Consider the following 57,671-nt stretch of genomic DNA (forward strand, 5'->3'; position numbering starts at 1 on the left):
TGCGATTCGCTCCGCCTAAAAGGGATTCGCCGCACGAAGGGAGGAACGTCATGCGTAAACTGATTCTATGGGGGGCTATGGCCCTCGGGGCAGGGCCGGTTTGCGCCCTCGAAGACGGGGTGAACGGGGTCTGGTTGCAAGCCCAAGATGGCGCGCGAATCAAGATTGCGGCCATCAACGTGACGGGCGATGCCTATGATGTGCAGATGCAAGATGACGCCTTTGGTGAATACTTTTTGTCGATGCGGCCGTTTAAATGCGTCGAAGGGCCGGAAATGCTTTGGTGCCATGTCCCGTATCCCTATGAAATAAAACGGGATGTATCAACCGAAGCCACCGATTTGGAATATGACTTTCTGTTCTTGTGGAAACCGGCCGGAAGCTATGGAATCGATATGTGGAACGGCGTCTATTATGAGCTGGAATCCGATGGCAATGGTCTGGTCGGAACCTTACATGAAATGGATATGAATGTGCTGTCCGTTCCACCCGAGGATGGCAATTTGAGACCTTTATTGCCCAAACATCTGGAACCCGGCGATCCCGACAGTCACTGGTTGCCGAAACTGGTGATCGGGCCGCAAAGCGATTGAATCGCAAACAAAAGGCTGCGCGAGATAATTCCCAACGCAGCCTGTTGTCTTTCGCAATACCGCCTATTGGTGCGGAATTACTCGGAAATCTGTTTGTTGTCTTGCGGGCTGATGGACCCTAGGTACGCGAGGATAAAGTCCTGAACCGTTGGGTCTTCGATGCCGACATGGCGCATTTTTGTTCCGGGCATAAAGCCATCATTGTCTTCCATCCACGCGCGAATAGCGCCGGGGGTCCAAACAATGCCAGAGGCTTCCATGGCGATGGAATAGTCGTAGCCTTCATAGATGCCAGCCGCACGGTACAGAATGTTCTCCAATGGCGGACCGTAGGAACTATCCGTCGAATCCACAGCATGGCAGCGGCGGCAGGACCGGTCATATAGGGTTTGACCCGCTTCAATTTTGATCTTTTCAAAAATCTCCGAAGCGGACACAGGGGCCGCTGAAAAACCAATGAGGGGCAGGGTGGCGATCGCCATCGACATGAGATGTTTCATGCATAGTCTCCTTTATTGACAGGCTTGGCTTAAGCATAATTGGGGGCCGGGTGGGCTTTCTTGATGCATATCAATGGCGGACCACTGCGTGGCCTGTCCAATGGTCGTATACCGATCTAAGGGGTGCCTGATACGATCTGCTCAACAAGCCTAGGGAGGTTGGCATGTCATTTATGAAGGTTTTACGCAGCAGTGCTGTTGCGTTGGTCGCACTCACAGGGGCCGCATGGGCCGAAACACCAGTGCTGCGCGCTGCGGTTCTGCAATATGGGACCGTCAATTGGGAACTGGACGTTATCAAGCACAATGAGTTTGATACACGAAATGGTTTTTCACTTGAAGTTCAGGGTGTTGCAGGCGGTTCCGCTGCCAAAGTCGCTTTTCAGGGCGGAGAGGCAGATGTCATCGTTTCTGACTGGCTCTGGGTGGCGCGGCAACGCGCAGCTGGCAAGGATTTTGTCTTTATTCCATATAGCCGCGCGGTTGGCGCATTGATGGTTCCGGCGGATAGTGATGCACAAAGCCTGGCCGATCTGAAGGGGGCGAAAATCGGTATTGCCGGGGGACCTTTGGATAAGTCATGGTTGATTTTACAGGCTTATGCCGAGCAAGAATACGGCTTTGATCTACAAGCGGAAACCGAACAGGTCTTTGGTGCCCCGCCTTTGATCTTTAAAACTGCCATCAAAGGTGACCTGGATGGTGCCATCAACTTTTGGCATTTCTTGGCGAAAATGGAAGCGGGCGGAATGAAGCCATTGGTCAGCGTTGATCAAGCAGCCGAAGCATTGGGTCTGGATACGCAAACACCACTTTTGGGTTATGTTTTAAGGGGTGAAATGCTGCGCGATAACCCCGAATTGGTACAGGCTATGGCCACAGCATCGCGCAATGCCAAAGACCTATTGGCAAGTGATGAGGCCGAATGGGATCGCCTGCGTCCCCGCATGAATGCATCTACAGATGCACAGTTTGATGCACTAAAAGCCGGATTTCGTGCGGGGATTCCCGCCGCTGGCCCGGTTGACGAAAAAGCAGCTGCCAAAATGCTGGATCTGATGGCGCGTTTGGGCGGCGAAGATCTGGTCGGCAAGGCACAAGAACTGCCCGAAGGCGTTTTTGTGCAGCCCGGTTCGTGATTGGCAGCGGTGTCATTGAAACTGGTGCATAGTGATACGGCAAACAGTGGGCGGCCTTTGGTCGCCCGCGTCCAACTGTCAGGTTTGACCATGTCGGGGCGGGCCATATTGGGTGCCTTGGACCTATCGCTATTCAAAGGTGAAACCGTTGCTCTGACTGGTCCATCCGGCGTCGGAAAAACAACACTTTTGCGGACAATCGCCGGATTGGAAAACAGTCACAGCGGCACGATCACAACGCCGCCCAATACGGCAATGGTTTTTCAAGAACCGACACTGCTGAAATGGCGATCCCTTGCCGACAATTTGATGATCCCATTGAAGATTTCCCAAGAAAAGGCCGAACATACCTTGGCGAGCGTTGGCCTGGCCGGTCGCGGTGCGGATTTTCCGACACAATTGAGTCTTGGTCAGCAGCGACGGCTGTCTTTGGCCCGCGCTTTTGCAGCAGACCCTGATTTGATGCTGCTGGATGAACCGTTTGTGTCACTCGACGATGCTTTGGCGGATGAAATGATGGGGCTTTTTGAATCCCTGCAAGCCGGATCAGACATTGCGACATTAATCGTAACCCACTCGGAGCGCGAAGCAAAACGGCTTGCATCACGCGTGTTGGTTCTTTCTGGCAGTCCGGCTGTCCTTAGACCTTAACAAAGATTGAGCCGGGTAGTCCTTTGAAAAGACTATTTTCTTTTCATTCCACGGGACGGGTCATAACCCCAAATTGCGATGGAAAGAAACACGATTGCCGTTAGGAAAACCGAAACCGCGGCCATAAGATTGATCTCTGCGTATAGCGCAAAGCGGATCAGCTCGACGGCGTGTGTAAAGGGATTAAGGGCACAGATATCGTGCAGCAGTTCAGAAGATTCCGCCATTTTCCAAAGTGGGTAAAGCGCTGAACTCAAGAAAAACATCGGGAAGATGACAAAGTTCATCACACCGGCAAAGTTCTCTAGCTGCTTGATAAAGCTCGACAATGCCAATCCCAAAGCCCCAAGCATGATACCCGCCAAAAGCAGAGCTGGCAACGCAGCCAAATATCCGACGGTCGGCATCGAAATACCAAACGCTCCGGCGATGCTTAAAAACGCATAGCATTGAAGGAGGCCAATGAAGGTCGCGCCGCAAAGCTTTGAAAACAATAGAAACCATCTGGGTAGAGGGGCGGTCAGTAGAAGCCGCATTGATCCCATTTCCCGATCATAAACCAATGACAGAGAACTTTGCATCCCGTTGAACAACAAGATCATCCCGCACAGGCCCGGAACAATATAAGTTTCATAGGTGATATAGGTCTCGTAGGGCGGCGTAATCGACAGTCCCAATGCGGCGCGAAATCCTGCGGCAAACACCAAAAGCCAAACCAGTGGCCGAACCAGCGCTGCCAAAAACCGTTCTCGCTGCTGCAAAAACCGAAGCATTTCGCGCAGGGCAATGGCTTTGAACGCAGTGTAATAATGGTTCACGCTTCTGCTCCGGTTTTGGAAAGGAACCAGTCTTGCAAAGATTGGCCATTTTGCAAATCTTTTGCGGTTCCGGCTTCTTTAAGAACACCCTGATGCAAAAGAATTAGAGCATCATCGGGATGGACTTCATCCGTCAGATGGGTCGACCATAAAACCGTTAAACCATCAGCGGTCAATTGGTGAACATGGTCGGTGATCGCGGTTCGGCTGCTGGCATCCAGCCCGACCGTCGGCTCATCCAACAGCAAAACCGAAGGCTCATGCAGCAAGGCCCGGGCCAATTCCGTCCGGCGGCGATGACCGCCATTCATTTTCCGTAGCTTTTCTTTAGCACGTTCGCGCATTCCCAACCGGTCGAGCGAAGCCTCAATGCGCATTTCGGCCGATTTTCCAGACAGCCCATGCAAAGCTGCGAAATACCGCAGGTTTTGTTGAACACTCAGATCAAGATCCAAGGTCGGTTGTTGAAAAACGATCCCCATTTTCGCAAGCGCTGCAAGGGGATGTTGCCGTAGATCGATCCCCGCGACTTCGATCACTCCGTTGTTGACGGTCAACAACCGTGTCAGCAAGCCAAAGAGTGTCGATTTTCCGGCACCATTGGGGCCAAGCAATGCGGTAAACCTGCCTTTTTCTGCGTCAAAACTAACGTCCTTCAAGGCCTGCTTGGCTTGATAGTTGAATGACAGGTTTGAAACGCGAAGGGTCATAAGAATTCCAGCTGAAGACAGCGCATCGTTGCCGGTGGCGACAAAGCTGCCCACTACAGATTAATTGTTAGAACAAGGCCTATTTGATCGTAATTTCAAGCCGTTGTGTTTCACCGGTGGAGCCGGGGATTTTCAGGTAGTATGCACCAGGTTTGATGGCTAAAAATCCGATTTCCATTTCTCCGGCCTCATCGAATTCTACGGAATCAAGGCCAAGAGGGCGAATTTCCAATCCTTCGACAACGATCTCGTCAATCCAGATGGCACGGAAAAACTCTGGTCCAACCAGCGCCAATTCCTGACTTCCGTCGCCCTGAATTTCGAACTCGTAATATGTGCCGGACTTCAAGACCCATGGTGCCGAAGTCAGCGGCATACCTGCGCTCAGCTGAATGGGTTCCAGATCCTCTTTGTTTTTACCCGAAAGCACACCGGCGAGTCCGAAACGGCCATCGTCATCATCATTGTCCGCCACGGCAGAGAGGGGCAGGGCGATGGCCAGCAGGCTGGTCAACAGAAGTTTACGCATGAAAAGGGTCCTCTAAAGTACAGTTGGTTCGATTATAGTGCGTTCGGGGTCAGTTTGTGGGCCGAAAGGCTGCGCCCCAGGGAAAGCGCCCGACTTTGACTGTTTTCTCGGCTTTGCGAGACGCGACATCAACCATAGTGACATCGCCAGAGACCCCGTTGGTGGTATAGAGCTTGCTACGATCCGCGTTGAAAGCCATGTGCCAGACACGGCGCCCAACCAGAATATAGTCTTCGACTTCATAGGTTTCGGCATTGATGACGGCCAGATGATTGGCAGGGCCAAGCGCGACAAAGGCATGTGTGTCGCCAGCCGTGAGTTCGAACCCGACAGGCTGAACCCGATCGGGATGCACACCTTTGACTTTGAATTCGATTTTAGCTTTTTCCGCTTGGGTTGCGACATCAAACACACTGATGGTGCCGCCGATTTCAGAGCTGACCCAAAGCTCCGTGCCGTCTTTGACAAACTCGGCATGGCGGGGACGGGAATCGACCAAGGTATTGGCGAAAAGTTCTTGCGTTTCGGTGTCGATCCAATGCGCCATATTGGTGGTTTCGGATGTTGTGATTGCGATCTTGCCGTCCGGTGAAACGGCCATGCCTTCGGGTTCGATGCCAACGTCGATCTGGGCAACCACGGTGCGTGTCTTTGTGTCGACAACCGTGGTGATCGCATCGTCTTCGTTGGCGATGTAAAGATGGCGATCGTCGGGATGCAGAACAAATTGTTCGGGGTCTTCGCCAGACGGCAGATCATACAGGATTTCGCCGGTTTCGGGGTCCATCACCTGCACCGCATCACTGTCGGATGCGCAGATATAAACGACGGAATAATCCTTGGAAAATGTGATGCCGCGCGGGCGTTCACCGGTTTGAATGGTGCGCGTGACCTCAAAGCTGTCGAGATCAATAACGCTGATTGTGTCGTCTTTTTCATTGGTTACCCAGATTTCATCTGCAACCGCAGATGTTGAAAGAAAAAGGCTGGCCAAAAGTGAGAGACGGATCATGCTGTGTTCCTTGCAGGCCGGGTCAGTCCGGCAACATTATTCGTTGAAAGCGGTGCAGGCAGATTCTGGGAGATCGAGGCCAAGTGTGTCCAACTCCGATCTTTGATGCAAAAATCCCTCAAGCGGTGCCGATGCAACAAGCGCACCGCGATGGCTAAGGGCGATGGGTTGCCGCAATTGACCGTTCCACCCGCGATAGGTGAGCGGGCGGCCTTTGAACCCGGCCAATTCGAATTCATCTGACAAAAGAAACCCGCGCAGGCTGGCCGCATCATTTGCGCCGGTACGTGTCACGGCCTCACCGATAGAGCGCATGGCGGCCCAAGCGGCATAATCGACATCTTGCATAGGACGGCCAGCCTGTTCGACAAATCGCGACTGCAATTGTGCAGCCCCCCATTGTTCAACGACCCGGTCCCAAGCCCGCGGCGTCAACCCTTCGGATCCGGCAACGGGGCGGGGGTGCCATGTGTTATAAGGTATATAGCGTGCAAAATCATTGGCCTCATCCGCCACCAGCAAGACATCATAGTCGCCGAATTCTTGCGTGAAAAGGGGCACTTCTTGCGCGGCGTTGCGGCGCATATCAGAGTCAAAAGCCCAGGTTTTGCTTGCAGAGATTTTCAAACCGAATTTTTTAGCGGACCCTTCAAGGGCTTCTGCAAAAGCGACATCTTGAGGGGTCGTACCTGCAATCATCGCGATGTCAGACCAGCGGCGTTTGACAAAGAACTGCATCAAAGCATCGGACCGCATGGCCCGGCTGGGAAGACTGTGGAGCACATTTGACCGGCAATCAGAGCTGCGCAACGCGATATCAGGTGCAGCAGCATTGAACATCAGGGCGTCTTTAGCTTGGAGCGCATCTGCCGCATCCAGAACAAATTGCGCAGGTGCGTCCAGTATCAGCAGATCGGTTTGCCCCAAGGCACCCAATACGGCTTGTTCAAAGTCTTCATCGACGCCCACGACGGTGGTGGTCAAACTGTACATATGCCCTAAAAACCGGCCGGTGGTGATATTGTCTTCCAAAGCCAGCTTAGCCCCCATTGCCCCTAAATCATCGGGGATCGGGTCAAGGTTGGACAAGGTCGGCAGCGCCGCGACCTCTTGCTTGATATAGTGGACAGCCACGTCCAGCGCCGAGACGGGCGACGCAAATGATATGATCGCAGCGCAGGCTGCGGCCAGATAAGTGTTCATAGTGTCCTCCCGTTACTGGAAACCTATTCGAACGCGCGGGGCGCTCAATACGACCTATGTCGGAAATGGCGCGTTTGTCATGGGGCTGCAATGCACGAAAGTCCAATGGTGCAGGCAAGCTTGCATAGCCTATCCATTGGTCAAGCAGAACGGAGACCCTTTCCGGGAGGAGACACCATGACCAAACTGACACTGAGTGCCGTAATTCTAGCCATGTTGCCGACGCTGACCCTCGCCCATGGCGATGTGGCCCCGCAGGCGGTTGATACCGCAGGCCTGCCGGAAAACGGCGAAGACTGGCTGACCGAAAACCCTTATCGCGCTGAGGAGGTTGGGGTCGAAACATGGGCTTTGGCTGTGTCCATTGGCGCATCCGGCTACAATCAGAACTGTGCGCGCTGCCACGGGTTGGAAGTGATTTCCGGCGGTTTGGCACCAGATTTGCGGTTTCTGGAAGCCGAAGAATACGGTGACGAATGGTACGCGGAACGTTTCCAGGACGGTTATACGCAAAACGGTATCACCAAGATGCCTGCTTTTGGAGAACTGCTGGGACAAGACGCCGCCTGGGCCATCCGAACCTATATCGAAACCCGCCCGGACGACGATTCCATGGCTGATGTCGCAGATGAGTTAAAAGGCATTCGCGATGTGCTGGCTGCGGGTGGCGGTGATCTCGATGCCCTCAAAATCCGATTGGCCTCGATTGCCGATAACATTGAAACCGTATCTGGTGCACCGGTCGCCGATAGTGCCGCAAGCCGGGCCGCTGCTTTGCTGGACGGGACAGATCTTGGGGTCTCGCGGGCAACAGAAGCCTTGACCATTGGTTTGTCAGCGGCACACTGATCGGACTGCGTTTAGGGGAGGCGGAACACAATGGTCGGACATATAAATCTCATGCATGGGATTTCCAAAAGTTTTGAAAAACTTTTGCGCGTGCCGCAGGCCTTGTGTTTGACTTTGGCGTTATTGCCAGCGCCTGGCCATGCCGCAGATCCCTGCGCCGATCATGTTCCGCAACCCAAACCGCAAAACGCCAGCCGCGATATTGTTGGCGATGATCTGGATAAAATCGTCGAACAGGGCTTTGTGACCTTTGCCCTGTACGAGGATTATCCGCCCTATTCGTGGGAAGACAAAGGCAAAGCGCGCGGCATCGATGTGGATGTGGCGGCGCTTGTCGCCGATTTCATTGGTGTTGAGCCGCGGTTTCATTTTGTGAGCGCCAGCGAAAACCTTGAGGCCGATCTACGCCACAACCTGTGGCAAGGCCCCATTGTTGGCGGAGCGGTCAGCAATGTCATGATGCGTGTTCCTTATGACAGTGCGTTTCGCTGCCGTGTGGAACAAGTGGTTTTCCCCGGTCAATACCACGAAGAATCTATCGCGATTGCCTATTCAACCAAGGCCTATCCGGACGATGAAAAACCTGTCCCAGCTTATTTCCGTTTTGACACGGTATCGGTTGAAAACGATTCTATTGCCGATTTCTACCTGACGCGCCTTGGCGGCGGGCAGGTGGCGAAAGGCGTTCGGCGGTTCCCGGATATGGCCGCAGCCATGGAGGCGCTGAATAGCGGCGATGTAATGGCGGCGATGGGCCCACTCTCACAATTAGAATTTTACGCCGGCGACGGCGTAGAAATCCACCAGCTACCTTTACCCGGATTCGCAAGATCAAAATGGGTTTTGGGTACCGGCGTACATTTTTCATATAGACCATTGGCTTACACCGTCGGTGACGCCATTTCAGCTGGTCTTGCAGATGGCCGGATTGAATCGATTTACCAATCCTACGGTCTGAGCTTTCATCCACCACAATGGTGAATTCAACCCATGGCTTAGGCCATTGGTCTAATATGCCCCATGCGGGCCTGCGCCTAATCTCGGCGCTAACGGAGAGGAAATTATCATGCATATGAGCGATTCCCGTGAGATCAACGCACCCACTTCTGAAGTTTGGGCAGCGATCTTGAACGCAGACGTGCTTATGCAGTGCGTACCTGGTTGCACTGAAATGGCAGGCAATGCCACGGATGGGTTTGATGCGACTGTCGTCCAAAAAGTCGGTCCGGTTAAGGCTACATTTAAGGGCCACGTCACCTTGTCCGATATGGATGAACCCAAAAGCCTGAGGCTGGCCGGAGAAGGCAAGGGCGGCGCTGCCGGATTTGCCAAAGGTGGCGCGGATGTGACTTTGACTGAAACCGAAAACGGCGGCACGCTGCTTCAGTATGAAGTCGAGGCCAAGGTGGGCGGGAAGCTGGCACAATTGGGTAGCCGTATTGTCGACGGCTTTGCCAAAAAGATGGCCGATCAATTCTTTAACAACTTCAAAGCCGCCGTCGAAGGCCCTGCTGAAGACGGCGACACCGCCGAAGAAGCGACTGGTGAAAAGAAAAAAGGCTGGCTTAAGCGGATTGTAAGTTGAGCCACGTCAAACATAGCCCCGGTACGTTGCCGCGGCACAATAATTGAGACTTCAAGGGAGGAGTAAAATGACAGAAGTGACCATGGTGGTGAACGGTAAATCCGTCACCAAATCGGTTAAGGGCAATACGCTCATGACTGAATTTTTACGCGATGAACTGCGGTTGACCGGCACCCACGTGGGCTGTGACACTTCGCAGTGCGGCGCATGTGTTATCCACGTCAATGGCGAAGCGGTCAAAGGCTGCACAATGTTCGCAGCCGAAGCGAGCGGTGCCGAAGTCAAGACCATCGAAAGCATGGAAAACCCCGATGGCTCGCTTGGTGTGATCCAGCAGGCGTTCCAGGATCATCACGGCCTCCAGTGCGGTTTTTGTACACCCGGCATGGTGATGTCGGCCTCAGCGCTTCTCAAGGACAACCCGAAACCGTCCGAAGCTGAAATCCGTGACTATCTTGAAGGCAATATTTGCCGCTGCACCGGTTACCATAACATCGTCAAGGCGATCATGGCTGCCAGCGGTCAGGATGTATCGAACATCGCGGCTGAATAAGCCCCATTTGATTTGAATTCGCGGCGGGACAAACCCGCCACGGGAATTATTTCCGTTAGATGGGGCACGCCCCGTCGACCCAAGGGAGGAAAAGACCCATGCCCAAGGATCATGGCATTGGCGCAAGCCCGAAGCGGCGCGAAGACGTCCGCTTTTTGACTGGCACCGGCAATTATACCGACGACATTAATGTCTACGGCCAAACATACGTTTATTTCCTGCGCTCCGATATGGCGCACGGCAACATCAAAAACATCGACACCGCTGCTGCGGCGGCTATGTCCGGCGTTGTGCGCATCTTTACCGGTGCGGATTTCGAAGGCGTTGGCGGCATTCCATGCGGCTGGCAGATCACCGATGTGCACGGCGAACCAATGCAAGAACCGGCGCACCCGGTTTTGGCGATCGGCAAGGTCCGCCATGTCGGCGATCCGATTGCGGCTGTCGTTGCAGAAAGCCTTGAAGAAGCGCGCAATGCTGCGGAAGCTATCGAAGTTGACATCGAAGAGCTGCCCGCAGTTGTGGACATGAAGGCTGCGTTAGAAGATGGCGCAACCAAAGTGCACGATGATCTGGCTAATAACCTGTGCTACGAGTGGGGCTTTGTCGAAGACAATCGCGCCGCAGTAGATGAGGCGATCAAAAACGCCGCGCATGTAACAACATTGGAATTGCGCAACAACCGTCTGGTTGCCAACCCGATGGAACCACGTGTTGCTTTGGGCCAATACAACCGTGCTGACGATCACAGCACTTTGCACACAACATCGCAAAACCCGCATGTGATCCGTTTGCTGATGGGGGCCTTTGTTCTGGGTATTCCCGAGCACAAGCTGACTGTTATTGCGCCTGATGTTGGCGGTGGTTTCGGCACCAAAATCTTCCACTACGCCGAAGAAGCCTTCTGTACTTTTGCGGCCAAGGCCTGCAATCGTCCGGTCAAGTGGACTTCAAGCCGTTCCGAAGCCTTCATTTCGGATGCGCATGGCCGTGACCACGTGACCAAGATCGAATTGGCACTGGATGCGGACAACAACTTTACCGCGCTGCGCTGTGACACCTATGCCAACATGGGCGCTTACCTGTCGACATTCGCGTCTTCGGTTCCCACATGGCTGCATGGCACGTTGCTGGCTGCAAACTATAAAACGCCGCTGGTCTACACCAACGTCAAAGCCGTCTTTACCAATACCGTTCCGGTGGATGCGTATCGCGGGGCTGGCCGCCCAGAAGCGACGTTCCAGGTCGAGCGCGTGGTTGACAAAGCTGCCCGCGAATTGGGTGTTGATCCGATTGCCCTGCGCCGTCAGAACTTTATCACCGAATTCCCGTATGCGACGCCTGTTGCAGTGGAATATGACACCGGTGACTACAACGCCACCATGGACAAGCTGGAAGTTATCGCTGACATCGCTGGGTTCAAAGCCCGCCGCGCTGAAAGCGAGAAAAAAGGCATGTTGCGCGGTTTCGGCGTCAATTGCTACATTGAGGCTTGCGGCATTGCGCCGTCGAACCTTGTGGGGCAGCTGGGTGCGCGCGCGGGTCTGTATGACGCGGCAACCGTTCGGGTGAACGCCACTGGCTCAATCTCGGTCATGGTTGGGGCGCACAGCCACGGCCAGGGTCACGAAACGGCCTTCCCTCAGGTTGTGGCCGAGATGATCGGCATCGACGAAAGTCAGATCGACATCGTGCATGGTGATACGTCCAAAGTGCCGTTTGGTATGGGGACGTATGGGTCACGTTCTTTGGCGGTTTGTGGATCGGCCATGGTGCGTGCCACTGAAAAAATCATCAACAAAGCCAAGAAAATCGCCGCCCACCTGCTCGAAGCTGCGGATAGCGATATCGAGCTGAAGGACGGCCAATTCTCGGTTGCTGGTACGGATAAATCGGTTGCTTGGGGGGATGTTACGTTGGCGGCCTATGTGCCACATAACTATCCGCTTGAAGACATCGAACCCGGCCTCGAAGAGACTGCGTTCTATGATCCGGCTAACTTTACTTATCCGTCGGGTGCCTATTGCTGCGAGGTCGAGCTTGACCCCGAAACCGGCAAAGTCACGGTTGAGCGGTTCTCGGCGGCGGATGACTTTGGCAACATCGTCAACCCGATGATTGTGTCCGGTCAGGTTCATGGCGGTATTGGCCAGGGTATCGGTCAGGCGCTGTTGGAAAATGCGGCCTATGACGAAAACGGTCAGCTGTTGAGCGCGTCCTACATGGATTACGCGATGCCGCGTGCGGATGATGTGCCATTCTATGCGGTAGATCATTCGGCCTGCACGCCCTGTACGCACAACCCTCTGGGTGTGAAAGGCTGCGGCGAGGCCGGTGCAATCGGATCACCGCCCGCGGTTATCAACGCGGTGATTGATGCCATGCAATCGGGTGGGCACAATGTGACCCATATCGATATGCCTGCGTCTCCGTCGCGCGTATGGGAAGCCATGAAAGGCTAAAAGGAGAGCGCCGGGGGGCCAGCCCCCCGGACCCCCCGGGATATTTTTGGACAGAAGAAGGGCAGGGCTCTTTTGTGTCCGAGGAGGAAGAAAAGAATGTATTCTTTTGAAGTAGAACGTCCGACCAGCGTTGCGGACGCAGCAGCTGCGTTGGGAAAAGACGAGGCGCAAGCCTTGGGTGGCGGTCAGACATTGATCCCCACGCTTAAACAGCGTTTGGCGTCCCCATCTGTTCTGGTCAGCTTGGCCGGTATTGCAGATATCAAGGGTGTGTCGGTTGACGGTGGCACTGTGACCATCGGCGGCGGCACCACCCACGGAGTTGTTGCGGCTGAGGCGGGTGCCTATCCCGCGCTGGCGGCTTTGGCCGGCAATATCGGTGATCCTGCTGTGCGTAACCGCGGTACTATTGGCGGCTCACTGGCGAACAACGATCCGTCTGCTTGTTATCCGTCGGCAGCATTGGCGTCGGGTGCAACCATCGTCACAAACAGCCGTGAAATTGCAGCTGATGACTATTTCCAAGGTCTGTTTGAAACCGCGCTGGAAGAAGGCGAAATTGTCATATCGGTCAAGTTCCCGATCCCTGAAGCTGCGTCTTATCAGAAGTTCGAACAGCCTGCGTCTCGCTTTGCTTTGGTTGGTGTTTATGTTGCCAAATTCGCAGACGGCGTTCGCGTAGCTGTCACCGGCGCGTCTGAGGGTGGCGTTTATCGTTGGAGCGAGGCTGAAGCCGCTTTGAGTGGTAATTTCAGCGCTGATGCGTTGGATGGTCTGACGGTTTCGGGTGATGATATGATCTCGGATCTGCATGGATCGGGTGATTACCGTGCGCATTTGGTCAAGGTCATGACCAAGCGGGCAGTTGCCGCAGCCAGCTAAGGCACCCAACACCCAACAACAAGTTTGAAAGCGCCCTGCATGAAAATGCGGGGCGCTTTTTTGTCTGGCAATCCAAGGTGGGTTATTCGGCGGGCATTTGGTTTGGATGCCCGGAGACGCGCGGCGCGCGTTTGGACGCTTTGGCCTTTAGGATCAGCGGCACGCATTGCGTGTCGTCATCATGGATTGTTACGCAGTCAAGGCATTGGAAGCATTCATCATATTGGATTTCTCCAGACTGGCCAATGGCCCCATAGTTACATTTAACCTTGCACAGCTGACACGGGCTGCCGCATTCCAACCGGCGTGGAATCCATTTTCGAATGCGCAGCAGACCGCCAATCGCCATCAGTGCGCCCAAAGGGCAAAGGTAGCGGCAGAACCCTTTGAAAACAAACAGACCCAAGACGAGCCATAGGCCAGCATAAGCGACATAGTACCATTCGCGCAAAAAGAAGGTGGTGATTGCAGTCTTAAAGGGTTCGATCTCGGCTGCCTTGTCCATGTGCTGCGGGGCAAAAACGGTCACAGCGATCAAACCGAACAAGGTGACATATTTGAGCTTTTTGAGATGTTGATCCAGGTGACGAGGCACTTCAATGATCGGGAGCCTCAGAATGCGGCCGACATGATGCATAAACTCTTGTAGTGCGCCAAAAGGACAGAGCCAGCCGCAAAACAGACCACGCCCCCAAAGCACAAAGCCAACAATTGCGACGGCCCAAACAGCCAACGAGAACGGGTCATACAAAAGGAAAGCGTAACTGCCAGCCGCCATTGTGGTTTGCATGGCTGCCAAAGGGGTCACGATGGACAGCTGGCCCTGGCCCCACCACCCAACAAAGCCCAAAATCACGGCCAGAATGGTCAGGCGGATCGGTGTAAAACTGGTTAATCCGGCCAGTTTACTTTGCCCGAGAAGCAATATTACTGTCAAAGGAACCAGCACCACCGCCAGTATTTTCAGGTCGTTTTGACGATTGCGGACGGCCTCTTCGAAGGGGGATAGACGTTTGATCTTTCCGGGCCGGATAAAGAAGCGTTCGTCGGTTTCATGCGCCACCGACAGATTTTGAGATCCGACTTGTGGTTGCAATTGACCATGTTCACGAATGGCCGTGACATTCATGTTCCAAGGCGATGCAGGATCGAACCCGAGGCGGCGATCTGTCCGTAAAATCAACATCGTACCGTCATGTAGTGCATCAGGAACATCATCCGCCAGCTCAACCAGCAAATCCGCATCGCGCAATGCTATGGGGAAACCGTTTTGTTCGGCTCTTATCCAATCGGGGGCGGTGTTGCGGACAAAGCTGTCTGACACCAGCCCGTGGCGGGCGGTTTCGACGACCAAAATGGGTTCATCAAAGGTCGAAATAGATTTGAAATTTTCGAGTTCTTCATAGGTGTCTTGGGACAAAAGCGCCCGCGCAATTGATTGGGGGCCCAAATCCGCGACCCAAAGGTCCAAAAATGGCTCTTCGGGGAAATCAGCCGCTTCGGGGTCGTCATCTTCCCACAGGGTGCCCGCGAACAACTGCTGCATCTCTGCGTTGGTGACGGTTAAACGAGTCATCAGACCTTGGTCTAAAAGGTCCTGCCAGCTCAGCTGCTCTTGAATGTCGGGATTTGGAAACGCAGGTGGCCCAGAGGCGATCCCGCCCATTTTTTCGCGGGCCACCTGAAGCGCTGCGGCCAAAATGGTTTCATGGGCAATGCGTACGGAAGCCGTTGCCTTGGTTACCCCGTCCAAATAGACCAACCCCGTGCCTTCGGACCCGCCGCCATAAGGCGAACCAACCACCAAACTGTCGGAAATCGAATGGCCTCGATATTGCTCGAAAAACGCGTGGAATGGCGCCTCGCCGAGGCCGGAAACAAAGATCGGTTCATTGTGGCTGAGCAGTTGAACATCCAAAAAACGCCCTTCAAGATCCAGTACTACAAGGATATTTATCGGTGCACCCGAAAATCCGGGCAGCGGCGACATTGGCTCCGTTTGGAAAACATAGCCGGCATGGGCCCCGCCTGAATTGAGCAATTCATAAACGCCATCATCTGACAATTGCGTCCCCAAAGACATGGGCGCATAAATACGGGCGGCGATGTCTTGTTCCGGGGCGGGATCAGCCCAAGAAACAAGAGTGCTGGCGAACCAAAAAAGCGCAGCAATCAAGTAAGAAAATCTCATTCCAGAAAGATATTCGGGGCATGAAGGTTCAGATATGCGACCTTGGTGCAAGGGGGCAGCGCTGACCAAGCACGATAGGCTGCAAGCGAGGGGGACACAGAGATGACCAATGAACGCGCGCCGGTGTATGTGACGCTTTTATCCTTACTGGGCTTGGGCGTATTCTGGTCCATCGCGGCGAAAATCGGTAATGATCCCGATATTTTACCGGCACCGCTTGCGGTTTGGCAGGTGGTGATCACCGAGGCGCAAAACGGCAAGCTCTGGTTTCACATGTCGCACACCTTTGTGAGGGTGATCGCAGCATTTTGTCTGGCGATGTTGGTGGGCGTGGTCTTGGGAATATGGCTGGGCAGCAATCCGAGGGCCAATCGGTGGGCGGACCCATGGGTCACGGTCATGCTAAACTTGCCGGCGTTGGTAATCATCGTGTTGTGTTACTTATGGATTGGCCTGAATGAAGTGGCCGCCATTGTTGCCGTCGCCCTAAACAAAACGGCGATGGTCACTGTGACCATTCGCGAAGGTGTTCGCGCCCTTGATCGCGGCGTTGCTGATATGGCTCAGGTTTACCGTATGGGGCTGGGCACAAGATTGCGTCATGTTATCTGGCCGCAACTGGCGCCTTTTGTGGCGGCCAGCACCCGAAACGGGCTGGCGGTTATTTGGAAAATCGTCCTTGTGGTTGAATTTTTGGGCCGCTCGAACGGGGTCGGATTTCAGATCCACTTGTACTTTCAACTCTTTGATACTGCGACTGTTTTAGCCTATGCGATCAGTTTCACAGGGGTGATGTTATTGGTTGAATATATGGTGGTGCAGCGTTGGGAGCAGCGGGCCAACGCATGGCGCACGGCTTGACCAAACTACAAAAACGCCCGCTCAATATGGGCGGGCGTTTTACGTTGGGTTCTTGGATGACCCATACTTCCTTAGACTGTCAGGCTGGCTGTGTCTCAGTCGTTCGAGACGATCAAACGCAAATGTCCGCGTTTGTTTTGTGGGGAGTCTGACGTTCCCCGAATGCTTTTGCCAGCAGCTGGTTTGGCTGTTTTGGCAGGTGACGCCGCCGACAGTTTACCTTTGAATGGCTTGGCCGGTTCTTGGAAGCTGCGCATCGGAGCCGGTTCAGGCTCACTGACTTTGACGGGGCGGCGATCTGTAATGCCAGACTCTATTTTTGACGAAACCGCCTGCTTTACATCGATGTTTGTGATGGCGAACCGGCGTGGCGTCCGTCCTATTTTTCCATTAGAAACAAAGACTCCCAAACCCCGGCTCATGTCGCCGAAATCAGATTTGAGCGGCAAGAGCAACATATGCCCTTCAAGGTCGGGCTTGCCAAAACCGCCCTCTGCTTTGAGATCAATCCGCACAACCGCAGGGTCGCCGAAGAGTTTGGTAACTGCCTGACCAAAACGATCACGGTCAGACGGGGCAATCAGGCTGGATAGCGGCATTCCGGCAATTTGCATGCCCATCAGATCGGACAAATGGGAACCGGCAACCCGTATTTTTGCCATCGACGGGGCGATCCGCTCCATCAAGAACGCGTATTCCAGCGCATTCTCCATACCGCGTGGATCAATCTGGCTGCGCAGTGGAACGTCATTTTCACTGCACAGGCCATGCCAATAGGCCTCTATATTGCGAAGAGGTGCCAATTTACGATTTTTGTCGCGTTCAGACATCCTTACGACATCCCGACCGTTTCCACCATTGCCCAGCATATGTCCGCTCCTAAAGCCTGTCGCACTGTTGACAGTCTCCCGACCTCCAACTTTGCGTAATCTTCGTTACTGAAGTGTTACTATCAGAGCTTTGTTTCAAATTCGTCCCAATTGTACAGAACAGGTTAACGCAACCTTCAGAAGCTTGCCTTGAAGGCGAGGAGCCGATACGCCATTTCGTGCAATAGTGGAGATGTCTTATGCGTCAGTCAATGACAGGTTTCGCCAGCACCCAAGGTCAGGATCACGGCTTTGTCTGGGGGTTGGAAATACGCGGTGTCAACGGCAAGGGGCTGGACCTGCGTTTGCGCCTTCCTGATTGGATCGAAGGCTTGGAAGTTGAGCTGCGAAAACGCCTGTCATCGCAGCTAAGTCGCGGAAATGTCCAAGTTTCCTTGCGTTTGAACACCGAAGGGTCGGATGGTCTTGCGCGCCTAGATACCGGTCAGCTTGAGTCCGTCTTGACGGCCATGGCTCAGATCGAAACCGAAGCAATGAACCGTGGTTTGTCACTGGCTCCGTCTACGGCTGCGGATATCGTCGGATTGCGAGGCATGATGACCACTGAGGCGGCGGAAATTGATCAAACCGCCTTACGCGCGTCGCTTTTAACAGATTTTGACGAAGCGGTGTCCGATTTTATCGCAATGCGCCAGTCTGAGGGGCAAAAACTGGCTGAAATCTTGAACAGGCAGCTTAACGAAGTCGACTCACTTGTAGATAAGTCCGAGGAATTGGCGATAGCACGGGCACCACAACAAGCAGAAAAACTTCGGCAACAACTGTCCCGTGTGCTTGAAAATGCCGACGGAGTAGATGAAGCGCGATTGGCCCAGGAATTGGCCATCATTGCAGTAAAGGCTGACGTGACCGAAGAAATCGACCGGCTGCGCGCCCATGTAGCAGCCTCACGAGAGCTATTGGCCGAAGCCGGATCGATCGGACGCAAATTTGATTTCCTGATGCAAGAATTTAACCGCGAGGCGAATACTTTGTGCTCGAAATCCGGCGATGCCGAGTTGACGCGCCTTGGGCTGTCGCTCAAGACATTGATCGACCAAATGCGCGAACAAGTTCAAAATGTGGAGTAAGCCATGAGCGAGAACACAAACAATCGTCGCGGCCTGTTGATTATCTTGTCATCACCTTCAGGGGCCGGAAAATCTACTTTGTCGCGCAGATTGCTGGATTGGGATCCAAGTCTGAGCTTTTCGGTGTCTGCCACCACCCGCGCGCCGCGCCCCGGTGAAGTCGACGGAGAGCACTACCATTTTCTTGAAGAAGACGCCTTTAAAAGGCAGGTCGCGGATGATGGCATGTTGGAACATGCGCATGTGTTCGGGAACTTCTACGGCTCTCCCAAGGCACCGGTGCAAAAGGCCATCGAATCCGGCCGCGATGTGTTGTTTGATATTGATTGGCAAGGCGCGCAGCAGATTGTGAACTCCTCGCTTGGGCAGCACACCTTGTCGGTTTTCATCCTGCCGCCATCGATTGTTGAACTGCGCCGCCGATTGATCGGACGCGGCCAAGACAGTGATGACGTGATTTCCAAACGTATGCAAAAAAGCTGGGACGAGATCAGCCATTGGGGCAGTTATGATTACGTGCTGGTCAATGATGATCTGGACCGGACGTTTGAGGATCTTAAAACCATTGTCACCGCCACGCGCCTGCGCCGTTTGCAACAGCCTAGGCTGGTTGAACATGCGCGCGGCTTGCAATCCGAATTTCAGGAGCTGTCATGACCCTTTATCGACTGGCCGATGTGGCCCCCGGCGTTGCTGAATCTGCTTGGGTCGCACCGGATGCAAATGTCATTGGCCGCGTTGTCATGGAAGACAAATCCAGCGTCTGGTTCGGCTGTACCATTCGCGGCGACAACGAAGAGATCCGCGTTGGTGTCGGATCAAACATACAAGAAAACGTAGTCTGCCATACAGATGTCGGGTTTCCGTTGAAGATCGGGGCCGGTTGCACCATCGGCCATAAGGTCATGCTGCATGGATGCACGATCGGCGAAAACAGCCTGATCGGTATGGGCGCGACGATCTTGAACGGGGCCAAAATTGGCAAGAACTGCCTGATCGGGGCAGGGGCTTTGATCACCGAAGGCAAGGAAATTCCGGACGGCAGTTTGGTCATGGGTGTTCCGGGCAAAGTGGTGCGGCAACTTGATGAGGCCGCCATCGACAAGAACCGGTGGTCCGCTGTGCATTACCAGGAAAACGCAGCGCGCTTTGCAATGGAACTGACTGCCGTCTAACGACATTAACCTGTTACACATCCCTGATAGAGCCGTTCGCGGCCCCTAAACGAAAGTTTTGGAATGAAACCCACTTTGCAGCGCCCCGTCGCGATTCCTGTCAGCCAGTCTACCGCCGTGGCGACACCTATTATGCCGTCGGTGGTTTATGCGTCGCAAACACCCGACGAACTGGATGCGCAGTATTCGGGTGAAATCCAGGGCTATACCTATGCCCGCGAGGGGCATCCGAACGCAGATGTTCTGGCCCGCCGGATTGATGCGCTCGAAGGGATGGCGGGCGGTATTATTGTCGGCTCTGGTATGGCGGCGGTCAGCGCCGTTTTAATGGGGCTGTGCGAATCCGGCGATCACGTCATTGGCGGCAATCAGCTTTATGGCCGGTCCTTGCGGATGCTGTCAGAAGACCTGCCGCGCTACGGCATTGAGACATCGCTAGCGGATACGACTGATGCACAAAAAGTGGCTGAGGCAATCAAACCGAATACCAAACTGGTCTTGGTTGAAGTTGTGTCCAATCCGACGATCCGAATTGCGGATCTGGACGGTATAGCCGAGGTTTGCGCACAAAAAGGCGTGCTCTTGGTGGTCGACAATACCTTTACCACGCCCGCGGCATTGAAGCCGGTTGAGCACGGGGCTGATATCGTTTTGCATTCCGTTACCAAGCTGCTGGCGGGCCACGCCGACGTAACCTTGGGCTGGGTGTGCACAAAAGATCCAGCTGTGATGGAGCGGATGACCATTTACGCCGTGACCCACGGGTTGACAGGCAGCCCCTTTGATTGCTGGCTGGCTGAACGCGGTTTGGCCACGTTTGAATTGCGCTATGAACGCGCAGAAAAGACGGCGCAGCGGTTGGCTGATTTTCTGGCGGTGCAGCCCAATGTCAAAATGGTCGCTTACCCAACGCGGCCCGATCACCCCGAATCCGCCCGCGCCCAAAGCCTTCTGCGCGGCAAAGGGGCCAATATGGTCAGTTTTGAAATGGAGGGCGGGCGGTCCGCGGCAAATGCCTTTACCAAAACAGCGTCGGAACTGGCCTTTGCCCCGACTTTGGGCGATGTCGGCACGACAATTTCCCACCCCAATTCATCGTCGCATCGCAATATTTCCGAGGCAGAGCGCGTTGCCAATGGCATCACCGAAGGCTTCTTTCGCGTGTCCGTCGGTCTCGAAGATCCGGACGCGCTGATTGCGGCCTTCGACAAAGGCCTGAAGGCTGCAAAGGATACCTGAATGAACGGCAATGCGGCAGATTTCGTTGATGCGGCGCCATGGCCGGCGCTGCTGGTTCATCCCGATGAACGGATTGTCGCAGCGAATGAGCGGGCATTGGCCTTTTTAGGGGCTGGTATTGTCGGGCGCCATTTCATTACGATTTTGCGGCAGCCGGTTTTGTTGGAAGCCATCGAAGGCTGCCTCGCCGATGGCAAGAAGCGCACATGCGAATATTTGACCAACGATGGCCGTCAAGATGTCACCTACAAGGTCTCGGTGGGAGCCGTCGCGTTGGAACATCAACGCGGAGTTTTTGTCTGTTTCGAAGACGTTACCGCCTTTGAACAAGTGGGCCAGATGCGCCGCGATTTTGTGGCCAATGTCAGCCATGAATTACGCACGCCCCTGACGGCGTTGATCGGGTTTATCGAGACTCTTAAAGGGCCTGCGAAAAACGACGAAACAGCGCGGGCGCGATTTCTGGACATTATGGATGACGAATCCAAGCGGATGAACCGTTTGGTTGGGGATTTATTATCGCTGAGCCGTGTCGAGGCTCAAGAACGGGTGCGGCCTACTGAAGTCATGTATCCTGCCGATCTTATTCGCACCGCTGCGCACAGTCTGAACGCATTGGCCAAAAAGGCCGGCGTCCAATTGGAAACGGATCTGCCCGAAGAAACCGTGTCGATGGTTGGGGATCGGGATCAACTGCGTCAGGTTCTTAATAATCTTGCCGAAAACGCCATAAAATATTCCGGCGCAGGATCAACGGTCACGTTGGCGCTGACAGGTCCCAAATACGAGCCGCGCCTACGTGCGCAGGCTGTGCGTCTGAGCGTGCTGGACACGGGGCAGGGCATCGAACCCCATCATGTCCCGCGTTTAACAGAACGGTTTTATCGGGTCGACAGCCATAGGTCGCGCGAGATGGGCGGCACAGGGCTTGGCCTTGCTATCGTCAAACATATCATCAACCGGCATCGCGGCCGGCTCAAGGTCGCCAGCGTGCGCGGTCAGGGTTCGTGTTTTACCGTCATCTTGCCGGTGGCGTGACACTGATTAGAGCTTGGCCGGGTCATTGATCTGATCCGATGCGCCGCGTTTGTCTGCAGCTTGCCCGATTCCCCTATCGATCATAGCTGCCCTCGGGGCATCCCAAAAATTTGTAAAAAAATCTGCCCAAAACGCAGGAAATAGCCCCGAACCCGCGATTGGATCGGGGTGTTTCATAAAACTGTTACACACCTGTCACAAAAGCATTGCGAGACGAGATTATCTCAGGCCTCGGAGATCATCACAACGATGATCACAGTTTAAGTAACTTTCAGGAGTTCACCATGACCGTGAAACTGACCGCCTCCGTACTGGCAATTGCCGCCGTATCTGCCTCTGCCGCCTTTGCCCGTGACAACGTGCAGGTTGCCGGTTCCTCGACCGTTCTTCCCTACGCTTCGATCGTAGCAGAAGCTTTCGGCGAAAACTTTGACTTTCCGACACCAGTTGTTGAATCCGGTGGCTCTTCGGCGGGTCTGAAACGTTTCTGTGAAGGTGTTGGCGAAAACACCATCGACATTGCAAACGCGTCGCGCAAAATCAAAGACAGTGAAATCAAAGCCTGCGCCGAAGCCGGTGTGACCGACATCATCGAAGTACGCATCGGTTATGACGGCATCGTATTCGCCAGCCAGATCGACGGCCCTGCATACACGTCCTTCCAGCCTGTCGACATCTTCAACGGTCTGGCCGCCAAAGTTGTAAAAGACGGTGCCTTGGTCGAAAACACCTACAAGCAGTGGGCTGATTTCAACGCCGACCTGCCAGCCGCTGACATCGCCGCCTTCATCCCCGGCACCAAGCACGGGACACGCGAAGTGTTCGAAGAAAAAGTTCTGGTAGAAGGCTGCAAAGAAGCTGGCGCATTCGACCTGTATATGGCCGAAAATGGCGGCGACAAGAAAGCCGCTGGCAAAGCCTGCTTTGAAGTGCGCACCGATGGCGTATCTGTCGATATCGATGGCGATTACACCGAAACCCTCGCCCGTGTTGATGCAAACCCGAACGGCATCGGCGTATTTGGTCTGGCGTTCTACGAGAACAACACCGACACGCTCAAGGTTGCCACAATGGGCGGCGTTGCCCCTTCGACCGAGAGCATCTCGACCGGTGAATACCCCGTGTCGCGCCCCTTGTTCTTCTATGTCAAGAAAGCGCACATCGGCGTTATTCCTGGCCTGAAAGACTATGCTGAGTTCTTCGTCTCCGAAGAGATCGCCGGTTCCGACGGCCCATTGTCCGAATACGGTCTGGTTTCTGATCCTGAGCTGGAAGCAACTCAGACAGCCGTTGCTGACGAAACCACAATGATGGAAGGCATGTAAGCCTGACATACTGGACGGGGGCGGTGTATTTCACCGCCCCCTTTCACCTTTTTGGACCTTTTCCCACCGACTTTCTGACCACTTAGACAACCAATCCGCAGGGGGCTAGATGCCTGTTTACTGGCTAATTATCATCGTGCTTGGGCTTGCGGCACTGGGCTACGTGCTTGGCCGCCGCCGCGCCTTGGCAAGCGCAGGGGGCGATAGCCGCCGCTTGCATTCATTGCCGTCTTATTACGGCTCCAACGTTGCTATCAAAGCCGTGGTTCCTGCATTTTTGTTGATGATTGTCTGGCTGCTGGTGCAGCCTTTGATTGTCGACAACCGCGTGATCGGCATGATCCCACAGTCCGAAATCCGCGAAGGATCAAGTGCCGGATTGGTGCTGGCCGAAGTCCGCCGCGCCGCGACCGGACTTGAAAACGCCGTTCAATCTGGCGCAATGCTTGAAATCGAAGCCCGCGACAGCCGCGCCGATTTCACCGATATGACACAGCGCCTAAAGGACGCCGGTCAGATCGTAACCTCCACCATCACCCAGCCGATCTTGCTCGCTGCCCAGAAATATCGGGAACTGAGCAATGGAGGCCGTTTTTATATGTGGATCGCGGTGTTGGCCGTTGCGATTGCCGGTGCGGGTTGGGGTTTGCAAGGAACGACACCTGATTTTCGGGCCCGCAACACTGTGGAACGCGCGGTGCGGATGCTTTTGGTCGGGGCCGCCTCGATTGCGATTTTGACCACCGTCGGCATCATCTTGTCGCTGATCTTCAATACGCTGGAATTCTTTCGCCTCTATCCGGTCAAGCTGTTTTTCTTTGAACCAACATGGCTGCCCAGCTTTGGTGGCGGCATTGATAGTGATGGCAATCCGCTGTCCAAACTCGGTATTTTGCCGCTGCTTTGGGGGACTATCTATATCTCGCTTATTGCGTTGGCGGTGGCCGTTCCCATCGGATTGTTTGCCGCGATTTACCTATCCGAATATGCGGGGCCCAAGGTGCGGGCCGTGGCCAAGCCGATGCTCGAAGTTTTGGCCGGCATTCCGACAATCGTCTATGGTTTGTTCGCCTTGCTGACAGTTGGCCCCATGCTAATCGGGGTTTTCGGAGCAGATGGCCTGGGGTGGATGAAAGCCGGAACCGCGGTGATGACGGCGGGGCTGGTAATGGGCATCATGTTGATCCCCTTTGTCAGTTCCTTGTCTGATGACATTATCAATGCGGTGCCTCAGGCAATGCGAGACGGGTCATACGGCCTTGGTGCGACCAAGTCTGAAACCGTTAAGCAGGTTGTCTTGCCCGCAGCACTGCCCGGCATTGTCGGCGCTATATTGTTGGCTGCCTCGCGCGCCATCGGCGAGACGATGATTGTGGTGATGGGGGCAGGGGCCGCCGCAAGGATGAGCCTGAACCCCTTCGAAGCCATGACAACCGTAACCGCCAAAATCGTCAGCCAGTTGACCGGTGATGCCGACTTTGCATCCCCCGAGGCGCTGGTCGCCTTTGCCCTTGGCATGACCCTCTTTATCCTGACGCTTGGGCTGAACATCTTCGCCCTTTATATCGTGCGCAAATATCGGGAGCAGTACGACTAATGACCGATGCAAGCCTTCACACACCTGAGCCGCGCAAAAAGTCTTCTTTGATGACCGTCAACGCGCGCACCAAAAGCCGCAACGCCTCCGAAACACGCTTTCGCATGTATGGGATCGCTGCGGTGGCTGCCGGGGTCTTTTTCCTGGTGGTTCTGTTGACCGCAATTTTGTCAAACGGGGTCGGGGCGTTTCAACAAACCTTTATCACCGTCGAAGTTTTTCTTGATCCGGCCAAACTGGACAAGAAAGGCGGGCGCGAAATTGAAAACATCAAGAAAGTGTCGACCTTTGGGTACACGCCACTGGTACAACAAGCTTTGTTTGATGCCGTCGAAGCCAACGGTATCGAGACGCCGCTGACAAAACGCAAAGACATGAAAGCGCTGATTTCCGCCTCGGCAGCGGCGCAGGTCCGCGATTACGTGATTGCCAACCCCGAGCAGATTGGTGAAACCGTCAGCTTTCGCGTTCTGGCATCGTCGCGGGTGGACGGGTATTTCAAAGACCGTGTGACCCGCACATCGGTTGCACGCGACAAGAATATCAAGCCGGTTCATCTGGATCTTGTCGATGGGTTGCAGGCCGCTGGCGTGATCAAAAAGCAGTTCAACATTGATTTCATTGTCGGTGCGGATGCATCCGAAAGCCGCGCTGAACAGGCAGGCATGGGGGTGTCGATCCTTGGATCGCTTTTCATGATGCTTGTGGTCTTGGGGTTGTCCCTGCCGATCGGGGTTGCCACATCGATCTACCTTGAGGAATTTGCACCGCAAAACCGATGGACCGATGTGATCGAAGTCAACATTTCCAATCTGGCGGCGGTTCCCTCAATTGTCTTTGGTATTCTCGGTCTGGCTGTCTTCATCCAGTTCGCCCATCTGCCGCAATCCGCGCCTTTGGTTGGCGGCTTGGTCCTGACATTGATGACCCTGCCGACGATCATTATTTCCACCCGCGCCTCGCTGAAATCCGTGCCGCCCAGCATTCGTGATGCCGCGCTTGGCATTGGGGCCTCCAAAATGCAGGCGGTGTTCCACCATGTGTTGCCTCTGGCGATGCCGGGCATTTTAACAGGCACCATCATTGGCGTCGCCCAAGCCTTGGGTGAAACAGCACCGCTGCTTTTGATCGGGATGGTTGGCTATATCGCCACGAATTATCCTGACGGCATCGGGGCAGGGTTCCTTGACCCTAACTCCGCTATGCCAGCCCAGATCTACGAATGGGCCAAACGCGCCGATCCCGCGTATTATGAACGCGCCTGGGGCGGCATCATCATCCTTCTGGTGTTCTTGCTGACCATGAACATCATCGCCATTATCTTGCGCCGCCGCTTTGAGCGCCGGTGGTAATGAGGAGCACGACAGACATGTTAGACGTACATTCACACCGGCAAGAGATACAGAAAATGACAGATGTGGACCTGATTGACCTCAAGATGAGCGCCCGCAATGTTCAGGTACATTATGGCGACACCCACGCGATCAAAGACGTGGACATCGATATCGAAGCCAAATGTGTAACAGCTTTCATCGGCCCGTCGGGCTGCGGAAAATCCACCTTCCTGCGGTGTTTGAACCGCATGAACGATACGATTGATATTTGCCGCGTCACCGGTGACATCTTGCTTGATGATGAAAACATCTATGACAAGCGTGTCGATCCTGTGCAATTGCGCGCCAAAGTGGGCATGGTGTTTCAAAAACCAAACCCGTTTCCGAAATCGATCTATGACAACATCGCTTACGGCCCGCGTATTCACGGGCTTGCCCGCAACAAGGCTGAACTCGACGATATTGTTGAAAAAAGCCTCCGCCGCGGTGCCATCTGGAACGAGGTCAAGGACCGGCTGCACGCACCGGGCACCGGATTGTCCGGTGGTCAGCAACAACGTTTGTGCATCGCCCGTGCCATCGCCACGCAGCCCGAAGTGTTGTTGATGGATGAGCCTTGCTCAGCGCTTGACCCGATTGCGACAGCGCAGGTCGAAGAGTTGATCGACGAACTGCGTCAGGAATACTCGGTGGTGATCGTCACACACTCGATGCAACAAGCGGCGCGTGTCAGTCAGAAAACCGCGTTTTTCCACCTTGGGAATTTGGTTGAATTTGGCGAAACCAGCAAGATTTTTACCAACCCCGAAGACCCGCGCACCGAAAGCTATATTACAGGACGGATTGGCTAATGACCGAGCTTAAAAACCATATTGTCAAAGCCTTTGACCGTGAACTTGAAGGTATTCAGGCCCAGATCATGAAGATGGGCGGATTGGTCGAAGCTTCGATCATGCAGGCGGCGACCTCGCTTGAAACCCGCGATGTCGAACTGGCCGAAAAGGTGCGGGCAGGCGACAAATTGGTCGACGCCCTCGAAGAGAGCCTGAACGAGGAAGCGGCTCAGGTAATTGCGCTGCGTGCACCCACCGCGACCGATCTGCGGATCGTGTTGTCAGTGATGCGTATGTCGGCCAATCTGGAACGCATCGGTGATTTGTCGAAAAACATCGCCAAACGGACCAGCGTTCTGGTTCAGATGCCAGCCGTTGGCGATACTGCAACCTCGCTACGCCGCATGGCCCGCGAGGTGGAATTGATGCTCAAGGACGCGCTGGACGCCTATATCCAACGCGACGAAGCGCTGGCGCTGGACGTGATCCAACGCGACCATGACGTTGACCAGATGCACAATACGCAGTTTCGCGAATTGCTGACCTATATGCTGGAAGATCCGCAAAACATCACCGCCTGCATGCATCTGCATTTCATTGCCAAAAACATCGAACGCATGGGCGACCATGTGACATCGATTGCCGAACAGGTTGTGTTCATGGCCACGGGTTCCAAACCGGATGAGGACCGCCCGAAAGGCGACCAGACCGCAACCGATCTTGGCCCGCTTTTGCAAGAGCATGAGGACTGACATGTCTAGTGATCAACCTACTGTTCTGGTGGTCGAAGACGAACCGGCGCAACGCGAGATTCTAAGCTACAACCTTGAAGCTGAAGGGTTTCGGGTTGTACGGGCCGAAAATGGCGAAGACGCGCTGGTTATGGTGTCCGAGGAAAATCCTGACATCATCGTTCTTGATTGGATGATGCCGAATGTGTCGGGGATCGAGGTCTGCCGGCAAATCAAATCCCGCCCCGAAACCCGCAATATACCGATCATCATGCTGTCTGCCCGATCCGAAGAGGTCGACAAGGTGCGCGGGTTGGAAACCGGCGCGGATGACTACATGGTCAAACCCTATTCGGTGGTCGAACTGATGGCACGGGTACGGGCTCAGCTGCGCCGCACACGGCCTTCGACAGTCGGCGTTCAGCTCGACTACGAAGATATCTCGCTGGATCCGGAAACCCACCGTGTGACCCGTGGCGGCGATGCGCTAAAACTTGGTCCGACAGAGTTCCGCCTGCTGTCTACTTTTATGGAAAAGCCGGGCAGGGTGTGGTCGCGCGATCAACTGCTAGATCGGGTGTGGGGCCGCGATATCTATGTCGATACCCGCACCGTTGATGTCCACATTGGCCGGCTGCGCAAAGCGCTGTGTCAGCATGGCGGCGACGATCCTTTGCGCACGGTGCGTGGGGCAGGGTACGCCTTGGGCTAAAAACACCGACTAATTTGGCCTTCGGGCCAATAATACCTGCGCTTTTGGCCAATGCCTCTTGCGCAGCCGCGCTGCCCAAGTTAAAGGGCGCGCACGAACCCCGCAGGCGGGGGCGGGCATCTGGGGGAGACATCCCGAGACGTCCACCGGTTGAAGCATCTGCTTTGATCCCCCGCCGAGGATATGAAACCGGAAAGGATATAGACATGGCTCTTCCTGAGTTCACCATGCGTCAGCTGCTTGAAGCAGGCGTACACTTTGGTCACCAAACACAACGCTGGAACCCTCGTATGGGTCCGTTCATCTATGGCGGCCGTAATGGCATCCATATCATGGACCTCACACAGACTGTTCCAATGCTGGATCAGGCGCTGAAAGCGATCCGTGATTGCGTTGCAAAAGGCGGCCGCGTTCTGTTCGTTGGCACCAAGCGTCAGGCAGCTCAGCCTGTTGCAGACGCCGCAGAAAAATGCGCCCAGTATTACATGAACCACCGTTGGCTCGGCGGTACGCTGACCAACTGGCAGACCGTTTCCAAATCAATCGGCCGTCTTCGTCAAATCGACGAGCTGATGGAAACTGGTGCCGAAGGCCTGACCAAAAAAGAGCGTCTGGGCATGGAACGTGACCAGATCAAATTGCAAGCCTCTTTGGGCGGCATCCGTGAAATGGGCGGCGTTCCTGACATGCTGTTCGTCATCGACGTCAAAAAAGAAGCACTGGCCGTGGCCGAAGCCAACAAACTGGGTATCCCGGTTGTTGCAATCGTCGACACCAACTGCTCGCCCGATGGCATCGATTACATCATCCCAGGCAACGACGACGCGTCCCGCGCCATCACGCTGTACTGTGATCTTGCATCGCGCGCTGCTCTGGACGGTATGACCGGTCAGATGGAAGCCGCTGGCTACGATCTGGGTGCCTTCGAAGAAGCGCCGATCGAAGAAGTTGTTGCCGAAGAAGCACCTGCTGCCGAGGCACCTGCAGAAGGCTAATTGCCTTTTGCCATTGCCTGCAAAAATCGGGGGATGTCATTTCGGTGACATCCTGACCGGACAAAATAGCGGGCATGTAACATCAGGGCGGCGTATCGCCGCCCGAACCGTATTTTCAGACGAGGAAGCCAAATCATGGCGATCACTGCTGCACAGGTAAAAGAACTGCGCGAAATCACTGCCGCTGGCATGATGGACGCGAAAAAAGCGTTGGTTGAAACCGACGGTGACATGGAAGCTGCCATCGATTGGCTGCGCACCAAAGGCCTTGCCAAAGCCGCCAAGAAATCGGGCCGCACGGCTGCCGAAGGTCTGGTTGCTGTGGCTGTTGCCGGCGGCAAAGGTGTTGCTGTTGAAGTAAACTCCGAAACCGACTTCGTTTCCAAGAACGCAGAATTCCAGGAAATGGTCGGCGGCATCGCCACCGTTGCTTTGAACGTTGCTGATGTAGAAGCGCTGAAAGTCGCTGATCTGGGCGGCAAGACCGTTGAGACTGTGATCACCGACAAAATCGCCACCATCGGCGAAAACATGTCAGTTCGCCGTATGGCGACAGTCACTGGCGAAACCGTTGTGACCTATGTTCACAATGCAGCCACCGCTGGCATGGGCCAGATCGGTGTTTTGGTTGCGCTGAACGGCGGCAACGAAGATTTTGGCAAGCAGATTGCGATGCACATCGCGGCTGCAAACCCTGCGTCTTTGTCCGAAGCAGATCTTGACCCGGCGGTTGTTGAAAAAGAACGCCAGATTCAGATCGATATCGCACGCGAATCCGGCAAGCCAGAGCAGGTTATCGAAAAGATGATCATCGGCCGCATGAAGAAATTCCTCGCCGAAGTGACTTTGCTGGGCCAGCAATTTGTTGTGAACCCTGACATTACTGTCGAGCAGGCCGCAAAAGACGCAGGCGCAGAAATCGTTGCCTACGTCCGCATGCAGGTTGGCGAAGGTATCGAGAAAAAAGAAGAAGATTTCGCAGCTGAAGTTGCCAAAGCCGTTCAAGGCTAAGTCTTTTAATCAAAACACGTCAAAGGCCGTCCAGATTTGGGCGGCCTTTTTCGATTCAGACATTGGGAAGAATCGGGACCTCTGTCAGAGACATTGGGGATGACGACAAAGGTCCCGAAAGGGTGCTGGCCGGGTTGACGTAAAGCGTCGCCCCAAGCCAGCTCGGCCGAAGCCGAAAGACGTTGGCAAACCCGTGGGAATAATCACAGTTTGCCGTGCCTCGTGTCCCTATGGCTAATAGCCACCACTCACGGAACATTTGCAAACTGGCAGCTAAATTGCCCTAACGGAAGTCAGGATTTCCCGACCCTGCAATTATTTGAAGCATATTGCAAAATCGCACACGAATCAGGATTTTCGAGCCATTGGAGATCAATTTTTGAGCATGAAGGGCAGGGGGATTAAGCGTGAATCACATACATCTGATTGTGAAACGCTGCCTTGGCAACCGCCTGAGCCGTGGTTTCAACATTCAGCGTATCACGCGCCAATCTCAGATGTTTTTCGATCGTTGCTTGGGTCAGGCCCATAATCTGTGCAATATCCTGCATGGTTTTGCCATCTCCAACCCATTCCAAGGATTCGCGCTGGCGTGGAGTCAATTTTTGATTTTGCAACGGAATAGGCAAAGTCATGATCTTGAGGTGGACAAGGTTGTTCATCAAGACAATGTCACCACCATGTTCGGCCCAAATCTCATCAATCTGATCTTGGTTCAACTCCGGCTTGGAGCTCAGCGAAATTGCGCCTTTGGCACGGCTCGAAACCGATTTGAAGCTGATCGTATAACCGGCGTGCACTTTGTGGGACAAGTTAAAAGCGACAACCTTTTGCGCTTGCTCATCCATTGTGCCGGTCGAAATCTGCTCGGCCAAAACGCGCCAGCTGCAATGGCCTTCGTTTTCAAGCGCCCATTTCACCATAGGGGCGTTTCGGTACAAGCCGTCCTCAACAAAGCCCTTACGATACTCAGGGGAATGATTGCTGAGGATTACGAAATCATTCGGGTCCCCAAACGAGGTTGCCGTCATGAATTGAGTGAACCCATAGATCAGGCGATCAAACCCGAATTCTTCCATCTTGGCACAATGCAAAGCCCATAGGTCGGCAACATTGTCGATATTGGTCAGTTCGGTCAGGTAGATGCGTAGGTTGGCTTTCATAATGACTTCTCCAAATGTCTTTGAAGCGCATCCATGGCCAAAATATAACCATGCGCTCCGAACCCACATATCAAACCTACAGCGACAGGCGAGATATATGATTGGTGCCGGAAGGCTTCGCGGGCATGAATGTTCGACAAATGTAATTCAACCAACTGGGCTTCAGTTCCCTTGATGGCATCCATGAGAGCGATCGACGTATGTGTATAAGCTCCGGCGTTCAAAATTATTCCGTCATGGCGGCCGCGGGCATTTTGAATTTCGTCAACCAAAGCGCCTTCGTGATTGGATTGAGAACATGTGACCGTCACACCGATCTTTTCCGCATGGGCACGGCACATATCTTCAACATCGGACAGTGTTGTGTGTCCGTAAATTTCCGGCTGGCGCGTGCCCAATAGATTGAGGTTCGGACCGTTTAGTATCAGAAAAGAGCGCATAAGACCTCCCAAAGCTTGACCGTTTGGTAAAGGTTGCCTTGGTGGGCTGTCCAGAGTTTCCTGCGCTTTTGGCGGGTTTTGAGGGTGGTTTCGAAGCGTTTCATTGTCCACTTACCAGATTATATTACATAATACTGATTATAGGATGTATTGAGGCCCGTTAACTGGTATGCAGGCCCCATGTTTTCCGCTTCAATACTTGCGCCTGCTGACTTTCCTCGCCAAAAGTCGCAATATGACAAAAGCTCCTGAAATTCTATGCGTGGGTTCCGTTCTGTGGGACATCATTGGACGATCTGCCAGCCATATGCGGGCTGGATCAGATGTGCCTGGCCGTATCATTCGGTTGCCCGGCGGTGTTGCCATGAACATTGCAATGGCTTTGTCCCGCTTTGGTTTGAAACCCGCGTTGCTGTCCGCGATCGGCCAAGACCCTGAAGGCAATGAACTGGTCGCCGAATGCGCCCGCCGCGGTTTGGGCACTGATCATCTGTACAGATCTGCTGATTTGCCCACGGATCGATATATGGCCATCGAAGGTGCGAACGGCCTCATTGCCGCCATTGCCGATGCTCATTCTTTGGAAGCTGCCGGCGATAAGATACTGAATGTCTTGAATTTTGGACCACTGGGTCGTCCTGAAAATCCCTTTGACGGGCTTATTGCTCTTGATGGGAACCTGACGGCCGGTTTGCTCGAACAAATCGCCACAAGCCCATCATTTTCAAAGGCAGATCTGCGTGTTGCCCCAGCCAGTCCCGGTAAAGCCGAGCGGCTTTTGCCGTTTTTGCGCTCTGGTCGCGGCACGCTTTATGTCAACCTCGAAGAAGCTGGTTTGCTGTGTCAATCCAGCTTTGAAACCGCCGATCAGGCCGCTTCCCAGCTTTTGGAGCGCGGCGCGGCGCGGGTGTTGGTCACCAATGGCGGCGACGGATGTTGTGACGCAACCGCAGATGGTTTGATCCAAGAATGCCCGCCGCCTGTTTTGGTGACCCGTGTCACCGGAGCTGGTGATACTTTTATGGCGGCCCACATTGCCGCTGAATGTGACGGTGCAAACCGCAAAGATGCTTTGAGCCGCGCGCTACATGCCGCCGCCGCCTATGTTTCCGGAGAAGTAGCAATATGACCCTCTATACCCCCTCGCCCGCCGTTGCCGAAGCTTTGGCCGCTGGCCGTCCGGTTGTAGCGCTGGAAAGCACGATCATCACGCATGGGATGCCTTGGCCGCAAAACCTTGAAGTTGCTCGTAAAGTCGAAGACACAGTGCGATCCAACGGCGCCGAGCCTGCAACAATTGCAGTAATTGACGGCACGTTGCATGTCGGTTTGACCGATGCGCAGTTGGAGGCTTTAGCACAAACGCGCGGTGTCGCCAAACTCAGCCGCGCTGATATGGCCGTATGCATGTCTCAGGGGCGCACTGGTGCAACAACTGTCGCAGCAACAATGATTGCGGCTGAACTGGCTGGCATTGCAGTGTTTGCGACTGGCGGTATCGGCGGCGTTCACCAAGGTGCTGAAAACAGTTTTGATATTTCCGCCGATTTACAGGAACTTTCGCAAACAGCTGTGACCGTGATTGCCGCCGGAGCCAAAGCGATCCTCGACATTCCAAAGACCATGGAAGTGCTTGAAACCCTTGGCGTTCCCGTCATTGCCTATGGTCAGGACAAGATACCGGCATTTTGGTCCCGTGATGCGGGTTTGCCGGCGCCATTGCGTATGGATACTGCCGCCGAAATTGCAGGTGCTCATATCATGCGCGGCAAACTCGGGTTGCCCGGTGGTCAACTGGTGACAAATCCAATCCCGGTTGAAGCCGAAATCGCCCGCGAAACATTAGCACCGATTATTGCGCGTGCCGCTCAGGACGCAGCGGATCACGGGATCGCAGGCAAGAATGTCACGCCTTATCTGCTGCAACGGATTTTCGAGCTGACCGAGGGCCGTTCGTTGGAGGCAAATATTGCTTTGGTTCTCAACAACGCCCGCCTTGCTGCTGAAATCGCGCAAGAAATGTGCAAAATCACAAAGTGATGACGCAGTTTTGCGCTCTGCCCATTGTGGTGCGCCTGCACAACGCCTAGTTTCGCCAAAAGAAAACTTGTTAAAGTTGGCCTAATGACCACTCCATTTGATCCAGAAACCAAGCGCCCGGGGTTTATTGCCAGGCTGCGAAATTCTTTCCTAACCGGGATCATTGTGATCGCGCCGGTTGGGTTGACGGTCTGGCTCATTTGGACGGTCGTTGGCTGGGTTGACAGTTTTGTCTGGCCTTTTGTGCCCGATTCCTACCAACCCGAGGCGGTGATCAATCATTGGTTTGAACTGGAAGGTGCGGACCGGATCGAGGTGAACGTTCGCGGCTTAGGCGTTGTAATATTTCTGGTTTTCACGGTTTTGGTCGGTTGGATTGCCAAAGGTCTGATTGGCCGGTCGATGATTGGATTTGGGGAGCGGTTGGTTGATCGTACACCCGTTGTCCGCTCGATCTATTCGGGCATCAAACAGCTCGCAGAAACCGTTTTTGCCCAATCCGAACGCAGCTTTGAGAAAGCTTGCCTGATCCAGTACCCCCGCAAGGACATCTGGGCAATTGGCTTCATTTCGACACAAGCACGCGGCGAAGTCGCTGAAAAAGCTCAAAGCATGAGTGATATGATTTCGGTATTTGTACCGACCACGCCGAATCCGACATCAGGATTCTTGCTGTTCTTCCCCCGCGAAGACGTCATCGAGCTGGACATGAGCATCGAGGACGCTGCCAAACTGGTTATTTCAGCGGGCTTGGTCTACCCCAGCGGCGAAAAAGCCAAGGAAGCGGTAGAAGCCAAGCTTAAAAAAGCGTCCTGAGTTTAGTCGAACATTTCGCGAAGATCAGCGGTCTGGCGTTTGCCCAGATCGCTTTTATGCGCCTCCAAAAAACTGCCTGCAGCACGGCGACCGGCCTCTTTGAGTTGGATCAGAAGCGACGGAACGGGAACGGTTTTGGTCGCAACAGACAATTCATTCATCAACGCATCATCCGCGATCATATGAACCCGCGCGTTCTTTAAGGATCCGGGTTGCAAAGCACCCTGCCCCAATAAACGCTGAACAAATTCAATGGCCCGCAATTCGCGGAATAAGGATGAGTTGAAACTAATCTCATTGATGCGATTTTGAATTTCCGGCGGCGTGATAGGCACCTCATCGCGGTGCAGCGGGTTGATATTCACAACAACAATGTCGTCGGGCAAGCTTTGGTCAAAAAACGGAAATAGAGGTGGATTTCCGGTGTAACCACCGTCCCAGAATGCTTCAATCACACCGGTTTTAGGATCAGGCAATTCGACGGCTTGAAACATCGTCGGCAAACAGGCCGAGGCCAAAATCGCTTGGGTGTTGATCTTGTCGCCCGTGAAAATCCGGATTTTACCGTTGCGGACTTGTGTCGCCCCGACAAAGAACTGTGGCCCTTCGGAGGAGCATATGGTGTCAAAATCAAACTTATCGACCAGTTTTTCAAGCGGATTGCGATAGGCTGGCCCCCATGCGTATGGCGACATCATGCGCCCAAAGGCTTCGCCCCAAACAAAAGGCACAGAGTATTCGACAGATTTGGACACCATGCCGGGATTTGGCATCCAAGGATGCATCCAATGTGGCAAATCGCTGGTATGGGCGCCCATTTGCTCCCAAAGCCAGTCAAGGTTTTCACGGGCACCAGAGCGGCCGCCATGGATCAGACCCGACTTTAGGGCCGCGCCGTTTAATGCTCCGGCTGAGGTGCCTGAAATCGCTGCAATTTCAATAGTTTCATCTTCGAGGATCCGGTCCAGAACACCCCATGTAAACGCACCATGTGCACCGCCGCCTTGAAGCGCCAAATTGATTCGAACCATGATCTCACCCCGTGCACTTTGCATGTGCAGCATTGCTGGTGGCGACGCCAAAGGCAATCATAATCCCAAAACCCTTCGAGGATAAGTGACGCAACGGAGGATCAGGTAAGGGCCGACAGAGGCTTTTCATCGCGCCGGCAAGCAGGAATACTTGCCCTCAAGCAATGCAGATAAAGGTGCCCGCTATGACTTCCTCGGTTCTTCTTAAACGTGATGGCCATGTCGCCGAAGTCTGGCTAAACCGGCCGGAAAAGCACAACGCTGTGGACCAGTCTGTATTTGACGGGCTGGCCCGGATTGGTGAGGAAATTCGCGCAGACAAAACCATTCGCGCTGTGATCCTGACCGGTACTGGCGACAATTTTTGTTCGGGCATTGATACCGGTTTTTTCACCGGCGCACTGAACCCGGCCAAGTTTATCGAACAGATCACAACATTTCCCGAAGGCGAAAAGGCCAATATGTTCCAAAAGCCGGGCTATGTCTGGCAAGAGGTCGGCGTTCCGGTGATCGCGGCGCTGCAAGGCGCAACATTTGGCGCAGGCATTCAGATCGCCCTAGGGGCCGATATCCGGTTGGCGGCGCCATCGACGCGGATGTCGGTGATGGAAATAAAATGGGGGTTGATCCCCGACATGAGCATTACACAAACCCTGCCCCGATTGGTGCGCATGGATGTGGCTAAGGAACTGCTGTTCACAGGCCGGATCGTCGAGGCCGCCGAATGCGCTGAAATCGGTCTTGTGACTCGGATTGTCGACAACCCGCTTGAGGCCGCGCGCGAAATGGCGGCGCTGATTGCGGCAAAGAACCCCGATGCGATCAGCCGTAGCAAAACGCTTTTGAATGAAAGTTGGCATGGGGATGCGGCTGAAACCCTGCGCCTTGAGGCTGAACTGCAAGCTCAGATCATCGGTCAGCCAAACCAGATGGAAGCCGTCTTTGCGCAGTTTCAAAAGCGCGCGCCGAACTTCAAGTAAAACAGAGGGCCCCGGCGGTCGGGGCCCTGTTGTTACCGGTGCGTTTTATCCCAAAGCGCGATGAGATCCGTCAGCTTGATCCCGTCCACGGTCATATCCGTGATGTTCGCATTGGTGATTGTCAGGCCACTAAGATTGGCCTGATCAATTTTGGCTCCGCTCATGGTGACGTTTTTAAACGACGCACCGCCGAGATTCACATCATCAAAACTCATACCTTCTGCGTTGACGTCTTCTAATCGCGCGCCCATGAAATGGGCGTCGCGGAACACTGCGCCCTTGAGGCTGACACGGCTGAACCGAGACCCGCACAAAAACATATTGTCGATCTCAAGCTTGTCTGTACCGGCCTTTTGATCGCTCACAGTGCCGTCCAGCCGCCATCAACGCTGATCGTGGTGCCAGTGATCTGTGCGGCGGCGTCAGAGCACAAAAAGACCGCTGTGCCGCCCATCTGCTCAACTGTCGCAAACTCTTTCGACGGTTGGCGGGTCAACATGACGTTCTCAACCACTTCTTCGCGGGTCATGTTGTATTCCTTCATGGTGTCGGGGATTTGTGCCTCGACCAGTGGGGTCAGAACATATCCCGGGCAAATCGCATTGGCGGTGATCGGTTCGCGCGCCGTTTCCAAGGCAACCGATTTGGTCATGCCAACAACACCATGTTTGGCCGCGATATAGGCCGACTTGAACGGTGAAGCGGTCAAACCATGTGCAGACGCGATATTGACGACCCTGCCCCAACCCGCAGCCCGCATTTTTGGCAATGCGGCCGCCATGGTGTGGAAGGCCGAGTTCATGTTGATGGCAATGATGGCATCCCATTTATCAACCGGGAATTCATCGATGGGGCAGACGTGTTGAATGCCCGCATTGTTGATCAATATATCGCAGCGGCCTGCTTTTTCGATCAGGCCCCGGCATTCCGCACCTTTGGACATGTCCGCTTGGATATAGCGCACATCTACCCCGTGCGCTTCGGCGATCTGGGCAGCCAGCGCATGGTCTTCTTCACGGTCGGTGAATGAATTGATCACAACCGAGGCCCCGGCTTTGGCCATTTCATGTGCGATTCCCAAACCGATTCCCGAGTTGGATCCGGTGATTACAGCGGTTTTTCCCTCAAGCGACATAGTGGCCTCTCTGATAAGTGCGAATTGTTTGCTTGTGCAGCATAACATGCTGCATCGCCCATATATGCAAGGGCAACAGCGCCGCAGCGCCCAACAAATTGAATTGTGAAATGCCAAAAAAAAACCCCAGCGCGAAGCTGGGGTTAAGTCATTGAGGCAGGTTTCATACAGGCAAGAAACCTATCGAGCAGTGAGTTAGTTATAATCGTTAACCGGCTTGAGTCCAAGCTAAAAGTTTGAAAAGGCGTAAAAGCACCGGTAGGCTGGTGTTCAATAAAACAAGGCTACACAGGGATTGTTGCTAAAATGCGCTTAGACTTTTTCCGAAATTCACAACTGGCATTGGGTGCAATTTCTCTGATTCTATCCAGTGGCTTAGCCTCGGCCGAGGTTCAACATGGCATAGCTATGTATGGTGACCCCGTCCTGCCACCTGATTTTGTGTCCCTACCCTATGCGTTCCCGGATGCCCCCAAAGGCGGCGTTATCGCGGCGGGTGAGGTCGGCAGTTTTGACAGCCTCAATCCGTATAACGACAAAGGCAGTGTGCCTTGGCAATTACGGTTTCTAACTTCCGAAAGCCTAATGGGCCGAAATTACGATGAGCCCTTTTCGCTATACGGCCTTTTGGCCGAATCGATTGAAGTTGGCCCGAATCGCGAATGGGCGGAATTCACTCTACGCGACGCGGCTCGTTTCTCTGACGGTAGTTCGGTCACCATCGAAGATGTGATGTGGAGCTATGAGACCCTCGGGACCCAAGGGCATGGCCGCTATCGCGGGCTTTGGGGCAAAATCGAGAAGATGGAGCAAACCGGCCCCAATAAGCTGAAATTCACCTTTACTGAGGACAACCGCGAATTGGCGTTGATTGTTGGCATGCGTCCCATTCTGAAAAAGGCGCAATGGGACGGCAAGGATTTCAGCAAGTCCGGCATCGACGTGATCCCGATCACAACCGCGCCCTATGTCATCGGCGACTACGAAGCCGGCCGTTATGTATCGTTGGAGCGTGATCCCGATTATTGGGGTAAGGATCTGCCCCTGCGCCGTGGCACCTCAAACTTTGATGAAATCCGGATGGAGTTTTTCGGCGACGGAACCGGCATGTTCGAAGCCTTTAAGGCGGGTATTTTGAACAGCAACCGCGAAACCAACATCGAAAAATGGGACACGCAATACGGTTTTCCGGCCGTGAGCGCTGGCGAAGTGGTTCAATCCAATATCCCGCATGCCCGTCCCTCTGGCATCACCGGTTTTGCCATGAACACACGCCGCGAGATGTTTGCCGATTGGCGTGTGCGTGATGCATTGATGCATGCGTTCAACTTTGAGTACATCAATGAAATCGTCACCGGTTCCAAGCAATCGCGCATCACTTCGTATTTCTCGAACTCAAGTCTGGCGATGCAAGACGGTCCCGCAACCGGCAGGGTTCAGGCGCTGCTGGAGCCTTTCAAGGATGATCTGCTGCCCGGAACTCTGGACGGTTATGCCCTGCCCGTTTCAGACGGATCAGAGCGCAACCGCAAGAACCTGCGCAAGGCCATCGCCTTGATGGAGGAGGCTGGCTATGCAATCGAAAACGGCGTTATGCAAAACGCGGATGGCACGCCTTTTGCCTTTGAACTTCTTTTGCGCAAAGGCAACTCGGAAGCCGAAGTCATCGCCGACACCTATGTGCAGGCGCTGGACCGGCTTGGCATCAAGGTCACGGTTCAGGTGATGGATTCAGCCGCCTATCAGGAACGCACCAACGCGTATGATTTTGACATGACCTACTATCGTCGCGGTCTGTCACTAAGCCCCGGAAACGAACAGTATAACTATTGGGGCACGGCTGGCGTAGAAACTCCGTCGACGCGAAACTGGGCCGGTGTCAATTCACCAGCCGTTGATGCCATGATCGATGCAGTTTTGACCTCGACGTCGCGCGATGATTTCGTCGCTGCGACCCGTGCGCTGGACCGGCTGTTGACCACTGGACGCTATGTGATCCCTTTTTATCAGAACACCCAAAGCCATCTCGCCCACGCCAAAGAGCTGAAATACCCCGAGCGTATTCCGACCTATGGCGATTGGATCGTTTGGCAGTCTGAACTTTGGTGGTGGGCCGACGATTTATCCCCCAACTGACCAGAGAATCCGAAAAACGGCGGGGGTAACCCTGCCGTTTTTGCATCTGCATATGCGACCTTTCGGCTAAAGACCGCAGCGGACGTCCGGCTTAGGGTACAAGGATGTTCAAGAAAGACTTAATGCCATGACAAACAGCCCTCAGGCCGCTTTGGTAGCCGGTACCAGCTCCGCTTTGGTTGTAGATGACCATCCGCTGTTTTGTGACGCGCTGACGTTGACGCTGCAATCGATTGCCGATTTCGAAGAGATCCGCACCGCCGGCACAATGGAAAAAGCATTGGAAGTGGTGACACAGGATTCAAAGATCGGGATGGTGATCCTTGATCTGAACCTGCCCGATGTGAACGGACTTGACGGGTTGGTTCGGCTGCGCAATGCCGCGCCAGACGCTGTCATTTTGATCGCCTCTTCGATGGCAGACAACCGCATGATCAGTCATGCCCTTAAGGCCGGTGCCAACGGATTTGTGCCGAAGCATTCACAAAGATCGGTTTTTCGCCGCGCCTTTGAGGCGGTCACTTCTGGACAGCGCTTTGTTCCAGACGGATATATTGACCCGCAAGGCGGGCAAGAAAATGCACCCGCAGATGCGCTTGCGCGGCTTGCGTCACTGACCAATCAACAGGCTCGCATCTTGCATCTGATCTGCGAAGGCAAACTGAACAAGCAAATCGCCTATGATCTGTCGATTGCAGAAACCACGGTAAAGGCGCATGTCACTGCCATTATGCGCAAGCTGGGGGTGCATTCGCGCACTCAGGCCGTGCTTGTTGCGCAAGAGGCGCGGTTTAGCCGGGTCTTGCCAAACGAGGGTTAAGGCCCTTATCCTCATGTAACTAATCTGGGGAAGAGAATAGTGGACGGAGCTACACCAAGCTCCGCTCGGGAGGAGATTACCAAGCTACCTGCGCTGCGCACCGCGCAAGTGGCTGCTTATGCTCAAAATCCAGCTGAGGTCTTGCGGGCCAAACTGGGTGACGGGCCGTTTTCAATGGTGTGTTTGTTTGCGTCTCCCGATGCGGATTTCGAGGCTCTGACACGGGCCGCTCAGAGCCTGTTTGATGGCGCTGACGTGCTGGCGTGCACAACCGCCGGAGAGCTTGGGGCGAAAGGTTATCAAGAAGGCCAGATTATCGCCGTCGGTTTTCCTTCGGAAAACTTTGACATTACATCCTATGCTATTGATTCCATTGACGATATGGATGAACAAAAGGTCATCGACACACTGATCCAACGCCGCACGGCGTTGAACAGTCGGGCAGGCAAGATGCGGTCTGAATTTGCGTTTTTGATGATTGACGGGCTATCGCTGTGTGAAGAAAAACTGGCCAGTGTTTTGTCCTCGGGTCTTGGGTCTATGCCCTTGTTTGGCGGGTCCTCTGGAGATGGCGAAGATTTTGGCACAACGTGGCTGTCACACAACGGGTTGATCCGTCGCAACGCTGCGCTGGTTGCTTTGGTTCGAACCAGATGCCCGGTCAGAGTGTTCAGCCTTGATCATCTCATCCCCACTGAAACCAGAATGGTTGTGACATCGGCAGATCCGCACAACCGTTTGGTGCATGAAATCAACGCCGAACCCGCCGCCAAAGAATACGCAAGGTTGTTGGGAAAAGATCCCAATCAGCTTAGCGCGTTCACCTTCGCCGCCCATCCGGTTGTTGTACGTCTTGGCGACAGTCACCATGTGCGCGCCATTCAACGTGTGAATGAAAACGGTGATCTTGTGTTTTTCTCGGCGGTCAATGAGGGCATGGTACTGACATTGGCCAATCACCAAAACATCGCAGACCACTTGGAACGCCGGCTTTCCGATTTCACCACAGACGGTGCGCCGGATCATATATTGGGATGTGATTGCCTTCTCAGACGCATTGAGGCCGAACAGACCCAAGCCGTGGGTGACATTTCAAATATCCTGCAACGTCATAATGTTGTTGGATTTTCCACCTACGGAGAGCAAATTGGTGGCTTACATGTGAACCAGACCCTGACCGGTGTGGCGATCTATCCGCCTTTGCCCTATGACCCAGAGTAATCCATGTCTTTGATCGACCCGACCGACAATCTTGAACGCCAGAATGCCAAATTGTTAAAGATTGCCGATGCGCTGATGAAGCGTGTGGAATATGGCAGCGAACAATCCAGCGCGGCCTATGCGCAGTTCGAACGGGCGGCCCTTCTCGAAAAGCGGGTGCGTGAACGGACGCTCGAGCTTGAGCAAACGCTTGATTTGTTGCATCAATCCAACGCGCAACTGGCGCAAGCAAACCAAGACACTGAGGCGGCTAGGCGCAACCTTGCGGATGCCATCGAAACGGTTTCCGAAGGGTTTGCTCTCTTTGATCCGTCAGATATCCTTGTTATGTCAAATTCCCGTTTTTGTCGTGATTTCAGGGATATGGCGAACGTTCTTCATCCAGGTCTTCCGTTCGAATCCTATGTTCAATCGGTTAGCCAATCCGCCTATCTGTCGTTACCTGCGGGTGTTTCAGCCAAAAGCTGGGCCGAACAACGCATCAAACGCCACCAAGACCGGCATGCAATGTTCAATGTCCGGCTGGTGAAAGATCGCTGGCTTCAGGTGTCTGAACATCGCACGGCCAATGGCGGAACGGTGGTGTTACAAACAGATGTCACCGATCTGATCCGACTGGAACGACAAGAGCGCGATCGACTAAAAGACAAGCAAACCAGAATGATCCGCGCCACATTGGATCATCTCAATCAGGGCGTCTGCGTCTTTGACGAAAATGCCCGTTTGGTCAGCTGGAACCGGAAAATCGGGGCTCTCTTGGCGCTTCCGGCAAAGCGGTTGCAGTTGGGTGTTTCTTTCTCAGGTATTTTGGCCCAGCTGGACGAAAGGATTGTGTTCACCCGTGGTATTGGCCTCGAAGGGTTTCGCCAATGGGCCTATTCAAGTGGGCCGCGCAGCCACATCAGTTTTGAGATCAAGCGCGGTGCCGGTATAACGTTACAAGTCTTTGGCCGCGGCATGCCTGATCAGGGGTTTGTGATTTCTGTAACAGACGTCACCGCAGAACGTGAAGCCGCGCAAAAACTTGCCGAAATCAACGAGATACTGGAACAACGTGTTGTCGAACGAACAATGGAACTTGAGGACGCCCTAGCAGCAGCAGAGCGCGCAAATGCATCCAAGTCGCGTTTTGTTGCGGCGGCCAGTCACGACCTGCTCCAACCTCTTTCAGCGGCAAAACTGTTTATAGCGTCGCTGGCCGACAGACATCAAAAACCCCAAGATCAAGTCGTTTTGGCAAAAGCCGAAGCCGCCCTAGGCGGTGCCGAGCAGATTATCGATGCGCTCCTCGATATCTCGAAGCTCGATTCAGACGAAGGTATTACCTTTGATGTGCGCCAAGTGGCCCTGCATGATGTTTTGGTGCCTCTGCGCGATGAAATGGAGGTCCTGGCAGCAGAGAATGGGCTGTCCTTGCGCGTCGTGGACAGTGATTTGATGGTCGAAACAGACCCTGCCTATTTGCGCCGTATTGTGCAAAACCTGATGGCCAATGCGATCCGCTATACGGAAACGGGTCGGGTTCTGGTCGGGGTTCGGCGCAATGGCGGTTCGGCGCGGATAGAGGTCTGGGACACCGGCCCCGGTATCGCCGAAGAAGATCAACAAACCATTTTTGAGGAGTTCAAGCGTCTCGACCCCAAAGCCAGCGCCAACGAAGGTCTTGGCCTTGGCCTCGCAATTGTGGAACGCGCCTGCACCAGATTGGGTCATGATCTTGACCTGTGGTCAGAACCAGGGCGCGGCAGTTGCTTTATGGTAAACGTTCCGATTGCTGGCCGTGCCGGACCGCGCAAAACCAGTGCCCGCCGCATTGCCGCGCCTGTTGGATTGGCCCAAGCCGGGTTGATCGTGCTGCTGGTTGAAAACGAGGTACAATTGCGCCGCGCGCTTTCTGTCATGTTAGAAGCTTGGGGCGTACACGTCATCGAAGCCGAAGATGCGGCTTCGGCTCTGACCTTGTTGGAAGATCTGGAAATCACACCCGATGTTTTGCTGCTGGATTATCAGCTGGGGCACGGGGCCTCTGGGCTTGGCTTGTTTCGCAGTATTTCGGACCGTTTGGGCACCCTGCCCTGTGCTGTCATCTCCGCAGATCGCGGGTCGCAATTGCATAACGATTGCAAAGCTCTTGGAGTCGAGCTGCTCTCAAAACCGCTCGACCGCCATAAGCTCGGGGATTTTCTGGACGCCGTGGCAACCCGGTCCACTTAAAAAGTTACATCATGCCGCTGCATCGGCCTTGGGGTTTCGGCATGCCCATTCGTTGCGGATTGATCACCAAAATCCAGCGTGGCGGATAACCCGGCGCTTGGGTTTTTCGATAGGTGCACCCCTTGGATGTTGTCATGTAGTCGTTGCGCGGCACCGTGATTCCCTGCGTTGAAATAAACGGTGTTGCCTGTGCCAGAACCTGATCCTTTGGTGCGTCAACGGGAACAGAAGCGAGGCCTAAAGTGGCCAGTGTTACAAAAGTTGTGATGCCCATCGGTTCGGGTCTCCCTAGATTTAAAACGTCCGCAGCATGGTGCGGTTCATAGGGATTTTTTGCAGGGGAAGACCGACCAAGGCATGGTGCAAAGCGGGCGAAAAAGCGACGATCCTAACGCATTTGAATCAACTAAAAATAACCCAGCCCCCTAAAGGCCAATGACTATATCGGCGCGCAGACCACCCAGATCATCGCTTTGCCCCAGCCGCAGCACACCGCCATGGGCGCGGGCAATATCCGCCGCGATGGCCAGCCCCAAACCCACGCCAGAGCCGCGATCTTGATTGCGGGCGGGATCAAGACGCACAAAAGGCCGAAGCGCGCGATCACGATCTTCTTCGGCAATACCCGGCCCGTCATCTTCGACCCGAATGCGCAGAGCCTTGCCTGATTCCGACACAAAAACCGATACATTGCATTTTGTGCCATAGCGTCCGGCGTTCCCCACGAGGTTTTGCACTGCCCTGCGCATGGCCCTTGGCCGCAAACGGACTTCGCCGCTGCCTTCTGTCAAAACCAGTGTCACATCTTGGCCAGTGCGCTGCGCGTCCATCACGATGTCGGCGACCATTTCAAACGGATCAACAAGCTCGGCCTCGCCTTCTTCGGCGTCGCCGCGTGCAAAATCCAAAAAAGCATCGATCAATCGCTGCATTTCTTCGACGTCTTGCTCCAACGGCTCACGGTCCTCACTCTCGAGCAATGAAAGGCCCAAGCGCAGACGCGTTATCGGGGTGCGCAGATCGTGGCTCACCCCAGAAAGCATCATCGTGCGCTGTTCGATGTGGCGTTCGATCCGTGCCCTCATGTTCAAAAATGCATGACCGGCGGCCCGCACCTCAATTGCACCCGCTGGCGAATAAGGTTCATTGCGACCGCGCCCGAACGCTTCGGCTGCCGAGGCAAGACGGGTGATGGGCCGCAGTTGATTGCGGAGATACAAAAAGGCAATCAAGGTCATCAGCACGCCAAAGAACACCATATTCACCAGCAATTGATGGGGGTTCGACGCTGACACCCGCTCTCGGTCCACTTCGATTTCAAAGACCTGCTCTCCGCGCTGGACATAAAGCAAAACCCGCCATTCGTCCGGCAAAGCGACCTGCAAAAGCCCCGGAATATTGCGCGTCAATTCGCGGATAACCACAATGCCGGTAAAATCATACCATCGCCGAATTTCTTCGTCCGGCACAACGGTGGCTGGAACGGGGATGCTGGTCATATCCAGTTGGCGCAAAATAGCCGCATCCCCCTCTGGCAGGCTGAGCGCCAGATTGGTGACACGGGCCAACTCGCGGCTCATTTGTACGGTGACGCCTTCAAAATGGCGCTGAATAAAAATGACAGAAACCACCAATTGCAGGGTCACAACCGGCAGCACCAAGATCAAAGCAGCCCGTCCATACAGGTTGCGCGGCATGTATTGTTTGAGCCAATTGAAAAACATACGGTAAACCTAGCGAATGCCGACAGGCGTTGCCATCTCGAAAAGGACATTCGATGCTTGATCCGCAACCTGATTTCCACCCCGTCATCGGTACAGCTGAAACCCTGAGTGCTGGCTTAAGACGCATTTTGGCCCCCAACCCGTCCCCCATGACGTTTCGCGGCACCAACACCTATGTTTTGGGGACAACCGATTTGGCGGTGATTGACCCCGGTCCGGACAACAGCGCACATTTGACGGCTATTTTGGGTGCCGTTCAGCCCGGACAACGTATCACCCATATTCTGGTCACCCACGCCCATTTGGATCACTCCCCGCTCGCCCCCGTGCTTGCTGCGGCCACAGGTGCAAAGGTCTATGGTTATGGCCGCGCCGAGGCGGGCCGCAGCCCGATGATGCAAAAACTTGCCGCCTCCGGCTGCGTCGGAGGTGGTGAAGGTGTGGACACGGCGTTTTGTCCGGACATCGAAATGACCGACGAACAAGTTGTGGCCGCTGAGGGCTGGTCGCTCACCGCGCTCCACACTCCTGGCCATATGTCCAACCACCTCAGTTTTGCATGGGGCGACACCTTGTTTTCGGGCGATTTGGTGATGGGATGGGCCAGCTCGCTGGTGTCACCACCGGATGGAGACCTGGGGGCGTTTATGGCGTCCTTGGAACGTCTGTCGCATTCAACTTGGTCAGTGTTCCACGCAGGTCACGGTGCCCCCGTTCAATCACCCAACGCCCGCCTCCAGGACTTGATCCAACACAGGCGAATGCGCGAAGCCGCTATTATATCTGCGCTTGGTGCAGCCCCAAGCAATGCGGCAGATCTAGCAGTACAAATCTACACCGATACACCCAAAGCGCTACTCGGAGCCGCTGCGCGCAACGTATTGGCGCACCTCGTTGATCTTACAGAAAAATCCAAGGTGGAACCGCTGCAAACCTTGTCTGAAACGGCCGTCTTTCGAATTATTTGAGCTGAAGGCAAAAAAAGTTCGCTTTTGGTGAAAAAGGCTCTGGACGTCAGGAATCCACATAGCTATATCACCCCACATGATCCGGCGTAGCTCAGCGGTAGAGCAGTTGACTGTTAATCAATTGGCCGTAGGTTCGATCCCTACCGCCGGAGCCATATTTAAAAGGCCTGTTGCACATAGCAGCGGGCCTTTTTGATTATAATAACTTGATATCATCATGTTAGAGAATCCTCTTAATTCATCAGGCATGATATCCTCCCAGCCAAAGCCGCAACATTTCCCGTAGCAAAGAGGCTCGCATTTGAGCCGTCGGCGATAATAGGATGGCTGATATTTCCTTGGCGGTATCCTTCGTCAGGAAGGTTACGCGCGTCGGCTATCGTTCCTGATCAAGACCCGTCACATTGGGGCAAACTGGCTGTTTGCAGGAATTATGCGAGGCGCAGATGGCTGAAACGCTACGCAAATAGGCCGGAGACAGCCTTGCAACGTTGCACGCATTGGTGGGCGCACTTGTACGATTTATGTGATCGACTAATTCCAAACCTATTCTAATTTTTGTGATGGCATGACTTGCAGGACGCGGAGGCGCGGGCCGGTTGCTTTGGAGATCCCACTGATGGTTCAGCGCAGATTCCGGTCTTTCCCTGACTGGCAGGGTCAGCTACGCCCCGAAATTTGGACACTGACGTAAGCTGCGATTTGTAGTCTGCTGGTCTTCAATGCGAAGGAGATTAGATATGTCGAAACGGAAACAACATCACCCTGATTTTAAGGCCAAGGTCGCATTGGAAGCGCTGAAGGGCGAGGAGCAGGTCAGCGATCTGGCCAGTCGGTTTGGCGTGCACCCGACGGATCCATCAGTGGAAGCGGACTCTGCTTGAGGGCGCGTCAGGCGTGTTCGAGCGTGCCGGCCGGAAGGCACCGGAAGTAGATGAAGAGCAGGTCAAAGACCGCCATGCCAAGATCGGGGAGTTGGCCGTCGCCAACGAATTTTTGGCCGGAAAGCTCAAGCCCTGGACCGGCAAGCGAGGCGCAAGATGATTGAACCGAACCTGCCGGGCCTGTCGGTTGGCAAGCAATGTGCCTTGCTGTCGATCTCACGGTCCTCGTTTTACTTTGAGCCGAAGGGCGATCCCTGAAGTATGAATGCGTCTATCTGCATGCTTTGGAAACTGAGTCTGAGGCGAAGGCAGGCGTCGGGAAGTGGATCGAGTTCTACAATCACAAGCGCCCGCATTCCTCACTTGGCGACAAGCCACCTGCCGTGGTCTGTTGGCAGAGAATTGAACCAATCAACCCCGATCCGCAGGTGCGAAGAGTAGCTTAATTTACGCCAGAACCTGTCCAATAAATGGGGAGTAGGTCACTAGGGCCAGTCATACAGACTCCGCCGGACATTGGGCTGCAGCAACAACACCGATAGCCCCGTCAGGTTTGGTAAATTTGCATCTTGTGCAAATTTGGATCGGGCGGCGCGCAAGGTGTTGTTCAGGCGGCTGTCAAATAGGTTAGTCGCCAATCTTGGCTCTTTCGGCGGCATGCGCAGCATACGCCCTCCGGCAATCGTAGAGGGGCTGGAGGAAGCCAACAGCAAGCCGTTTGATTGGCCAACATCTGCACTGAAGAACAAGTGCTCAAGTGCAAACCGCGACCTGTGGATACATCAATGTCTACTGCAACCAACAGCACCGACATTCAGAGGTTGAATATCAAACAAAACTTCGGAACTTCAACAATATTGCTTGGTAAAGATCCGCCTGCGGTCATCAATCGAACTGTCCGGTTTTCGGGGCAGAGTTCAGCCTTGGCTCTGACCAAGTGACGAGACCCGCCCGCAGTTGGCATCCAGCTTATTACACTTTGATAATCCTAAAGGTTTGGGATTTTCTAGTTGGCTCTTTCGCATCCGTTTACGCCCTTGAAAGGGCGAGAAAGCCTGCATCAAACGGGGGAACTTTCGAGGGGAAGGTCACTGGAACGGGCCTGTCAAATAAGTCTTTATCTTTACAAGACTTTATCCAGAGCCTCCGAAGGATAGCGGCTCGAACCCAAAACTACAGTTGACGCAACGGCAATTTGCTCGCAATATACAACCTTAACTAATGCACGGTCAGACCACCACAACCAAGCGAGATGTCTGAATTCAATTAAATAGTGCTTCTCAAATTTTAAAATATTCCCGGAAAATTATTCCACTGGAGTCGAAATGAGTTCCGCACCTAGTTTTGCCAAATATTCCGTTTCCATCGATCCCAGAACTTTGGAAATGTCAGTTAGCCTGATGCTCAGCGGTGAATCCGTCAAAGACGGAATGATTGTCACGACTCCCAATTGGGTGGCTGGGGACTACGATTTTGAACCTTATGGGCGTGATATATTTTGTGTTTCTGCAACAAACCCCGAAACCGGTGCCGCAGTTGAGGTACAGCGTCAAGGTTTGAGCGCATATCGCCTAAATGGTGTTCACGATTCAGTTCGTATCACCTATACAGCGTCCGCCTATGAAACAGAGTATGGCGATGCGCTGGGACTTGTTGACAGCAACTATGCCGTATTGATGGGAACACGGTACTTGTTTTGCCCTGATAATTTGGGGCAATGCACAGTGGAATATGAGAACCTTCCGGACGGCTGGTCGCTTCATCACCCATCGGGCGCGAACCGTGTCGGAAAGAGCAATACTTGGGTATATCCCAACTTTGAAATTTTGCTGGACACACCTGTTATTCTGGGAAAATTGGAAGTCTTTGAACGCAATATCCGGGATGTTTCTTTCTATTTCGCATTCGTCGACAGCGCAGTAGGGTTTCATGAGCGCGTCGATGAGTTCCTTGACAAACTGGTATCGGCAATTGAGGCCATCCATGATGTGTTCGGGATGTTTCCGTTTGAAGATTACACGTTTGTACTCTCATTCAATCCCGATGCCGATTGGGGTTTGGAACACCTGACAAGCAACTTGAGCGGACTGGGCCCAGACGTTTTCGTGGATGAAGAGGCGTTTTCAAGAGGTGTTCGGGTTTGTGCTCATGAACTGTTCCATGCTTGGAACGTACGACGGTTACGCCCTGCCCCGCTCGGTCAATTATCCCATGGTTTGACGTGTGGATGCTTTACCGAAGGTCTATGGATGGCCGAAGGTTTTACCCGATATTATGAGTTTTTAATCAGCACGCGTGTCAGAGCATATTCCGCTGACCAGTTCTTCAGTTCTATCATTGGGTACGATCAACACCTCAGTCAACAACCTGCCTATGAACGTGTCTCCTCGACGGACTCGTCCCTTTCGACGTTCCTCAACCATTCTAAGTATCCGGGACGCGTGAATAATAGCATCGATTACTATGACAAAGGGATGTTGATTGCCTTTGCCATAGATGCGCACCTCCGCAGCTCGAATTCGGGCCTGTCGCTTGATAGCGCTTTTCGGGACTTCTATCTTGAGTTCTTTGGAGACGGCACAAAAGTTCCGTCTGATTATGTCGGCTATACTACACCCCAAGTTATAGACTTTTTTACAACTTTGGACCCGGATTTGGGACGGAAGATCGAGACATGGCTAAATAAGCCGGCTGGTTTGGAAACAACAAAATATCTGAGCCTTCTCGGTCTAAATGTTGTTTACGAAAACACGCATGCGATCGGTCTCTTTTTTGCGGGCGACGGTGCTCCGACGATCTATGGCGTCGCGGACAACATGCCTGCAGCTGTGGGACTGGCACCCGGTGATATCATAACTGCCGTAAACGGTTTTGCGTATTCTTTGGTAGCGTTGAAATGGGTCGCTGCAGCCCAAAGCCCGGTCACTTTGACCGTAATGCGCGGGCATCGAATTATCGATTTCACTATGACCCCTGCCCCACAGAAACGGATCAAAGGTCTGCAGTGGAGTGGCACGCCTGCACAGGCGGCATTGATCCGAGATTGGCTTGGTGTGGCGTTTGATCCCGCCGCTGGACAAGTCTTGCCCGTTGATTTTTACGAAAACTTCCACGGCATTGAAGAAATGATTTAGGGCGGCTTCCTTTGATTGACGTTTGCGACATTCGGAAAGGGATACTGTGACAAAGAACTCTTTTGATATCATCATCATTGGCGGGGGCGCTATTGGGCTTTCAGCAGCTTATCACGCGGGAAAACGCGGGTTGCGAACTCTAGTTCTGGAAAAAAATGGTGTCTTGAATGATGCAGGCAGTTCTGCGGGTGCGTCTCGTCAGTTTCGACTACAATATGCGCAACAATATATGGCGGAGCTTTCTCTTGCGTCTCAGGAGTATTGGGCCGAGTTGCAAGCTTACTCACAAAAACCGTTGATTCAGCAAAATGGCAGTTTGTGGTTTGGTGATCCGGACCTCAATTCGCAAGAAGGCGGAATTTCTGCCGCAGAAACTGTGATGGATGAGTTGAGTATTCCATATACGAAACTGGATTCCGCCAGAATTGAAGCCGATTTTCCGTTCACCGGTCTCCCCAAAGATTATGAGGGTTTTTTCCAAGCAAGCGGTGGTATTATAAATTTGAAGGCGACCGAAGAAGCCGCTTTTGATGCCGCATTGGCCACTGGAAACGTCGAAATTCATGAATTTGAACCTTCGCTTGACATCCAAGAGTCCGCAAATGGGGTGATGGTCAGGACAGAGGTCGGAGAGTATAGCGCGGCAAAGCTTGCAATTTGTGCTGGTGCATATGTCAACGATGCGCTCAAACCGTTAGAGCTGTCATTGGAAATCGACATATGGCAAATGTCGTCGGCCTATTTTGCCAAATCATATCCAAATGTGAAACTTCCGACATGGTTCGTGTTTCAAAACCCGGGCGATTCAGCGCTTTTCTATGGCTTTCCAGAAGTTGATTGGGCCCATCCAGGATATATTCGCGTCGCCACTGACTTTCCAGATGCGATTTTATCGGACCCTAGCCAGCGCAGTTATATCCCGTCAAGAAAGAGCCTTGCATTGGATTCAAAATGGGTGGCCGAGCACATGGTTGGGCTGGATCCGGCACCGCGTTTTACAGCCACCTGTTTGATCGCATTGGCCAAACAAAAAGATCGCGAATTGCTGTTGGATTATACACCGGCATGGGGTGGTAAACATTCCAATATAGTGACCTATTCCGCTGGTTGGGCAGGAAAATACATTCCAATTCTGGGTAATATGATTGTCAGAATGTTGGAAAATCCGGCTGAAACCCTTGAGTACGGAAACTTCTCTATCCCTTTGAAGCACTTTGCAATTGAATGGAGCACCACCCCCAAGACCTAGGTGCGTGGAATTCAAAATTGCGGAGCAAACCATATTTACGCGGAGAGCGACCATGGCACAGAACTACTCAATTTTCGGCGCTGGACCCGGAGGGCTTTATACGGCTTGGCGACTTTTGACCGGGGGGAAGCTGGGGGCTGGTGACACGGTCAATTTGTATGAATGGGGAACTTATGATTTCGAAGGAACCGGTGAGAGCCGTCAACCTGCTGGCCGTATCTGCTCACATCATTTTCAAGACGATCTGAGCGCGTCTTATATCGAAATCGGAGGAATGCGGTTCATTGAATGGGATGGCGACCAATACGAATCTGATGGTGAAACCCCCGCAAAGGGCCATCGTTTGGTGACAACAGCAATTCAAAAGGTAGGGTTGAGCGGCGACGTCGTCGACTTTTTGACAACGGACAACCCGCTATACTATCTGCGCGGTCAGCATTTCTACGAAAGTGATCTTGGGTCGGGGCCGGGCAAAGTCCTTGCTCCCTATAATACGCCGGGAAACAATGCGGCCCCGTCTACGACACTCACGTCCAATATCTCTGATCTCATAACGGGCAGCAATCCGCTTGTTACGCGCACGGAACAATGCGCTTTTTATGGCAGCGGAACACTGCCCGACAGTTTCAATTCATTTGTCTATCGGGGTGGCGAAATAGCAAGCAATGTTGGCTATTGGAACGTCTTTTACGATCAGGCCGGAAACGAAGGATTCAACTACGCCGCAGACGCCGGGGGCTATAATTCCAATGTAATCAACTGGAACGCTGCCAATGCCGCGATCTACAACGGCGAGTTCGCCCCAGGTGGCGCGTTCAAAACGATTTCGGGCGGATACTCGCGATTGTTTTCAGAACTGTTCAACAAGGCCGTCGAAGCGGCTGCGTCTAACGGGGTTGCGTTCACCCTGCGCCAAGGCACAAGATTGCATTCCATTTGGTCAGAAGGAGGGGTCGCTCACTTTCGTCTGGCCAGCGCGGCGGATCCAAACAAAGCCGGCTCCGATACCCTCACAACAGACGTCGCTTTTCTTGCAATGCCACCGGAATCTGTAGAACTGGTCGCACAGGCCACTCGGTACGAAACTGTCTCGGGGCGCACAGACTTCTTGAACAACACTAAAGTCTCCAACTACCTAGAAGCCGTGATGGAGCAACCCTCTTATAAGGTTGCGATGTTCTTTGACACGCCGTGGTGGGAAGAAACCACCTATCCACCAAAACTCGAATCCAATGGTGACACCCAAAGCGTCTTTGGCCCGACGATTACCGATCTCCCGCTGCGTCAGGTCTATTATTTCGGCAATAACGCACAAGACAGCCATACCGGTGCCCCTGTTTATGGGGTGCTTGCGTCCTATGATGATGAACGCTTTGTCGGCTTCTGGCGAGGTTTGGAATTACCAATAGACGAGCGCCGTGTCACCGCAGTTTCGCGTGATTTACAACCTTTGGAAGGTGGCCGCAAAGCGACCCTCGAGATGGAGCGCATGTTACTGCTTCAGCTTGCGAAACTTCACTATGGTGACGCAAACGCTGCCCATTCAATACCAGCCCCAAGGGCGACAGCCTTCATGGATTGGGGGTTGAATCCATTTGGCGCTGGCTACCATGCTTGGGCCCCGCACTACGATATTTGTGACGTGATGCAGACATTGCGCGCTCCGGCAAATCTGGCAGGTGACGACAAATCCCAAGTCTACCTCATCGGCTCGGCTTTTTCCAACGATCAGGCCTGGGTCGAGGGCGCATTTTGCACTGCAGAATCCGTTCTCGTCGATTTCTTGGGACTGGACCCGATCATCGACACCTCAGTCTACAAACTCATCTGCGGATAGCATTTCAAAAAAGGCACTTCAAAAATGGTAGATCTTCCACCGAAATATACACCAGAAGTTTTGAACAAACCCGCCGAATATGGCTGCCTGTCAAAGTTGGAAGGCACGTGGGTCAACCACAATCCAACCAATGATGGCACCCGTTGGGGGCTTCATACGACCTGCATGCCGTCCCCCGGCTCAAACTCGGAAACGATCCCCGGAAAGTTCCATTTTCTGTGCGAGAATTACACTGAGGAACTGACGTTTTCATTGGTGCAAGGCGGTGTGCGCAATCGCGCTGGGACAAACGAACAGTTCAACGGTGCGGTTAAATATGACCAAAGCATTCAGGATTTGACCGGTCGCGGTCTGCATGAAGAAAACGGTATGTATCTGTGGCTGGACGATATTTACAATCATCCGGCGGATGATGAATCGATCAAGACCGATATAGGGTTTCCGGAAATGGCTGCTGGAGACGGTTCAAACGGACCGACTTTCGTTCCGGGGTATTCGATCTCGCGCAGCGGCACAATTCCGCACGGCAGCACAGTCCAGATGTTCGGAAAGAACTCCGAAGTGACTGACGGCACACCGCCGCCCTTTCCACATGGCACCGCTGCGTGGGATTTTGATCATCTGGCCATTTCCAAAAGCATGGGTGGCGCGGGAACAACGCCCAGCACACCGATCAATCTTGATGCCCCTGCCCCCGATTGGGTGTTCGATACGTCATTGCCCACCCAAGATCCAAGTGGAAACAAGACCTACACACAACGCATTCTGGAACACGAACTATACCCGTATTCAGTGCGGCCTGACCTGCGATTGCGCGACGCCATCGCCGGGCAAAACATCAAAGATTACACACTGATCGAGTTGAGCACCACGGAAGAAAACGGCCCCCAAGGTGGTATTTTGAACAATCCAATTGTCCAAAAATATGTGCCCGTTACTCAGATGAAACTTCGCTTGTGGATACAAACCATCGAAGAAGACGGCGAGGAGTTTATGCAGCTCCAATACGAGCAAATCCAGTTCTTCCAGTTTCACTACGGAACCGACGGCGGCACCACCCGCTGGCCGCATATTCAGATCAACACTCTTAAGAAAAAGGTCTGACCTAGCCTTGGGTGCGGCCTGACGGCCTAACCCACAGCCCGCCCCGATGATTAAGTCATCAAAAGTCACTGGTGATCTCAAAATTAGTTAGGATATTCGATGCTCAAGACTGAATTCGATCAGGTAGAGACGAAATGGACCAGTGATGTCGCTATCATCGGTGCGGGTATTTCCGGCCTCTATTGCGCATGGCGATTGTTGGAAGCCGATCCAACCGTAACGGTCACGCTTGTTGAGCGATTGGATCGAACGGGCGGCCGGTTGGACAGTGATATAATAGAAGTCACGCCGGGAGAATTTGTCCGCGAAGAAGAAGGCGGAATGCGATTCAATTTCGGCATGACCGAATTGATGACGCTGAACGCTGCGCTTGGTCTTTGTGACGAGATCGTGCAATTTCCGATGGGAACGCCGGACAATCCGAACCGGTTCGCGCTGCGCGGGCATAGCTTTACGCTGCAAGATGCCGCCGACAGTGATCAAATGATCTGGAGCCAGATCTATAACCTCAAGTCCGAAGAAATCGGCCTCAGCCCCACAGACTTGGTCACTACCGCCTACCGCAATGTGCTCTATGCAAACGGTTTGGATTACAAACCCGGCATCAGCCCCGATGATTGGACCAAATTCCGCGAGACCTGCACGTGGAAAGGGAAAACCATGAATGATTGGCAGATGTGGGGGTTGCTGCGGGATATGGGTTATTCGGAGGAGTGCATTCAGATGCTCTCGGAAACCATCGGGTTTACCGGGCCTTTCAAGTCGATGGCCAATGCAGGCGATGCGTTCCAGATCCTTGCCGATTTCCCGAAAGATCCACAGTATTTCACCTTCGAACGCGGCTTTGCCACGCTTCCCAATGCCATTGCGAAGCGGTTGGAGCACGACCACAGCAACCGCGTTCGGATCGTTCTCAGCGCCAATGTTGACCAGATCACACGCGATGGGGATGGTGGGTTCGAATTGGAGATTACCAAGGCGGAACAGCGGGTAAATGCACGCCCTGTTATGTTGGGCAAATCCTCTGCCAAAACCTTGTGCGCCCGACAAGTTGTGATGGCCGTCGCCTCGCAAGGCGCACAGGATTTGTTCAATCGCTCACCTGCGCTGCGTGACACGCCGGAGTCAGAGAAACTCTGGGATGCTCTTTATGCTTCTTTGGGTATGAAGCTGATGAAAATAAACCTCTATTTCACCCGTCCTTGGTGGCATGATACGATGACTGGGCGCGATGCGGTTGGTTTTGGCCCCAACTTTTCGAACTTGCCGATCAATGCCGTCTATCCGTTTTACGCATTGCCCAAAGACAACGCAGAAAGCGTGTCCGAGCTGCCCGAAATCCGTGACGATGCGCCAGCCGCGCTGACGATCTATTGCGATTTTGACAACACCAACTTTTGGCACGGTCTGCAAAACGTCGGCGACATGTTCACGTCTGACTTACAGACACGCGAAAACGATAAAACACCGCAAGTTCTATACCCCGCATCTGAATTGGTTGTCGCTGAAGCCCGCAAGCAAATGGCGCAGCTGTTTGGGACAAACAACGTGCCTGAACCTGTCTTGACCAGCTACCGTCTTTGGGATGGTCAGGAAGACTTCGAATTCGCCTATCACCAGTGGCGCCTCAGTGTCAAAGACAGCGAAACCCGTGCCTATCTCTCAAATCCATTGGACGGGGTCTATGTGTGTAACGAAGCGTTTTCGGACATGCACGGCTGGGTGAACGGGTCACTGCGATCCGCCAATCTTGCGCTGGCCAAGATCGGTCAGGTGATGTTTGGTCAAGGGATTGAACCGCTTGCCAACAAAGCCTGTCCACAGCCGGCGACAAAAGCCAAAGACAGCTCTGCCGCGCGCGTCACCGGTTTGTGGGGAGGGTAAAACATGCTTCTTCACCTTCACGGCCATTCATCCCCGCCCAAAGAACGACCATCAACGTCCGCCTCGGAAACGGTCGCTTCCTACCTCAACAAGAGACTGGCGGAAATCGGCGTCGGGCATGTCTTTGCGATCCCCGGTGATTATATCGCTGAATATGTCGCAACGCTGGACGAACCGGATCAAAACGCAGGACTGAAACGCATTCATCCCAGTAACGAAATCACAGCTGTCTATTCGGCTGACGGCTACGCGCGGTCTTGTAAGGGGCGCGTGGGATGCGTTGCCTTCACATATGGCGTGGGCGCATTAAATGCCGTGCAGGCCGTAGGTGGCGCATATGTCGAGCGCGTGCCGATGGTCATTATCAACGGCAGCCCTTCGGTTGCCCAGTTCAACTCCGAAC

Annotated in this window: 55 protein-coding genes, 1 tRNA gene and 1 pseudogene (1 of these 57 running past the window's edge); 42 read left to right on the plus strand and 15 right to left on the minus strand. The window is 53.8% G+C overall.

Annotated elements, in window-relative coordinates; genetic code table 11:
- Positions 1–50 precede the first annotated feature (50 nt).
- Positions 51–593 (plus strand): hypothetical protein, encoded by a 543-nt coding sequence (locus C8N36_RS01970; protein ID WP_141467914.1) that lies wholly within the window; start codon positions 51–53, stop codon positions 591–593.
- Between the two features lie 77 nt (positions 594–670).
- On the opposite strand, the gene C8N36_RS01975 is transcribed toward C8N36_RS01970, so the two are convergent.
- Positions 671–1,093 carry a c-type cytochrome gene (locus C8N36_RS01975; RefSeq protein ID WP_245910698.1) on the minus strand — a complete coding sequence of 141 codons (423 nt, stop codon included), beginning with the start codon at positions 1,091–1,093 and terminating at the stop codon, positions 671–673.
- A 173-nt stretch (positions 1,094–1,266) separates the two neighbouring features.
- On the opposite strand from C8N36_RS01975, the gene C8N36_RS01980 reads away from it, so the two are divergent.
- Together C8N36_RS01980 and C8N36_RS01985 are read left to right on the plus strand one after the other, a co-directional pair.
- A complete protein-coding gene (locus C8N36_RS01980; protein ID WP_097802640.1) occupies positions 1,267–2,232 on the plus strand; it encodes an ABC transporter substrate-binding protein in 966 nt (321 codons plus the stop codon).
- A 9-nt stretch (positions 2,233–2,241) separates the two neighbouring features.
- A complete protein-coding gene (locus tag C8N36_RS01985) occupies positions 2,242–2,883 on the plus strand; it encodes an ABC transporter ATP-binding protein (protein ID WP_245910699.1) in 642 nt (213 codons plus the stop codon).
- A gap of 32 nt (positions 2,884–2,915) precedes the next feature.
- On the opposite strand, the gene C8N36_RS01990 is transcribed toward C8N36_RS01985, so the two are convergent.
- The 5 genes from C8N36_RS01990 to C8N36_RS02010 all read right to left on the minus strand — a co-directional run bounded on the left by C8N36_RS01990 (position 2,916) and on the right by C8N36_RS02010 (position 7,155).
- Entirely contained in the window at positions 2,916–3,701 is a 786-nt protein-coding gene (locus C8N36_RS01990; RefSeq protein WP_097802639.1) for an ABC transporter permease, read from the minus strand.
- Positions 3,698–4,411: an ABC transporter ATP-binding protein gene (locus C8N36_RS01995; protein ID WP_097802982.1), complete on the minus strand. Its 714-nt coding sequence runs from the start codon at positions 4,409–4,411 to the stop codon at positions 3,698–3,700. Before C8N36_RS01995 ends, C8N36_RS01990 begins: the two co-directional genes overlap by 4 nt.
- A 79-nt stretch (positions 4,412–4,490) precedes the next feature.
- Positions 4,491–4,940, minus strand: a complete 450-nt coding sequence (locus C8N36_RS02000) for a hypothetical protein (protein WP_097802638.1) — start codon at positions 4,938–4,940, stop codon at positions 4,491–4,493.
- Between the two features lie 49 nt (positions 4,941–4,989).
- Positions 4,990–5,952: a YVTN family beta-propeller repeat protein gene (locus C8N36_RS02005; RefSeq protein ID WP_097802637.1), complete on the minus strand. Its 963-nt coding sequence runs from the start codon at positions 5,950–5,952 to the stop codon at positions 4,990–4,992.
- A gap of 36 nt (positions 5,953–5,988) precedes the next feature.
- Positions 5,989–7,155 carry an ABC transporter substrate-binding protein gene (locus tag C8N36_RS02010; RefSeq protein WP_097802636.1) on the minus strand — a complete coding sequence of 389 codons (1,167 nt, stop codon included), beginning with the start codon at positions 7,153–7,155 and terminating at the stop codon, positions 5,989–5,991.
- A 177-nt stretch (positions 7,156–7,332) separates the two neighbouring features.
- Here C8N36_RS02010 and pedF point away from each other — a divergent pair, with 177 nt between their 5' ends.
- From pedF to C8N36_RS02040, 6 genes are all read left to right on the plus strand, one after another.
- A complete protein-coding gene (gene pedF / locus C8N36_RS02015; protein WP_097802635.1) occupies positions 7,333–8,004 on the plus strand; it encodes a cytochrome c-550 PedF in 672 nt (223 codons plus the stop codon).
- A 30-nt stretch (positions 8,005–8,034) separates the two neighbouring features.
- Positions 8,035–8,985 carry a substrate-binding periplasmic protein gene (locus C8N36_RS02020; protein WP_245910700.1) on the plus strand — a complete coding sequence of 317 codons (951 nt, stop codon included), beginning with the start codon at positions 8,035–8,037 and terminating at the stop codon, positions 8,983–8,985.
- An 85-nt stretch (positions 8,986–9,070) separates the two neighbouring features.
- Positions 9,071–9,589 (plus strand): SRPBCC family protein, encoded by a 519-nt coding sequence (locus C8N36_RS02025; RefSeq protein WP_097802633.1) that lies wholly within the window; start codon positions 9,071–9,073, stop codon positions 9,587–9,589.
- Positions 9,590–9,656: 67 nt separating this feature from the next.
- Entirely contained in the window at positions 9,657–10,142 is a 486-nt protein-coding gene (locus tag C8N36_RS02030; protein ID WP_097802632.1) for a (2Fe-2S)-binding protein, read from the plus strand.
- Between the two features lie 98 nt (positions 10,143–10,240).
- Positions 10,241–12,604 (plus strand): xanthine dehydrogenase family protein molybdopterin-binding subunit, encoded by a 2,364-nt coding sequence (locus C8N36_RS02035; protein ID WP_097802631.1) that lies wholly within the window; start codon positions 10,241–10,243, stop codon positions 12,602–12,604.
- A gap of 96 nt (positions 12,605–12,700) precedes the next feature.
- Entirely contained in the window at positions 12,701–13,486 is a 786-nt protein-coding gene (locus tag C8N36_RS02040) for an FAD binding domain-containing protein (protein WP_097802630.1), read from the plus strand.
- Between the two features lie 82 nt (positions 13,487–13,568).
- Here C8N36_RS02040 and C8N36_RS02045 read toward each other — a convergent pair whose 3' ends face one another.
- On the minus strand, positions 13,569–15,677 hold the full coding sequence (locus C8N36_RS02045; protein ID WP_097802629.1) for a 4Fe-4S binding protein: 2,109 nt from the start codon (positions 15,675–15,677) through the stop codon (positions 13,569–13,571).
- A gap of 102 nt (positions 15,678–15,779) precedes the next feature.
- On the opposite strand from C8N36_RS02045, the gene C8N36_RS02050 reads away from it, so the two are divergent.
- Positions 15,780–16,538: an ABC transporter permease gene (locus tag C8N36_RS02050; protein ID WP_097802628.1), complete on the plus strand. Its 759-nt coding sequence runs from the start codon at positions 15,780–15,782 to the stop codon at positions 16,536–16,538.
- Between the two features lie 95 nt (positions 16,539–16,633).
- Here the strand turns inward: C8N36_RS02050 and C8N36_RS02055 are convergent, their stop codons facing one another.
- Positions 16,634–17,407, minus strand: coding sequence for a PAS domain-containing protein (locus C8N36_RS02055; RefSeq protein ID WP_097802627.1), 774 nt, complete (start codon positions 17,405–17,407; stop codon positions 16,634–16,636).
- Positions 17,408–17,607: 200 nt separating this feature from the next.
- Between C8N36_RS02055 and C8N36_RS02060 the strand changes: the two genes are divergently transcribed.
- The 13 genes from C8N36_RS02060 (at position 17,608) to tsf (ending at position 30,488) form a co-directional block, all read left to right on the plus strand.
- The gene (locus tag C8N36_RS02060; protein WP_097802626.1) at positions 17,608–18,498 is read left to right on the plus strand and encodes a YicC/YloC family endoribonuclease; all 891 of its coding nucleotides are present in this window, start codon (positions 17,608–17,610) and stop codon (positions 18,496–18,498) included.
- A gap of 3 nt (positions 18,499–18,501) precedes the next feature.
- Positions 18,502–19,155 carry a guanylate kinase gene (gmk, locus tag C8N36_RS02065; protein WP_097802625.1) on the plus strand — a complete coding sequence of 218 codons (654 nt, stop codon included), beginning with the start codon at positions 18,502–18,504 and terminating at the stop codon, positions 19,153–19,155.
- Complete coding sequence (locus C8N36_RS02070) at positions 19,152–19,673, plus strand: gamma carbonic anhydrase family protein (protein WP_097802624.1); 522 nt, start codon at positions 19,152–19,154, stop codon at positions 19,671–19,673. Before gmk ends, C8N36_RS02070 begins: the two co-directional genes overlap by 4 nt.
- A gap of 63 nt (positions 19,674–19,736) precedes the next feature.
- On the plus strand, positions 19,737–20,912 hold the full coding sequence (locus C8N36_RS02075; protein ID WP_097802623.1) for a trans-sulfuration enzyme family protein: 1,176 nt from the start codon (positions 19,737–19,739) through the stop codon (positions 20,910–20,912).
- Positions 20,913–21,950 (plus strand): sensor histidine kinase, encoded by a 1,038-nt coding sequence (locus tag C8N36_RS02080; RefSeq protein WP_097802622.1) that lies wholly within the window; start codon positions 20,913–20,915, stop codon positions 21,948–21,950. It begins immediately after the preceding gene.
- A gap of 284 nt (positions 21,951–22,234) precedes the next feature.
- Positions 22,235–23,275 carry a PstS family phosphate ABC transporter substrate-binding protein gene (locus C8N36_RS02085; RefSeq protein ID WP_097802621.1) on the plus strand — a complete coding sequence of 347 codons (1,041 nt, stop codon included), beginning with the start codon at positions 22,235–22,237 and terminating at the stop codon, positions 23,273–23,275.
- Positions 23,276–23,384: 109 nt separating this feature from the next.
- Complete coding sequence (gene pstC / locus C8N36_RS02090) at positions 23,385–24,872, plus strand: phosphate ABC transporter permease subunit PstC (protein WP_097802620.1); 1,488 nt, start codon at positions 23,385–23,387, stop codon at positions 24,870–24,872.
- Positions 24,872–26,224, plus strand: coding sequence for a phosphate ABC transporter permease PstA (gene pstA, locus C8N36_RS02095; RefSeq protein ID WP_097802619.1), 1,353 nt, complete (start codon positions 24,872–24,874; stop codon positions 26,222–26,224). The genes pstC and pstA overlap by 1 nt, the downstream gene beginning before the upstream one ends.
- A 56-nt stretch (positions 26,225–26,280) precedes the next feature.
- A complete protein-coding gene (pstB, locus tag C8N36_RS02100; protein ID WP_097802618.1) occupies positions 26,281–27,057 on the plus strand; it encodes a phosphate ABC transporter ATP-binding protein PstB in 777 nt (258 codons plus the stop codon).
- Complete coding sequence (gene phoU / locus C8N36_RS02105; RefSeq protein WP_097802617.1) at positions 27,057–27,791, plus strand: phosphate signaling complex protein PhoU; 735 nt, start codon at positions 27,057–27,059, stop codon at positions 27,789–27,791. Before pstB ends, phoU begins: the two co-directional genes overlap by 1 nt.
- Before the next feature lies 1 nt (position 27,792).
- Positions 27,793–28,482, plus strand: coding sequence for a phosphate regulon transcriptional regulator PhoB (phoB, locus tag C8N36_RS02110; protein WP_097802616.1), 690 nt, complete (start codon positions 27,793–27,795; stop codon positions 28,480–28,482).
- Positions 28,483–28,688: 206 nt separating this feature from the next.
- The gene (gene rpsB / locus C8N36_RS02115) at positions 28,689–29,477 is read left to right on the plus strand and encodes a 30S ribosomal protein S2 (protein WP_097802615.1); all 789 of its coding nucleotides are present in this window, start codon (positions 28,689–28,691) and stop codon (positions 29,475–29,477) included.
- Positions 29,478–29,612: 135 nt separating this feature from the next.
- Entirely contained in the window at positions 29,613–30,488 is an 876-nt protein-coding gene (gene tsf, locus C8N36_RS02120; RefSeq protein WP_097802614.1) for a translation elongation factor Ts, read from the plus strand.
- Positions 30,489–30,889: 401 nt separating this feature from the next.
- Here tsf and C8N36_RS02125 read toward each other — a convergent pair whose 3' ends face one another.
- On the minus strand, positions 30,890–31,651 hold the full coding sequence (locus C8N36_RS02125) for a helix-turn-helix transcriptional regulator (RefSeq protein ID WP_097802613.1): 762 nt from the start codon (positions 31,649–31,651) through the stop codon (positions 30,890–30,892).
- Positions 31,648–32,091, minus strand: coding sequence for a type II 3-dehydroquinate dehydratase (gene aroQ / locus C8N36_RS02130; RefSeq protein WP_097802612.1), 444 nt, complete (start codon positions 32,089–32,091; stop codon positions 31,648–31,650). Before aroQ ends, C8N36_RS02125 begins: the two co-directional genes overlap by 4 nt.
- 235 nt (positions 32,092–32,326) lie before the next feature.
- Here aroQ and C8N36_RS02135 point away from each other — a divergent pair, with 235 nt between their 5' ends.
- The 3 genes from C8N36_RS02135 (at position 32,327) to C8N36_RS02145 (ending at position 34,947) form a co-directional block, all read left to right on the plus strand.
- Entirely contained in the window at positions 32,327–33,220 is an 894-nt protein-coding gene (locus tag C8N36_RS02135) for a PfkB family carbohydrate kinase (protein WP_097802981.1), read from the plus strand.
- Positions 33,217–34,131 (plus strand): pseudouridine-5'-phosphate glycosidase, encoded by a 915-nt coding sequence (locus tag C8N36_RS02140; protein ID WP_097802611.1) that lies wholly within the window; start codon positions 33,217–33,219, stop codon positions 34,129–34,131. The genes C8N36_RS02135 and C8N36_RS02140 overlap by 4 nt, the downstream gene beginning before the upstream one ends.
- A gap of 84 nt (positions 34,132–34,215) precedes the next feature.
- Complete coding sequence (locus tag C8N36_RS02145) at positions 34,216–34,947, plus strand: DUF502 domain-containing protein (protein WP_097802610.1); 732 nt, start codon at positions 34,216–34,218, stop codon at positions 34,945–34,947.
- Between the two features lie 2 nt (positions 34,948–34,949).
- On the opposite strand, the gene C8N36_RS02150 is transcribed toward C8N36_RS02145, so the two are convergent.
- A complete protein-coding gene (locus tag C8N36_RS02150) occupies positions 34,950–35,978 on the minus strand; it encodes a patatin-like phospholipase family protein (protein ID WP_097802980.1) in 1,029 nt (342 codons plus the stop codon).
- Between the two features lie 185 nt (positions 35,979–36,163).
- Here C8N36_RS02150 and C8N36_RS02155 point away from each other — a divergent pair, with 185 nt between their 5' ends.
- Positions 36,164–36,958 (plus strand): crotonase/enoyl-CoA hydratase family protein, encoded by a 795-nt coding sequence (locus tag C8N36_RS02155; RefSeq protein WP_097802609.1) that lies wholly within the window; start codon positions 36,164–36,166, stop codon positions 36,956–36,958.
- 32 nt (positions 36,959–36,990) lie between these two features.
- On the opposite strand, the gene C8N36_RS02160 is transcribed toward C8N36_RS02155, so the two are convergent.
- Together C8N36_RS02160 and C8N36_RS02165 are read right to left on the minus strand one after the other, a co-directional pair.
- Entirely contained in the window at positions 36,991–37,323 is a 333-nt protein-coding gene (locus tag C8N36_RS02160) for a pentapeptide repeat-containing protein (protein WP_097802608.1), read from the minus strand.
- Positions 37,320–38,093, minus strand: a complete 774-nt coding sequence (locus C8N36_RS02165; RefSeq protein WP_097802607.1) for a 3-hydroxybutyrate dehydrogenase — start codon at positions 38,091–38,093, stop codon at positions 37,320–37,322. Before C8N36_RS02165 ends, C8N36_RS02160 begins: the two co-directional genes overlap by 4 nt.
- A 306-nt stretch (positions 38,094–38,399) precedes the next feature.
- On the opposite strand from C8N36_RS02165, the gene C8N36_RS02170 reads away from it, so the two are divergent.
- The 4 genes from C8N36_RS02170 to C8N36_RS02185 all read left to right on the plus strand — a co-directional run bounded on the left by C8N36_RS02170 (position 38,400) and on the right by C8N36_RS02185 (position 44,484).
- Positions 38,400–40,229, plus strand: coding sequence for an extracellular solute-binding protein (locus C8N36_RS02170; protein ID WP_097802606.1), 1,830 nt, complete (start codon positions 38,400–38,402; stop codon positions 40,227–40,229).
- Positions 40,230–40,356: 127 nt separating this feature from the next.
- Positions 40,357–41,049: a response regulator gene (locus C8N36_RS02175; protein ID WP_097802605.1), complete on the plus strand. Its 693-nt coding sequence runs from the start codon at positions 40,357–40,359 to the stop codon at positions 41,047–41,049.
- Between the two features lie 39 nt (positions 41,050–41,088).
- Positions 41,089–42,270 carry an FIST N-terminal domain-containing protein gene (locus tag C8N36_RS02180; protein ID WP_097802604.1) on the plus strand — a complete coding sequence of 394 codons (1,182 nt, stop codon included), beginning with the start codon at positions 41,089–41,091 and terminating at the stop codon, positions 42,268–42,270.
- 3 nt (positions 42,271–42,273) lie between these two features.
- Positions 42,274–44,484, plus strand: coding sequence for a hybrid sensor histidine kinase/response regulator (locus C8N36_RS02185; RefSeq protein ID WP_097802603.1), 2,211 nt, complete (start codon positions 42,274–42,276; stop codon positions 44,482–44,484).
- A gap of 4 nt (positions 44,485–44,488) precedes the next feature.
- Here the strand turns inward: C8N36_RS02185 and C8N36_RS02190 are convergent, their stop codons facing one another.
- Positions 44,489–44,758, minus strand: a complete 270-nt coding sequence (locus tag C8N36_RS02190; RefSeq protein WP_097802602.1) for a hypothetical protein — start codon at positions 44,756–44,758, stop codon at positions 44,489–44,491.
- Between the two features lie 151 nt (positions 44,759–44,909).
- Positions 44,910–46,208 carry an ATP-binding protein gene (locus C8N36_RS02195; protein ID WP_097802601.1) on the minus strand — a complete coding sequence of 433 codons (1,299 nt, stop codon included), beginning with the start codon at positions 46,206–46,208 and terminating at the stop codon, positions 44,910–44,912.
- A 53-nt stretch (positions 46,209–46,261) separates the two neighbouring features.
- Between C8N36_RS02195 and C8N36_RS02200 the strand changes: the two genes are divergently transcribed.
- The 11 genes and pseudogenes from C8N36_RS02200 to C8N36_RS02245 all read left to right on the plus strand — a co-directional run.
- Positions 46,262–47,176 carry an MBL fold metallo-hydrolase gene (locus C8N36_RS02200; RefSeq protein ID WP_097802600.1) on the plus strand — a complete coding sequence of 305 codons (915 nt, stop codon included), beginning with the start codon at positions 46,262–46,264 and terminating at the stop codon, positions 47,174–47,176.
- Positions 47,177–47,256: 80 nt separating this feature from the next.
- Positions 47,257–47,331: transfer RNA gene (locus C8N36_RS02205), tRNA-Asn, on the plus strand.
- Positions 47,332–47,916: 585 nt separating this feature from the next.
- Complete coding sequence (locus C8N36_RS23925) at positions 47,917–48,060, plus strand: transposase (protein ID WP_141467911.1); 144 nt, start codon at positions 47,917–47,919, stop codon at positions 48,058–48,060.
- Positions 48,061–48,073: 13 nt separating this feature from the next.
- Positions 48,074–48,220 carry a hypothetical protein gene (locus C8N36_RS24060; protein WP_170125770.1) on the plus strand — a complete coding sequence of 49 codons (147 nt, stop codon included), beginning with the start codon at positions 48,074–48,076 and terminating at the stop codon, positions 48,218–48,220.
- Between the two features lie 88 nt (positions 48,221–48,308).
- Positions 48,309–48,506 (plus strand): annotated as a pseudogene (locus tag C8N36_RS24805) (integrase core domain-containing protein); the annotation flags it as partial.
- Positions 48,507–49,385: 879 nt separating this feature from the next.
- Entirely contained in the window at positions 49,386–51,194 is a 1,809-nt protein-coding gene (locus tag C8N36_RS02220; protein WP_097802597.1) for a M61 family metallopeptidase, read from the plus strand.
- 46 nt (positions 51,195–51,240) lie between these two features.
- Positions 51,241–52,443, plus strand: a complete 1,203-nt coding sequence (locus C8N36_RS02225) for an FAD-dependent oxidoreductase (RefSeq protein WP_170125772.1) — start codon at positions 51,241–51,243, stop codon at positions 52,441–52,443.
- 52 nt (positions 52,444–52,495) lie between these two features.
- Entirely contained in the window at positions 52,496–54,280 is a 1,785-nt protein-coding gene (locus C8N36_RS02230) for a flavin monoamine oxidase family protein (RefSeq protein ID WP_097802595.1), read from the plus strand.
- A 24-nt stretch (positions 54,281–54,304) separates the two neighbouring features.
- Positions 54,305–55,384 (plus strand): peroxidase, FMP-type, encoded by a 1,080-nt coding sequence (locus tag C8N36_RS02235; RefSeq protein WP_097802594.1) that lies wholly within the window; start codon positions 54,305–54,307, stop codon positions 55,382–55,384.
- A gap of 99 nt (positions 55,385–55,483) precedes the next feature.
- Complete coding sequence (locus C8N36_RS02240; RefSeq protein WP_097802593.1) at positions 55,484–57,268, plus strand: flavin monoamine oxidase family protein; 1,785 nt, start codon at positions 55,484–55,486, stop codon at positions 57,266–57,268.
- 3 nt (positions 57,269–57,271) lie between these two features.
- Positions 57,272–57,671 carry the beginning of a thiamine pyrophosphate-binding protein gene (locus C8N36_RS02245; protein ID WP_097802592.1) on the plus strand. It continues 1,463 nt past the right edge of the window, so 400 of the gene's 1,863 nt are visible here — the first part of the coding sequence; its start codon is at positions 57,272–57,274; the stop codon falls past the right edge of the window.

The organism is Pelagimonas varians, from assembly GCF_003208435.1.
Taxonomy (GTDB): Bacteria; Pseudomonadota; Alphaproteobacteria; order Rhodobacterales; family Rhodobacteraceae; genus Pelagimonas; species Pelagimonas varians.

Coding starts and splice junctions, on each gene's coding strand:
- C8N36_RS01970 (WP_141467914.1), top strand. CDS start 51: ATGCGTAAACTGATTCTATGGGGGGCTATGGCCCTCGGGGCAGGGCCG.
- C8N36_RS01975 (WP_245910698.1), bottom strand. CDS start 1,093: ATGAAACATCTCATGTCGATGGCGATCGCCACCCTGCCCCTCATTGGT.
- C8N36_RS01980 (WP_097802640.1), top strand. CDS start 1,267: ATGAAGGTTTTACGCAGCAGTGCTGTTGCGTTGGTCGCACTCACAGGG.
- C8N36_RS01995 (WP_097802982.1), bottom strand. CDS start 4,411: ATGACCCTTCGCGTTTCAAACCTGTCATTCAACTATCAAGCCAAGCAG.
- C8N36_RS02000 (WP_097802638.1), bottom strand. CDS start 4,940: ATGCGTAAACTTCTGTTGACCAGCCTGCTGGCCATCGCCCTGCCCCTC.
- C8N36_RS02005 (WP_097802637.1), bottom strand. CDS start 5,952: ATGATCCGTCTCTCACTTTTGGCCAGCCTTTTTCTTTCAACATCTGCG.
- C8N36_RS02010 (WP_097802636.1), bottom strand. CDS start 7,155: ATGAACACTTATCTGGCCGCAGCCTGCGCTGCGATCATATCATTTGCG.
- pedF (WP_097802635.1), top strand. CDS start 7,333: ATGACCAAACTGACACTGAGTGCCGTAATTCTAGCCATGTTGCCGACG.
- C8N36_RS02020 (WP_245910700.1), top strand. CDS start 8,035: ATGGTCGGACATATAAATCTCATGCATGGGATTTCCAAAAGTTTTGAA.
- C8N36_RS02025 (WP_097802633.1), top strand. CDS start 9,071: ATGCATATGAGCGATTCCCGTGAGATCAACGCACCCACTTCTGAAGTT.
- C8N36_RS02030 (WP_097802632.1), top strand. CDS start 9,657: ATGACAGAAGTGACCATGGTGGTGAACGGTAAATCCGTCACCAAATCG.
- C8N36_RS02035 (WP_097802631.1), top strand. CDS start 10,241: ATGCCCAAGGATCATGGCATTGGCGCAAGCCCGAAGCGGCGCGAAGAC.
- C8N36_RS02040 (WP_097802630.1), top strand. CDS start 12,701: ATGTATTCTTTTGAAGTAGAACGTCCGACCAGCGTTGCGGACGCAGCA.
- C8N36_RS02045 (WP_097802629.1), bottom strand. CDS start 15,677: ATGAGATTTTCTTACTTGATTGCTGCGCTTTTTTGGTTCGCCAGCACT.
- C8N36_RS02050 (WP_097802628.1), top strand. CDS start 15,780: ATGACCAATGAACGCGCGCCGGTGTATGTGACGCTTTTATCCTTACTG.
- C8N36_RS02055 (WP_097802627.1), bottom strand. CDS start 17,407: ATGCTGGGCAATGGTGGAAACGGTCGGGATGTCGTAAGGATGTCTGAA.
- C8N36_RS02060 (WP_097802626.1), top strand. CDS start 17,608: ATGCGTCAGTCAATGACAGGTTTCGCCAGCACCCAAGGTCAGGATCAC.
- gmk (WP_097802625.1), top strand. CDS start 18,502: ATGAGCGAGAACACAAACAATCGTCGCGGCCTGTTGATTATCTTGTCA.
- C8N36_RS02070 (WP_097802624.1), top strand. CDS start 19,152: ATGACCCTTTATCGACTGGCCGATGTGGCCCCCGGCGTTGCTGAATCT.
- C8N36_RS02075 (WP_097802623.1), top strand. CDS start 19,737: ATGAAACCCACTTTGCAGCGCCCCGTCGCGATTCCTGTCAGCCAGTCT.
- C8N36_RS02080 (WP_097802622.1), top strand. CDS start 20,913: ATGAACGGCAATGCGGCAGATTTCGTTGATGCGGCGCCATGGCCGGCG.
- C8N36_RS02085 (WP_097802621.1), top strand. CDS start 22,235: ATGACCGTGAAACTGACCGCCTCCGTACTGGCAATTGCCGCCGTATCT.
- pstC (WP_097802620.1), top strand. CDS start 23,385: ATGCCTGTTTACTGGCTAATTATCATCGTGCTTGGGCTTGCGGCACTG.
- pstA (WP_097802619.1), top strand. CDS start 24,872: ATGACCGATGCAAGCCTTCACACACCTGAGCCGCGCAAAAAGTCTTCT.
- pstB (WP_097802618.1), top strand. CDS start 26,281: ATGACAGATGTGGACCTGATTGACCTCAAGATGAGCGCCCGCAATGTT.
- phoU (WP_097802617.1), top strand. CDS start 27,057: ATGACCGAGCTTAAAAACCATATTGTCAAAGCCTTTGACCGTGAACTT.
- phoB (WP_097802616.1), top strand. CDS start 27,793: ATGTCTAGTGATCAACCTACTGTTCTGGTGGTCGAAGACGAACCGGCG.
- rpsB (WP_097802615.1), top strand. CDS start 28,689: ATGGCTCTTCCTGAGTTCACCATGCGTCAGCTGCTTGAAGCAGGCGTA.
- tsf (WP_097802614.1), top strand. CDS start 29,613: ATGGCGATCACTGCTGCACAGGTAAAAGAACTGCGCGAAATCACTGCC.
- C8N36_RS02125 (WP_097802613.1), bottom strand. CDS start 31,651: ATGAAAGCCAACCTACGCATCTACCTGACCGAACTGACCAATATCGAC.
- aroQ (WP_097802612.1), bottom strand. CDS start 32,091: ATGCGCTCTTTTCTGATACTAAACGGTCCGAACCTCAATCTATTGGGC.
- C8N36_RS02135 (WP_097802981.1), top strand. CDS start 32,327: ATGACAAAAGCTCCTGAAATTCTATGCGTGGGTTCCGTTCTGTGGGAC.
- C8N36_RS02140 (WP_097802611.1), top strand. CDS start 33,217: ATGACCCTCTATACCCCCTCGCCCGCCGTTGCCGAAGCTTTGGCCGCT.
- C8N36_RS02145 (WP_097802610.1), top strand. CDS start 34,216: ATGACCACTCCATTTGATCCAGAAACCAAGCGCCCGGGGTTTATTGCC.
- C8N36_RS02150 (WP_097802980.1), bottom strand. CDS start 35,978: ATGGTTCGAATCAATTTGGCGCTTCAAGGCGGCGGTGCACATGGTGCG.
- C8N36_RS02155 (WP_097802609.1), top strand. CDS start 36,164: ATGACTTCCTCGGTTCTTCTTAAACGTGATGGCCATGTCGCCGAAGTC.
- C8N36_RS02165 (WP_097802607.1), bottom strand. CDS start 38,093: ATGTCGCTTGAGGGAAAAACCGCTGTAATCACCGGATCCAACTCGGGA.
- C8N36_RS02170 (WP_097802606.1), top strand. CDS start 38,400: ATGCGCTTAGACTTTTTCCGAAATTCACAACTGGCATTGGGTGCAATT.
- C8N36_RS02175 (WP_097802605.1), top strand. CDS start 40,357: ATGACAAACAGCCCTCAGGCCGCTTTGGTAGCCGGTACCAGCTCCGCT.
- C8N36_RS02185 (WP_097802603.1), top strand. CDS start 42,274: ATGTCTTTGATCGACCCGACCGACAATCTTGAACGCCAGAATGCCAAA.
- C8N36_RS02190 (WP_097802602.1), bottom strand. CDS start 44,758: ATGGGCATCACAACTTTTGTAACACTGGCCACTTTAGGCCTCGCTTCT.
- C8N36_RS02195 (WP_097802601.1), bottom strand. CDS start 46,208: ATGTTTTTCAATTGGCTCAAACAATACATGCCGCGCAACCTGTATGGA.
- C8N36_RS02200 (WP_097802600.1), top strand. CDS start 46,262: ATGCTTGATCCGCAACCTGATTTCCACCCCGTCATCGGTACAGCTGAA.
- C8N36_RS23925 (WP_141467911.1), top strand. CDS start 47,917: ATGTCGAAACGGAAACAACATCACCCTGATTTTAAGGCCAAGGTCGCA.
- C8N36_RS02220 (WP_097802597.1), top strand. CDS start 49,386: ATGAGTTCCGCACCTAGTTTTGCCAAATATTCCGTTTCCATCGATCCC.
- C8N36_RS02230 (WP_097802595.1), top strand. CDS start 52,496: ATGGCACAGAACTACTCAATTTTCGGCGCTGGACCCGGAGGGCTTTAT.
- C8N36_RS02235 (WP_097802594.1), top strand. CDS start 54,305: ATGGTAGATCTTCCACCGAAATATACACCAGAAGTTTTGAACAAACCC.
- C8N36_RS02240 (WP_097802593.1), top strand. CDS start 55,484: ATGCTCAAGACTGAATTCGATCAGGTAGAGACGAAATGGACCAGTGAT.